This is a genomic window from Chimaeribacter arupi, from assembly GCF_002858805.1.
GTDB classification, from domain to species: Bacteria; Pseudomonadota; Gammaproteobacteria; order Enterobacterales; family Enterobacteriaceae; genus Chimaeribacter; species Chimaeribacter arupi.
Window position 1 is genome coordinate 1 of sequence record NZ_PJZI01000030.1, and the last position, 57,671, is coordinate 57,671.

The window sequence follows — 57,671 nt, forward strand, 5'->3', positions numbered from 1 at the left end:
CATGACCACCTTCGGCGAATCCGCCCCGGCGGAGAAGCTGTTCGAGCTGTTCGGCTTCACCGTGGAGAACGTGGTGAGCAAGGCGAAAGCGCTGCTGGGCTAAGCCCGGACCGCCTGAGCTGACAAGCGCCCCGATGGGGCGCTTTTTTTATGGGCAAAAAACGCAGAAAGAGGGGCAAAGTGGCTTTCCTGCCCCAGGCTGCCGCGCATGACCGGCGTATTCACACCTCTGCCTTCTGGTAACTGGCGTTTTTTCCAGCGATTGCATCAGGATCGTCTTAGGCTGGGGTCAGATCATTTTCTTTAGGATGGCTTTGGTTTATGCTCGGCTGAACCGTTTCAGTTGGGAAATATCCCAGCAAAATGAAGAATGTGACGCTGATCACACTATTGATGTGATGATGTAAACGCGGTGGGAGGATTCCTCCCGGCGGCGTGCTGCATTACTCTATGAGGCTGGCACAGTGACCGTAAATCAGGGAATAGCATGACCATCCGCATCGCGATAAACGGGTTTGGCCGAATCGGCCGCAGCGTGTTGCGCGCGCTCTATGAATCCGGCCGCCGGGCGGAAATCTCTGTGGTGGCGATCAACGAACTGGCGCAGGCTGAAGGCATGGCGCATCTGCTGAAATATGACACCAGCCACGGGCGCTTCGCCTGGGATGTGCGGCAGGAGTGCGATGTGCTGTCAGTGGGGGATGACACCATCCGCCTGCTGCATGAGCCGGCGCTGGCTGCGTTGCCGTGGGGCGAGCTTGGGGTGGATGTGGTGCTGGATTGCACCGGCGTTTACGGCAGCCGTGCCGATGGCGAGGCGCACCGCGCCGCCGGGGCCAAAAAGGTGCTGTTTGCCCATCCGGGCGGGCATGACCTCGACGCCACCGTGGTATATGGCGTCAACCATGACGCCCTGCACCGCGAGGACCGGATTGTCTCCAACGCCTCCTGTACCACCAATTGCATCATCCCGGTCATCAAACTGCTGGACGACGCCTACGGCATTGAATCCGGCACCGTGACCACCATCCATTCTTCGATGAACGACCAGCCGGTGATTGACGCCTATCACCCGGATCTGCGCCGTACCCGCGCCGCCAGCCAGTCGATTATTCCGGTCGATACCAAGCTGTCTGCGGGCATCACGCGCATTTTTCCGCAGTTCCAGGATCGCTTTGAAGCGATCTCGGTACGGGTGCCGACCATCAACGTCACCGCCATTGATCTCAGCGTTTTTGTTGGGGCCTGTGTGACGGTGCGTGACGTCAACCTGCTGTTGCAAAAGGCCGCACAGGGGGCTTTTCGTGGTATAGTTGACTATACGGAACTACCATTAGTCTCGATAGATTTTAACCATGATCCGCACAGTGCCATCGTTGACGGCACGCAGACGCGGGTCAGCGGACAGCACCTGATTAAGACTTTGGTCTGGTGCGACAATGAGTGGGGCTTTGCCAACCGGATGTTAGACACCACCAGGGCAATGGCCGCGAGCGGTTTCTAGTACGGTGCACCGGTTTTCCCGGCGCGCCGCTCAAGCAACTTTAAAAGAGAATCAACGAGAGGGTTCACCATGTCTGTAATTAAAATGACCGATCTGGATCTGGCCGGCAAACGCGTACTGATCCGTGCTGATCTGAACGTGCCGGTAAAAGAGGGGAAAGTGACCTCTGACGCACGTATCCGCGCGTCCCTGCCGACGATTGAAGCCGCGCTGAAGCAAGGCGCACGTGTCATGGTTACGTCTCACCTGGGCCGTCCGACCGAAGGCGAATACAACGACGAGTTTTCGTTGCTGCCGGTTGTGAACTACCTGAAAGATAAGCTCTCTTCCCCGGTGCGCCTGGCGAAAGAGTATCTGGACGGCGTTGACGTTGCAGAAGGTGAACTGGTGGTTCTGGAAAACGTCCGCTTCAACAAAGGCGAGAAGAAAGACGACGAAACGCTGGCGAAGAAATATGCCGCACTGTGTGACGTCTTCGTGATGGACGCTTTTGGTACCGCGCACCGTGCGCAGGCTTCTACCCACGGCGTCGGCAAATTTGCGCCGGTGGCCTGTGCCGGCCCGCTGCTCTCTGCAGAACTGGAAGCCCTGGGCAAAGCGCTGGGTAACCCGGCCCGCCCGATGGTGGCGATTGTGGGCGGCTCCAAAGTCTCCACCAAACTCACTGTGCTGGATTCCCTCTCCAAAATCGCTGACCAGCTGATCGTCGGTGGCGGTATCGCCAACACCTTCGTGGCTGCACAAGGCCACAACGTCGGTAAATCCCTGTATGAAGCCGACCTGACCGATGAAGCGAAAAAACTGCTCGAAACCTGTGACATTCCGGTGCCGACCGATGTGCGCGTCGCCACGGAGTTTTCCGAAACCGCACCGGCCACGTTGAAATCAGTTAACGACATCAAAGATGATGAGCAAATCCTTGACCTGGGCGATGCCTCCGCTGAGCGTCTGGCTGAGATCCTGAAAAACGCCAAGACCATTCTGTGGAACGGCCCGGTAGGGGTATTCGAGTTCCCGAACTTCCGTAAAGGAACCGAAATTGTCGCGCAGGCAATCGCCGACAGCGACGCATTCTCCATCGCAGGCGGTGGTGACACTCTGGCAGCAATCGATCTGTTCGGAATTGCTGACAAAATTTCCTATATCTCCACCGGCGGCGGTGCCTTCCTGGAGTTCGTGGAAGGTAAAAAACTGCCGGCAGTTGTGATGCTGGAAGAGCGTGCCAAGCAGTAATTAACCTGGACGGGCCGCGCAGGCTGCCCGTTCCTGCTGTTACGCCCCGCGTTTCTGGGGCAGGGCGCAACGGCGTACCGATTCATTTCTCTCTACGGCCGACGAAACAGGACGACGTAAAATGTCTAAAATTTTTGATTTCGTAAAACCGGGTGTCATCACAGGTGATGACGTTCAGAAAGTGTTCCAGGTAGCGAAAGAAAACAACTTCGCACTGCCGGCAGTTAACTGCGTGGGTACCGACTCCATCAACGCTGTGCTGGAAACCGCCGCTAAAGTCAAAGCACCGGTTATCGTTCAGTTCTCCAATGGTGGCGCGGCGTTCATCGCCGGTAAAGGCCTGAAAACCGATATCCCGCAGGGCGCGGCTATCCTGGGTGCTATCTCCGGCGCACACCACGTGCACCAGATGGCAGAGCACTACGGCGTGCCGGTTATCCTGCACACTGACCACTGTGCCAAGAAACTGCTGCCGTGGATCGACGGTCTGCTGGATGCAGGTGAAAAGCACTTTGCCGCGACCGGCAAACCGCTGTTCTCCTCCCACATGATCGACCTGTCCGAAGAGTCCCTGGAAGAGAACATCGAGATCTGTTCCAAGTACCTGGAGCGCATGTCCAAAATGGGCATGACCCTGGAGATCGAACTGGGCTGCACCGGCGGTGAAGAAGATGGCGTGGACAACAGCCATATGGACGCGTCCGCCCTGTACACCCAACCGGAAGACGTGGACTACGCGTACACCAAGCTGAACGCCATCAGCCCGCGCTTCACCATCGCGGCTTCCTTCGGTAACGTTCACGGTGTGTACAAGCCGGGTAACGTGAAACTGACCCCGACCATCCTGCGTGATTCTCAGGAATTCGTGTCCAAAAAACACAACCTGCCGCACAACAGCCTGAACTTCGTCTTCCACGGCGGTTCCGGTTCCTCTGCGCAGGAAATCAAAGATTCCGTCAGCTACGGCGTAATCAAAATGAACATCGATACCGACACCCAATGGGCCAACTGGGAAGGTATCCTGAAGTATTACAAAGAAAACGAAGCCTACCTGCAGAGCCAGCTGGGCAACCCGAAAGGCGAAGATCAGCCGAACAAGAAATACTACGATCCACGCGTCTGGCTGCGTGCCGCGCAGAGCTCCATGGTGACCCGCCTGGAGCAGGCGTTCCAGGAACTGAACGCGATCGACGTGCTGTAATCGATTTTCTGACAAACAAAAGGCTCCCGGATGGGGGCCTTTTTTTATGCCTGCCGGACAGCAACTGTGCGCTTTTCGGCCGGATCGGCCCGTTTATCAGCATCCGCCACCGGATCACGGCTTGTGGGTTGGCGGGAGCGGATTTTGTTAGTTACCCTTATAGACGTGCTTGCCGGGCTTGAAAACCTTAGCAATCTTCGGGGTTTTATTGCACCGGTGCCTTGCCGGATGCGAAGCCGGGCAGAGAGTAACGACAGGTGTGACGCCCCCGGCATCAGGGGGGAGACTGTGAAAATAACAAAGGTGGGATGAATGGACGATTTGAACGTGGTAGACCGAATTAACAGCGCCGGCAGTTGGCTGGCCCGTAACCAGGGGTTGTTGATCCATTACGTGGTGAATATCGTGGCCGCGGTTGTCATCATGATCATCGGCTTTATGGCAGCCAAAGTGATCTCCGGCACCCTCCGCAAAGTCATGCATGCCAGGGGTATTGATGACACCGTATCCGATTTCCTGTCAGCGATTGTGCGCTACGGGGTGATTGCGTTCACCATTATCGCGGCACTGGGGCGCATCGGCGTACAGACGGCTTCCGTGATCGCGGTGCTGGGTGCCGCCGGCCTGGCCGTGGGCCTGGCGCTGCAAGGCTCGCTGTCTAACTTTGCGGCCGGTGTGCTGCTGGTGATCTTCCGCCCGTTCCGCGCCGGTGAGTACGTGGATCTGGGCGGCGTGGCCGGTACGGTGGAAGAGGTACAGATTTTCCATACCACGCTGCGCACCCCGGATGACAAAATGGTGGTGGTGCCGAACGGTAAAATCATCGCCAACAACATCATCAACACCTCGCGTGAGCCGAACCGCCGTACCGAGATTGTGGTCGGCGTGGCCTATGATGCCGACATTGATACAGTGAAAAAAGTGCTGGGTGACATTGTGGCCGCTGATGAACGCATCATGCATGACAAAGGCGTCACGGTGCGCCTGAATGAGATGGGGGCTTCCACACTGAATTTCGTGGTGCGCTTCTGGACCACCAACGGCAATGCACAGGAGACGTTCTGGGACACGCTGGAGAGCTTCAAGCGTGCGCTGGATAAACACAACATCGGCATTCCTTACCCGCAGATGGACGTCCACCTCTACAAGGCGGACAACACCGCCGCCGCCCCGGCTGCCGACGCGCCGAAAGAGGAGCGCAACCTGAGCCTGAAAAAAGGCGCAGAAAGCCCGGTGGGCAGCAGCGTATCCTGATCCGCGCAGTGAACCCTGTGGGGTGCCTTCGGGCGCCCCTTTTTTATGGGCGCAACGCATTCATCGCGCCCGCCGGCCCTGCCTATTAGCCACACTGATATGCAATAAGATTTTTGCGTTTCCTCTGATAGCGCGGCGTCCGTACACTGCGCCCATACCTGTGTGCCGCGACCTGCGGCCGCTCTATTGAGGACGTGTATTGTGTTAGCTATTTATCTTCAGGGCTTTCTGCTCGGTGCCGCCATGATCCTGCCGCTCGGCCCGCAGAATGCGTTTGTGCTGTATCAGGGCATCCGCCGCCAGTACCACATGATGATCGCCTCCCTCTGTACCCTGAGCGATGTGGCGCTGATTTGTGCCGGGGTGTTCGGCGGCAGTGCGCTGCTCAGCCGCTCCCCGGTGCTGCTGGCGCTGGTGACCTGGGGCGGGGTGGCATTCCTGCTGTGGTACGGCTTCGGGGCACTGCGCAGTGCAGCCCGGCCGGGGGAAGTGCAAAGTGAGGCGCATTTTGCGCGCCAGAGCCGCTGGAAAATTGTCGCCACGCTGCTGGCGGTGACCTGGCTGAACCCGCATGTCTACCTGGATACCTTTGTGGTGCTCGGCAGCCTGGGCGGCCAGTTTGCGCCGGAGGCCCGCCGCTGGTTTGCGCTCGGGGCGGCCTGTGCCTCGCTGGTCTGGTTCTTTGGCCTGGCGCTGCTGGCAGCCTGGCTGGCACCGGTGTTGCGGACGGCGCGTGCGCAGCGCATCATTAACCTGTTGGTCGGGCTGGTGATGTGGGGTATTGCCCTGCAACTGGCCTGGCAGGCGCTCTCCCGCTGAGTGGAAAAGTGTGAAGTGAGTTAAAAACCACGTAACGGGCGGCGGTATTCGAAGTAATCCTATAGGGCGTGCCGTTAACGGCACGTTATGCTGGGGTTGATACCGCCTGGTTTATCTTCATGTCACCCGACATCCCCCGCAGCCACCGTTAACCGGCTGCGGGTAAATTATTGAAAAGCGGGTTGCTGCCCTTTCATAATGGGTGATTAATGAGGGCCGAAGGGACTTTTTCCCGGCGTACACCGCATACATAAGGAGCTACCGTGAAGTTAAAGGCATTGGCTTTAGCCGCAATGATGGGAATGGGCAGCGCGCCGCTGATGGTGCAGGCCGCTGAAGTGCCGGAAGGCCCGCACGTAGTGACCTCAGGCACCGCCAGCGTGGATGCCACCCCGGACATCGCCACCCTGGCCATTGAGGTCAACGTCTCCTCAAAAGATGCCGCGACGGCCAAACAGCAGGCTGACGCGAAAGTGGCCGAGTATTTCTCATTCCTGCAAAAAAACGGCATTGATAAAAAAGACATCAACGCCGCCAACCTGCGCACCCAGCCGGAATATACCTACCTGAAAGATGGCGGCTCTGAGCTGAAAGGTTACCGTGCATCCCGCCAGGTGCAGGTCACCCTGCGCCAGCTGGACAAGCTGAATGATCTGCTGGACGGCGCGCTGAAATCAGGCCTGAATGAGATCCGTGCCGTAGAACTGGGTGTTGCCAACCCGGAAACCTATCGCAATGAGGCGCGCCAGAAGGCGATTGATAATGCCACCCAGCAGGCCGGTGCGCTGGCTGAGGGCTTCAAAGCCAAACTGGGGCCGGTGTTCAGCATTCGTTACCATGTGGCCAACTACCAGCCGATGCCGGTGATGCGGATGTACAAAACGGCGGAAGCCGCGCCGCAGAACGACGCCGCCCAAACCTATGACCAGCAGACCATTCACTTTGATGATCAGGTGGATGTGGTGTTTGAGCTACAGCGCCCGTAATCCCGTCATCGCGTATGATGATAATGTAACGGCCCTGCGGGGCCGTTTTTAATCCTGCCGTAAAACCTGATGGCCGTGGGCAATCAGCGCATCCGTGACTTTACGCATCATCCGGCTCTCCGGCGCGAAACGGTGCCAGAACAGCATCCGCCGCTGGAACAGGCCGGGCGTCAGGTCAATCAGTTCACCGCTCTCCAGCTCACGTTCAATCTGCAAATGCGGGATCATGCAGCAGGTGGTGCCCTGGCGCGCCAGTTGCACAAAGGCTTCCGACGAGTTCACGATGTGGCAGGGCACGCTGCCGGGGGAGAGGTCAAAATTCTGCTGCAAAAAGGCCTGATGCATATCATCAAGGTGGTCGAATGCCACTGCCGGGGCTTTCAACAGCGCATTACGCGTAACGCCGTTCGGGAAATAGCGATCGGCAAAGGCTTTTGAGGCCACAAACAGGTAGTCCAGCGCCCCGAGCTGGTCCACCAGGCAGCTCGGCAAGGGCTGCGGCTGGATACTGACCGCGCCGACCACTTCCCCACGGCGCAGGCGCTCCTGGGTGCGGGTTTCATCTTCCACCTGTAAGTTCAGGCGGATCGGCGAGTCGGCCAGCACCGGCTTCAGCGCCGGCAGCAGCCAGGTCGCCAGGCTGTCGGCGTTGACCGCCAGCGACAGCAGCAACGGCGAGTCACTGCCGGTGTCGTTGCCCAGCCACTCCTCCTCCAGCAACTCCACCTGATGCAGCAGCGCCAGCAGTTTTTGCCCCTGTTCGGTCGGGCGCGGCGGCACGGTGCGCACCAGCAGCGGCTGGCCGAACAGGTTTTCCAGCTGTTTGATGCGTTGGGAAACCGCCGATTGTGTGATGCAAAGTTTCTGAGCGGCGCGTTCAAAGCCGCGCTCACGGATCACCGCGTCCAGCGCCTGCAACGTTCGGTAGTCTGGGCGTTTCATTGGAAATCTGTCCCCTGAAGTCGTTGTATTAGCGCACTATGCCACAATTTTGCCGCGCTGCGGGGTCAAAATCACCGTGCTGCCCCGGCATAACTGTGATCCCCCGCCGTGGATTGCACGCCCTTTTCAGCAGCGCTTGCTCTATAATACGCACACGTTTTCGCAGCGGGAGCAATGAACTTACTATGACGCAGGATGAACTGAAAAAAGCGGTCGGATGGGCAGCACTTGATTACGTTACGCCGGGCACCATCGTCGGGGTCGGCACCGGCTCCACGGCGGCGCATTTTATTGACGCGCTTGGCTCCATCAAACATCAGATTGACGGCGCGGTCTCCAGCTCTGACGCCTCCACCGCCAAACTCAAAAGCCTCGGCATTCCGGTGTTTGACTGCAATGACGTCGACAGCCTGGACATCTACGTCGACGGGGCTGACGAGATCAACGGCCATATGCAGATGATCAAAGGCGGCGGTGCCGCGCTGACGCGTGAGAAGATCATCGCGGCGATTGCGCGCAAATTTATCTGCATCGTCGATGCCTCCAAGCAGGTGGATGTGCTGGGCAACTTTCCGCTGCCGGTGGAAGTGATCCCGATGGCGCGCGCTTATGTGGCGCGTGAGCTGGTGAAACTGGGCGGCCAGCCGGAGTACCGTCAGGGCGTGGTCACTGACAACGGCAATATCATCCTGGATGTGCGCAACCTCACCATCCTTGACCCGGTGGCACTGGAAAACAGCATCAATAACATCGCAGGCGTGGTGACGGTGGGGCTGTTTGCCAACCGCGGCGCGGATGTGGCGCTGGTCGGCACCAAAGACGGTGTGAAGACGGTAAAATAAGCGCCCGATCTGCCCCGGCCGCCGGGGCAGGTTAACCGGCCGGGCCGGTGGGCCAACAGGGCAGGGCGCTGCCTGCGCGGCTTGCCGGCACCCGGCGGCAGGTGAATGGGCCATAGCCGGCGCTTATGACCGGTCATATTTTTTACGCTGAAATATCTTTTCTTCTCAGGCGTAAATTTGGTGACATATATCACAATCCCCGGTTTGAATTTCCTAACATTCTGGCGCTTTTCGCTTCCCCAGCATTTTTCCCCAAAAACGCCCGGTGCCGGTGCGCCTTATGCTGAGCCACCCGCAATCGTTTGTATTGCTGCCCGCTGAATATTTGTTATGTTGAAGCGGCGCTGCTGCACAAGATTGCACGACAGCCATTTCTGAAGTCTGAAAAAATAGGGTCGGGTCATGGCAAAAGTATCACTGGAGAAGGACAGAATTAAGTTTCTGTTAGTGGAAGGGGTCCATCAGAGCACCGTTGAAAACCTGCGTGCTGCCGGATATACCAATATCGAATACCACAAAGGCGCGCTGGATACCGAGGCGCTGAAAGCGTCCATCCGCGATGCGCACTTTGTCGGCATCCGCTCGCGTACCCAGCTTACCGAAGAGGTGTTTGCGGCGGCAGAAAAGCTGGTGGCAGTCGGCTGTTTCTGCATCGGCACCAACCAGGTTGACCTGAACGCCGCCACCAAACGCGGCATTCCGGTGTTCAACGCGCCTTTCTCCAATACCCGATCCGTAGCCGAAATGGTGCTTGGCGAACTGCTGCTGATGATGCGCGGCATCCCGGCGGCCAACGCCAAAGCGCACCGCGGCGTCTGGCATAAACTGGCCGTCGGCTCGTTTGAAGCGCGCGGCAAACGCCTCGGCATCATCGGTTACGGCCACATCGGTATGCAGCTTGGCGTACTGGCCGAAGGGCTGGGGATGCAGGTCTATTTCTATGACATCGAGAACAAGCTGCCGCTCGGCAACGCCCAGCAGGTACGCCACCTCTCGGAACTGCTGAACATGAGCGATGTGGTGTCGCTGCATGTGCCGGAAACGCCGTCCACGCAGAATATGATGGGCGTGGAAGAGTTCAAACTGATGAAGCCGGGCGCAATCCTGATCAACGCCTCACGCGGCACGGTTGTGGACATCCCGGCGCTGTGTGACGCGCTGGCGAGCAAACACCTGTCCGGCGCGGCGATTGACGTCTTCCCGGAAGAACCGGCCACCAACAGCGATCCGTTCAACTCCCCGCTGTGCGAGTTCGACAACGTGATCCTGACGCCGCACATCGGCGGTTCTACCCAGGAGGCGCAGGAAAATATCGGTTCCGAAGTGGCCGGCAAGCTGGCGAAATACTCTGACAACGGCTCTACGCTGTCGGCGGTCAACTTCCCGGAAGTGTCGCTGCCGAGCCACGGTGCCAATGCCCGCCGTTTGCTGCACATCCATGAAAACCGCCCTGGCGTGCTGACGCGCATCAACCAGATCTTTGCAGAGCAGGGCATCAACATTGCCGCGCAGTACCTGCAAACCAGCCCGGAAATCGGCTATGTGGTGATTGACGTCGAAAGCGACAGCGCAGACGGCGCTAACACCGCGCTGCAAATGATGAAAGCCATCCCCGGCACGATTCGCGCCCGTCTGCTTTACTGACCGGTTGCCGCAGAGAAACGGGTGCCTCAGGCACCCGTTTTTTTATGCCTGCCGCTCACCAGCGCCACAGCTTGCCGGGGGTGATAATCTCCGGCAACGGTACATCCCAGGCTTCAGCAGGGATGCTCTCTACCTGCTGGCAGTCATGCGCCAGCCCAATCGGGTAAGGCCCATGAGTGCGCCAGTGTGCCAGCGTGCGGTCATAAAACCCGCCGCCCATGCCCAGCCGCTGGCCGCTGTCATCAAACGCCACCAGCGGCGTCAAAATCACATCAAGCTGCGGCAACGGCAGAATATGGCGCACGTCCAGCCTTGGTTCAGGAATGCGCAAGCGATTGGGAATCAGCTCTGTGTCCGGTTGGTAGTCCAGAAACAGCAGGTGGCCGGGCGAAAAAGGGTGCAAAACCGGCAGCACGACGCGTTTGCCCAGTGACCAGAGCCGCTCAATCGTGGGGCGGGTCGGCAGTTCGCCGTCAAAAGAGAGGAAAATCGCCACGCTGTGCGCCGCCTGGATACGCGGATGGCCGGCAACCTGGTGGGCCGCCTGATGGGCGGCCTGCTGCTGCTGTCCGGGTGTCAGGGCACGGCGGCGCTGACGGACTTCCGTGCGCAGATGCTGGCGTAACAAGGCAATATCAGGGTGTTGGGCTGGAAAGTCTGTTTTCATAGGGGAAACCGTGTCCATACGGGAAAACGGGTCGGTGTAAACAGAACGGGCAACAGGGTGCTGCCGGGTAAAGAAGGGAATCTCCGAGATGCCGCCGCAGGCTGTAACCCTTGAACCCTTGGTTCAAGGTGAACGCAGCGTCGTAACTTTAAGGCTTCTCGGACGGACCGAGCATGCTCACCAATTACGGATCGCCACATTCTTGTGGTATGAAATATCGGCTCAGGGGACTGGCCCGCTGACGAACACCTCAGAGAAATTTTTTACTCGCTGCTGACTCTAAAGATCTTACATTTAAAAATCAACTGCTTAAGTATTCATTTTTTGCTTCATTGCGCCGTTAACAGCACATTTTTTTCGAAACACCGTGATGGCCGGTTATTCGAAGGGGGCACCCTGACGTTCAGAAATGCGACCCTGTTCAAGCAGCGCCTGTTCGATGGTCTGTTGCAACATCCGGATGCGCTGTTCCATATTGGCGGCATAGTCACGCGTTTTCAAGCGTTCTTGCGCCAGTTCGTGACACACGTTCAGTGCCGCGATGAAAACCAGTTGTTCTGTATTTGTGACTCTAGTGCGAACTTTCAGATCTTGCAACCGCTGGTTCAGATCTTCTGCGGCCAGATTCAACGCATCTTGTTGCTCTGGCGGGCAGTTTACCCGTAATGAGCGACCAAAAATTTGAATATCTACCGGTTGTGCAGCCATGCCACCTTCCTGCCTCAATTTCCGCGTCCGCTTACCGCACCGGTTAAAGCGGGCGCCACTATATATACCTCAATACCAAGATACAACCCCTTTCCAACGGGGAATTCCCCTGGACCGCAGCGCCTACTCTACTAAGCTGTCAGGGATAATCAACCCTTAACCGGGTCTCTGCTAATCTGGTACAGCGACGGATCTTGGTGGTAGCATACCATGAACTTATCCTGCCAACGATGACCAATACGTATGTCGATACATAATCCTTACCCTACTTATGATGCCGTTAATCAGGCACTCCGCCAGCAGGCGGTCGCACTCACGGCCGCAGAGATGCACGGCCTGGTCAGCGGTTTGCTGTGTGGCGGTAACCGTGATGCCAGCTGGCAGACGCTGGTGCATGACCTCACCAACGAGGGCATCGCCTTCCCGCAGGCGCTGAATGCGCCGTTGCAGGCGCTCTATCAGGTGACGCGTGACACGCTGGAAGATGACGGTTTCGAATTCCGTATGCTGATGCCGGATGACGAAGCCAGCGTCTTTGACCGGGCGGATGCGCTCTCCGGCTGGGTTAACCACTTCCTGCTCGGCCTCGGCGTGATGCAGCCGAAGCTCTCCCAGGTCAAGGACGAAGTGGGCGAGGCGATTGACGACCTGCGCAACATCGCCCAGCTGGGATATGAGGAAGATGAGGATCAGGAAGAACTGGAGCAGTCGCTGGAAGAGGTAGTGGAATACGTGCGCGTCGCGGCGATCCTCTGCCATGCGGAATTTGCTGAACCGGGCCCCACTGCGCCGGAAGTGCGCAAGCCTACGCTGCACTGAGCCGCCGTGCCCCGGTAAATAACAGGTTGTTAACGCAGAGTTTAAGGAGAAGGTGATGACCCAGCAGGAGTTTCAGAATCGCCGCCAGGCACTTCTGGCAAAAATGGCCCCGGCCAGTGCCGCGCTGATTTTTGCTGCCCCGGAAGCCGCCCGCAACGCGGACAGCGACTACCCGTACCGCCAGGACAGCGATTTCTGGTATCTCACCGGCTTTAATGAACCGGAAGCGGTGCTGATCCTGATTAAAAGCGATGACACCCACAACCACAGCGTGCTGTTTAACCGGGTGCGTGACCTGACGGCGGAGATCTGGTTCGGCCGCCGTCTGGGGCAGGAGGCGGCCCCGGCCAAACTGGGGGTGGATCGCGCCCTGCCGTTTGATGAGATCGGCACGCAACTGCACCTGCTGCTGAACGGGCTGGATGTGGTCTACCATGCGCAGGGCCACTATGCCTACGCCGACACCCTGGTGTTCGGCGCGCTGGAAAAACTGCGCAACGGCGCGCGGCAGAACCTCGCCGCCCCGGCGACGATCACCGACTGGCGGCCGTGGCTGCATGAGATGCGGCTGTTCAAATCGCCGGAAGAGATTGCCGTCATGCGCCGCGCCGGGGAGATCACGGCGCTGGCGCATACCCGTGCGATGGAGCGCTGCCGCCCCGGCATGTTTGAGTATCAGCTGGAGGGCGAAATCCAGCATGAATTCACCCGCCACGGCGCGCGCTTCCCGGCTTACAACACCATTGTCGGCAGCGGCGAGAATGCCTGCATCCTGCACTACACCGAAAACGAGTGTGAAATGCAGGACGGCGATCTGGTGCTGATCGATGCCGGCTGCGAATACCGCAGCTACGCGGGGGACATCACCCGCACCTTCCCGGTCAACGGCAAATTTACCCCGGCCCAGCGCGCCGTCTATGACATCGTGCTGGCGGCCGAATACAAGGCGCTGGAACTCTACCGCCCCGGCACCAGTATGCTGGAAGTGACGCAGGCGGTGGCGCGGGTGATGATCGACGGGCTGGTGCGGCTCGGCATCCTGCACGGTGAGACAGAGCAACTGCTGGCGGAAAAAGCTTACCGCCCGTTCTTTATGCATGGCCTGTCACACTGGCTGGGGCTGGACGTGCATGACGTCGGCCACTACGGCACCGACCGCGACCGCGTGCTGGAACCGGGGATGGTGCTGACCGTGGAGCCGGGGCTGTATATTGCGCCGGACGCCAATGTCCCGGCTGAATACCGCGGCATCGGCGTGCGGATTGAGGATGACATCCTGATCACCGCTGACGGCAACGAGATCCTGACCGGCGGCGTGGTGAAAGAAGCCGACGAGATTGAGGCGCTGATGGCGGCGGCACGGTAAGCGTATGAGCATGATTATTGTAGGCGGCGGTATGGTCGGGGCCACGCTGGCACTGGCCGTTTCCGCCCTGACCCAGGGCAAGGTGCGGGTGGATCTGGTCGAGGCGGCGTTGCCGGAAGACCGGAAGCACCCCGGCTTTGATGCGCGGGCGATTGCCCTGGCGCAAGGCACCTGCCGCCAGCTGGCGCGCATCGGCATCTGGCCCGCCCTGCGTGACTGCGCCACGCCGATCACCCATGTGCACGTCAGTGACCGCGGCCATGCGGGGCTGGTGAACCTGCACGCGCAGGATTTCCACGTCACCGAACTCGGCAACGTGGTGGAGCTGCATGACGCCGGGCGGCGGCTGTTTGCGCTGCTGCGTAAGGCACCGGGCGTGCATCTGCACTGCCCGGCGAAAGTCGTCAATGTGGACCGGCAAATCGGGCATGCCGGTGTCACGCTGGATACCGGCGAAACCCTGACCGCCCAGTTGCTGGTGGCGGCGGACGGCTCCCACTCGGCGCTGGCCCGCGCCTGCCAGGTACAGTGGCAGGTGAGCGACTACCCGCAGATCGCGGTGATCGCCAACGTCACTACCGCGGAATTGCCGCAAGGGCGGGCGTTTGAACGCTTTACCGAATACGGGCCGCTGGCGCTGCTGCCGATGTCACAGGGGCGCAGCTCGCTGGTCTGGTGCCATCCGCGTGAGCGGCAGGCGGAGGTCAGCAACTGGAATGAGGCGGACTTTATCAGCCAACTGCAACAGGCGTTTGGCTGGCGGCTCGGCAAAATCCTTAAAGCCGGCCAGCGGGAGATTTACCCGCTGCACCTGCGCACCGCGCACAGCCACATCAGCCACCGCCTGGCACTGGCAGGCAATGCGGCGCAAACCCTGCACCCGATTGCCGGGCAGGGCTTTAACCTCGGCCTGCGGGATGTCATGACGCTGGCGGAAACCGTGGCCGATGCCGCCGCACAGGGGCAGGATGTGGGCAGCGGGGCGGTGCTCAGCGCGTACCAGGCGCGCCGCCGGCCCGATCAGCAGGCCACCGTCGGGGTGACGGACGGCCTGATTCACCTTTTCGCCAACCGTTACGCGCCGCTGGCAGCCGGGCGTAACCTTGGTTTGATGGCAATGGAACAGACTCCACTGCTGCGCGACGCCTTTGCCCGCCGGACCCTGGGATGGGTGGCGCGCTGAGGCCAACAGGAAACTCATTATGCAATCTTTTGATGTGGTCATTGCCGGTGGCGGCATGGTTGGGCTGGCACTGGCGTGCAGCCTGCACGGCAGCGGGCTGCGTATTGCGGTGCTGGAGCACCAGCCGCAGCAGGAGACGCCGCTGACGGCGGAACACTCGGTGCGTGTTTCGGCGATTAACGCCGCCAGTGAGCGCCTGCTGCAACATATCGGCGTCTGGGACGAGATCACCGCACGCCGCGCCAGCCCCTATGCCGGGATGGAAGTGTGGGATCATGACAGTTTCGGCCGGATCGCGTTCCGTGCTGATGATTACGGGTATGCCCATCTGGGGCATATTATTGAGAACCCGGTGCTGCAACAGGCGCTGTGGCAGCGCGCCGCCTCGCTCTCTGAGGTGACGATGCTGGCCCCGGCGCAGCTGAAAAGCGTGGCCTGGGGTGAAAACGAAGCCTTTATCACGCTGGAAGATGGCCGGATGCTGACCGCCCGGCTGGTGGTCGGTGCGGACGGTGCCAACTCCTGGCTGCGCCGCCACGCGGATATCCCGCTGACCTTCTGGGACTACGGCCACACCGCGCTGGTCGCCACCATCCGCACCGAGGAGCCGCATCAGGGCGTGGCGCGGCAGGTATTCCACGGCGACGGCATCCTGGCGTTCCTGCCGTTCTCAGACCCGCACCTCTGCTCGATTGTCTGGTCACTGCCGCCGGATGACGCAGCAAGGCTGGCCGCGCTGGATGAAGCCGCGTTCAACCGCGAGCTGGCGATGCAGTTTGACCTGCGCCTGGGCCTGTGCCGGGTCGAGGGCGAACGCCACACCTTCCCGCTGACCGGCCGTTACGCCCGCAGTTTTGCCGGCCACCGGCTGGCGCTGATTGGCGACGCAGCGCACACCGTGCACCCGCTGGCCGGGCAGGGGGTCAACCTAGGCTTTATGGATGCCGCCGAGCTGTCGGCTGAAATCCGCCGCCTGCAAAAGCAGGGCAAAGATTTCGGCCAGCATCTCTACCTGAAGCGTTATGAGCGCCGCCGCAAACACAGCGCCGCGCTGATGCTGGCGGGGATGCAAGGGTTCCGCGATCTGTTTGCCGGGCAGAACCCGGCGAAAAAGCTGCTGCGTGATCTCGGCCTGACGCTGGCAGACAGCCTGCCGGGCGTGAAACCGCGTCTGGTGCGCCAGGCGATGGGCTTAAACGATCTGCCTGACTGGCTTAATCCCCCGGCCTGAGGGGGATAACCGGCGGCAAACGCCTCTGTTTGCCGCCTGATACTGACTTTTCCCCCGGTTTTCCTGCTGTTCCTTCATTGGCCTCCTCTGACCTGACCGCCATGCCCCAAAACAGGGCAGGCTGCCGCGCGTTTGAAATATTCTAATTTCACTCCCTGTTTCGCATTAGTTTATATTATCCGATGACCGGAATCTGTTTGTCGTATTTCAGGCTCTGAGCCTCTTTTTGTTATGGAATATCGTATGAACTGCGGGCGGATTGTTAATTATGTGCCGTGCACCGCAGTTTTTCAGTGGAATATTCTGCACGATAAGGCCGCACTTTTTTGGTGCCCGTCAGAATCCGGCCTATTTCAGCTTATGGAACAGCACCCGGTTCGGTGATAAGTTCAGCAAAAGGATAACGATTGCGTCGCTATACTTTTGCTGACGGGATTGATTAAAAAACCACCGGAATGATCGGCACAATCACATATCAGCAGGCAATGAGGGAAACATGGCAAAGCAGACCCCGCTCTATGATCAACACGTCGCGTGCGGCGCGCGCATGGTGGATTTCCACGGCTGGATGATGCCGCTGCACTACGGCTCACAGCTCGATGAACACCACGCCGTGCGTCAGGACGCCGGGATGTTTGACGTCTCGCACATGACGATTGTGGATGTGAACGGCGCACGCACCCGCGAATTCCTGCGTCACCTGCTGGCCAATGACGTTGCCAAACTGACCCAGCCGGGCAAAGCGCTCTACACCGGGATGCTGAACGCCTCCGGCGGGGTGATTGATGATTTGATCGTCTACTTCCTGGCGGAAGACACCTTCCGGCTGGTGGTGAACTCCGCGACGCGGGAAAAAGACCTGGCGTGGATCACCGAACACGCCGCGCCCTATGGCGTGGCCCTGAGTGAACGTGACGATCTGGCGCTGATTGCGGTGCAAGGCCCGCAGGCCAAAGAGCGCGCCGGCACACTGTTTACCGACGCACAACGTCAGGCGGTAGACGGCATGAAACCGTTCTTCGGCGTACAGGCCGAAGATCTGTTTATCGCCACCACCGGCTACACCGGCGAAGCGGGTTATGAGATCGCCCTGCCTAATGAAAAAGCCGCCGACTTCTGGCAGCAATTGCTGGCGGCCGGGGTGAAACCGGCGGGCCTCGGCGCGCGTGACACGCTGCGGCTGGAAGCGGGCATGAACCTCTACGGCCAGGAGATGGACGAAGGCGTCTCACCGCTGGCGGCCAACATGGGCTGGACCATCGCCTGGCAACCGGAAGATCGTGATTTCATCGGCCGTGAAGCGCTGGAGAAGCAGCGCGAGCAGGGCACGGAGCAATTGGTCGGCCTGGTAATGACGGAAAAAGGCGTATTGCGTAACGGCCTGCCGGTGCACTTTATCGATGAAGCCGGTAATACCCAGCAGGGCATCATCACCAGCGGCTCCTTCTCCCCGACGCTGGGCTTCAGCATTGCGCTGGCCCGCGTCCCGGCCGGTATCGGCGACCACGCGATTGTGCAAATCCGTAACCGCGAAATGCCGGTACGGGTGACGAAACCTATTTTTGTGCGGGCCGGAAAACCGGTCGCGCAGTAACTCATTATTTTAAAGGAGAAGGCCCGATGAGCAATGTGCCAACCGAACTGAAATATGCGAGCTCCCACGAATGGGTGCGTGACGAAGGCAACGGCGTTTATTGCGTCGGCATTACCGAGCACGCCCAGGAGTTGCTGGGCGACATGGTATTTGTTGACCTGCCGGAAGTGGGCCGTGAGGTCACCGCCGGTGAAGATTGCGCGGTGGCGGAATCGGTCAAGGCCGCCTCTGACATCTACGCGCCGATCGGCGGTGAAATTGTTGAGGTGAACGGCGAGCTGGATGGCTCCCCGGAGCTGGTCAACAGCGAACCCTACGCCGCCGGTTGGCTGTTTAAAATCAAGGCGGCTGGCCCGTCCGAGCTGGGGAACCTGCTGGACGCTGCCGCCTACCAGAGCAGCATTGACGAATAATCCCCGCAGCCCGGCCCCGCGCCGGGCATGATCCGCCGCCCGTGCCCGACCCGATGCATGATTTCAGGAATCTGTAGCAATGACCCAGACTCTCAGCCAACTTGAACACCGCACGGCGTTTGTTGAACGCCATATCGGCCCTTCCGACGCCCAGCAGCAACAGATGCTGGACGCCGTGGGCGCTTCCTCGCTGTCGGCCCTGATCCAACAGATTGTCCCGGCGGATATCCAGTTGCCGGGGCCGCCGGCGGTGGGCGAGGCCGCCACCGAGCATCAGGCGCTGGCGGAGCTGAAAGCGATGGCAGCACAGAACCAGCGCTACAAAACCTACATCGGCATGGGCTACAGCGCGGTGCTGACGCCGCCGGTTATCCTGCGCAACATGCTGGAAAACCCCGGCTGGTACACCGCGTACACGCCTTATCAGCCGGAAGTGTCGCAGGGGCGGCTGGAAGCGCTGCTGAATTTCCAGCAGGTCACGCAGGATCTCACCGGGCTGGATCTCGCCTCCGCCTCGCTGCTGGATGAAGCCACCGCCGCCGCCGAAGCGATGGCGATGGCGAAGCGCGCCAGCAAACTCAAACAGGCCAACCGCTTCTTTGTGGCGGATGACGTCCACCCGCAAACGCTGGATGTGGTGCGTACCCGCGCCGAAACCTTCGGCTTTGACATCATCATCGATCGCGCAGAAAACGTGCTGGATCTGGATGGCGTGTTCGGCGTGCTGCTGCAACAGGCGGGCACCACCGGCGAGCTGCATGACTACAGCGCGCTGATGGCAGAACTGAAAAAACGCAACATCATCACCGCCGTGGCGGCGGACATCATGGCGCTGGTGATGCTGGCCGCGCCGGGCGCGCAGGGCGCGGACATCGTGTTCGGCTCCGCCCAGCGTTTCGGCGTGCCGATGGGTTACGGCGGCCCACATGCCGCGTTCTTCGCCTGCCGCGATGAATTCAAACGCTCCATGCCGGGGCGCATTATCGGCGTCTCGCGTGATGCCGCCGGCAACACCGCGCTGCGCATGGCGATGCAGACGCGTGAACAACATATCCGCCGCGAGAAAGCCAACTCCAACATCTGCACCTCGCAGGTGCTGCTGGCGAACATCGCCAGTTTGTATGCGGTGTTCCACGGCCCGGAAGGGCTGAAACGCATCGCCGGGCGCATCCACCGCCTCACGGACATCCTGGCCGCCGGGCTGAAGCAGGGCGGGCTGACGCTGCGCCACACCAGCTGGTTCGACACCCTGACCGTCGAGGTGCAGGACAAAGCCGCCGTGCTGGCACGCGCGCTGAGTTTCGGCATCAACCTGCGCACCGACATCCACGGCGCGGTCGGCATCACGCTGGACGAAGCCACCCGCCGCGAGGATGTGCAAGCCCTGCTGGCGGTACTGCTGGGGGACGATCACGGGCTGGATGTGGACCAGCTGGACCGTGCCGTCAGCCAGGACAGCGCCTCAATCCCGGCCGCGCTGTTGCGCCGTGACCCGATCCTCACCCACCCGGTGTTTAACCGTTACCACAGCGAAACCGAGATGATGCGTTACATGCACCGTCTGGAGAAAAAGGATCTGGCGCTGAACCAGGCGATGATCCCGCTCGGCTCCTGCACCATGAAGCTCAACGCCGCAGCGGAGATGATCCCAATCACCTGGCCGGAATTCGCGGAACTGCACCCGTTCTGCCCGCCGGAGCAGGCGGCAGGTTATCAGCAGATGATCGGCCAGCTGTCACAGTGGCTGGTGCAGCTCACCGGTTATGACGCGCTCTGTATGCAGCCGAACTCCGGCGCCCAGGGGGAATACGCCGGTCTGCTGGCGATCCGCCACTACCACGAGAGCCGCAACCAGGGCGAACGTAACCTCTGCCTGATCCCAAGCTCCGCCCACGGCACCAACCCGGCGTCGGCGCAGATGGCGGGCATGGAGGTCGTGGTGGTCGCCTGTGACAAACAGGGCAACATCGACCTGAATGACCTGCGGGAGAAGGCGGCGCGTGCCGGTGACCAGCTCTCCTGCATCATGGTGACTTACCCGTCCACCCACGGTGTGTATGAGGAAACCATCCGCGAAGTGTGCCGGATCGTGCATCAGTACGGCGGGCAGGTTTACCTCGACGGGGCGAATATGAACGCGCAGGTCGGCATCACCACGCCGGGTTACATCGGCGCGGACGTGTCGCACCTTAACCTGCATAAAACCTTCTGCATCCCGCACGGCGGCGGTGGGCCGGGTATGGGGCCGATCGGCGTGAAAGCGCACCTCGCCCCGTTCGTGCCGGGCCACAGCGTGGTGGCGATTGACGGCGTACTCACGCAAAACGGGGCGGTCTCCGCCGCGCCGTTCGGCAGCGCCTCGATTTTGCCGATCAGCTGGATGTACATCCGCATGATGGGCGCGGAAGGGCTGAAGCAGGCCAGCCAGGTGGCGATCCTTAACGCCAACTACATTGCCACCCGGCTGAAAGAGGCCTACCCGGTGCTCTACACCGGCCGCGACGGCCGGGTGGCGCACGAATGCATCCTCGACATCCGCCCGCTGAAAGAGGCCACCGGCATCAGCGAAATGGACATCGCCAAACGCCTGATCGATTATGGGTTCCACGCACCGACCATGTCCTTCCCGGTGGCGGGCACGCTGATGGTGGAGCCGACGGAGTCCGAGGGCAAAGCCGAGCTGGACCGCTTTATCGATGCGATGCTGGCGATCCGTGCGGAAATCAGCCGCGTGGCTGCCGGTGAGTGGCCGCAGGATGACAACCCGCTGGTGAATGCGCCGCACACCCAGGCGGAGCTGGTCAATGACTGGCAGCACGCCTACAGCCGTGAGCTGGCGGTGTTCCCGAGTGAGGCCGCGCGTGAAAACAAATACTGGCCGGCGGTGAAACGCCTGGATGATGTCTACGGTGACCGCAACCTGTTCTGCTCATGCGTACCGATGAGCGATTACCAGTAAGCGAATCCGCAATGACTTTCCTTCAGAGGCCCGGTTATCCGGGCCTTTTTTTATCAGGAGCAAAGATGCAGAAAGTGGCAATCATTACCGGCGGAAGCCGGGGGATCGGGCGGGCAACCGCACTTTTGCTGGCGCGCGAAGGTTACCGGGTGGCAGTGAACTACCGCAGCAACCAGGCCGCGGCGGATAATGTCGTGGCGGAAATCATCGCCGCAGGCGGGCAGGCGCAGGCGTTTGCCGCTGACATCGCCGACGAGGCGCAAGTGGTGGCGATGTTTGCCGCGGTGGATGAGGTGTTCGGCCCGCTGACGGCGCTGGTCAACAATGCCGGTATCCTGTGTAAACAGGCCCGGGTGGAGGAGCTGGACGCGGCGCGCATCAACCGCGTGCTGGCGACCAACGTGACCGGCAGCTTCCTCTGCTGCCGCGAGGCGGTGAAACGCATGGCAACGCGCCACGGCGGCTCGGGCGGGGCGATTGTCAATGTCTCGTCGGCGGCGTCCCGGCTCGGCGCACCGGGTGAATATGTGGATTATGCGGCGTCAAAAGGGGCAATGGACAGCCTGACCATCGGCCTCTCGCTGGAGGTAGCAGCGCAGGGCATCCGGGTGAACAGCGTGCGCCCCGGCCTTATCTACACCGATATCCACGCCGACGGCGGCGAGCCGGGGCGGGTGGATCGGCTCGGCAAACTGCTGCCGATGCAGCGCGGCGGCCAGCCGGAGGAAGTCGCCGCGGCCATCAGCTGGCTGCTCTCTGATGCCGCCTCTTACGTCACCGGGTCGTTTATCGATCTGGCGGGCGGCAAATAGCCGTGATCGATCAGGGTCAGGTCACCGGTGCCGGGTTAAACACCGCCAGCGCGTTGTGAATACCCCAGCGATCTGACCAGGTCTGTTTGCGGCCGCTGGCGACATCCAGAATCAGTTCAAACAGCTGCCAGCCGACCTGCTCGATGGTCGCCTCGCCGGTGGCGATGGTGCCGGCGTTAATGTCGATCAGGTCGTGCCAGCGGTCAGCCAGCGCGGTGCGGGTCGCCATTTTGATCACCGGCACGGCCGTCAGGCCGTAAGGGGTGCCGCGCCCGGTGGTAAACACCTGAAGCGTGATGCCGGAGGCAAGTTGCTGCGTGCCGCAGACAAAATCGCTGGCGGGCGTGGCGGCAAAAATCAGGCCGCGCCGGGTCGGGCGCTGGCCGGGTGACAGCACTTCGGCAATCGCGCTGCGGCCCGATTTGGCAATTGAGCCAAGCGCTTTTTCCACCACGTTCGCCAGCCCGCCTTTTTTATTGCCGGGCGACGGGTTGGCGCTGCGGTCAGTCTGCCCCTGTTCCAGATAATTATCGTACCAGGCCATCTCTTCCAGCAGCCGCTTGCCGACCTGCTCATCTGCCGCGCGCGGCGTCAGCAGGTGAATAGCGTCACGCACTTCGGTCACTTCAGAAAACATCACGGTGGCGCCGCAGCGCACCAGCAGGTCGGAGGCAAACCCCACCGCCGGGTTCGCCGTCACGCCGGAGAAGGCGTCACTGCCGCCGCACTGCATCCCCACCACCAGGGATGACACCGGGCAGGGCTGGCGGCGGCGGCGGTTAAGCCGTTGCAGGTGGCGGTCAGCAGTCTGCAAAATATCATCCACCATCGCGCCGAACCCGACATGCTGCTCATCCTGCAAGCGCACCACGCTGGCGGCCTCCATCGTCAGCGGCTGCACATCCGGCGTGCCGGTCAGCAGCCGCTCCGGTTGCAGTTTTTCACAGCCCAGGCCCACCACCATGATCTCGCCGCCGAAATTGGGGTTCAGCGCGATATTGTGGATCGTGCGGATCGGGATCACCGCCGCCGGGGCGTTGATCGCCACACCGCAGCCGTACAGGTGGTTCAGCGCCACCACTCCGTCCACGTTCGGGTAACGCGGCAGCAGATCGCGCTCAATCAGTTTCACCACATGGTCTACCACCCCGGCCACGCAGTGCACGCTGGTGGTGATCCCCAGCAGGTTTTTGGTCCCGGCGCTGCCGTCATCGTTCAGGTAGCCGTCAAAGGTGTACCCCTCCAGCGGCGGCAGCGGGGCAGGCACACGGGTGGCGAGCGGCAGGCTCTCCAGCGGCGGCGCGACCGGCAAACTCACCAGCGACTCATCAATCCAGCTTCCCTGCGTGATGTCGCGCTCCGCATAGCCGATGATTTCGCCGTAGCGCACAATCGCGCCCCCGGCAGCAATGGCGCGCAACGCCACTTTATGCCCCTGCGGCACGTGCTCGGTCAGCGTCAGGCCGTCGGCAAAACGCGTGCCGGCTTTAAGCCCCTGATCGTTAACCACAATCGCCACGTTATCCTCTTCATGTACTTTGATGTAGAGCGGCTGGCCGGATGAAGCGGGAGAGGTAAGCATGGTGACATCCTTTTATTGCTGGACCGTTAAGGGGATCGGCGGCCACAGCAGGCCGCGCCAGTTGGCAGTATACGGGAGCCTTAGCAGCCTAATCATTATGCGGATGACCGAACCCCGCGCCGCTTTTTCCCTGGTTTCTGGGCAAGCGACCAACCGGGCGTGAACACCATCACGCCGCTGCACCCCCGGTGCTGCGCAACCTTTCGTGAACTGTCGCGCAGTAACTTGGGCAGATGCCAGAACCCCTTCCGTTAATCCGCGACAATCCTGTTCTTTTGTCCAATGTGAAACGCCGGGGCGCTTCTTATACTTTTTGCTGTTTGCCGCTGTTCACGGCGGCAGCACGATCCCGTACCTCTACGCAGACATAACAAAAATGACTACCGGCACCCGCCGGCCGATGGACAAGGAGGATTCACCGCATGAGCCATAACGCCCCACACGCCGCATTCTCCGGCACCGCATCGCACCCTGAAAGCCCCTCCCACACCGACACCTCCGCCCCGCGCATTACCCGTATGCAGGTGATCCCGGTGGCCGGGCACGACAGTATGCTGCTTAACCTGAGCGGGGCGCATGCGCCTTTCTTTACCCGCAATATTGTGGTGCTGGAAGACAACGCCGGGCACACCGGCGTGGGTGAAATCCCCGGCGGTGAGGCGATTCGCCGCACGCTGGAAGAGGCACAACCGCTGGTGCTCGGCCGGACGCTGGGCGAGTACAAGAATGTGATGAACGCGGTGCGCCGCCAGTTTGCTGACCGCGACGCCACCGGGCGCGGCACCCAGACCTTTGACTTGCGTACCACCATCCATGTGGTGACCGGCATTGAAGCGGCGATGCTCGATCTGCTCGGGCAGTTCCTCGGCGTCAGCGTCGCCTCGCTGCTCGGTGACGGCCAGCAGCGCAGCGAAGTCGAGATGCTCGGCTACCTGTTCTACATCGGCGACCGCACCCGCACCGGGTTGCCCTACCAGAGCCAGCCGGATGACGCCTGTGACTGGTACCGGCTGCGCCACGAGGCGGCGATGGACCCGGCAGCGATCGTGCGGCTGGCTGAGGCGGCCTATGAAAAATATGGCTTCAACGATTTCAAACTGAAGGGTGGCGTGCTGGCCGGTGCCGAAGAGGCGGAGGCGGTCACGGCGCTGGCGCAGCGCTTCCCGCAGGCGCGCGTGACCCTTGACCCGAACGGCGCGTGGTCACTGGATGAGGCGATCACGCTGGGGCGGCAACTGCGCCATGTGCTGGCCTATGCAGAAGATCCGTGCGGGGCAGAGCAGGGCTTCTCCGGCCGGGAAGTGATGGCGGAATTCCGCCGCGCCACCGGCTTGCCGACCGCCACCAATATGATCGCTACCGACTGGCGGCAGATGGGCCACGCGCTGTCATTGCAGTCAGTGGATATCCCGCTGGCTGACCCGCACTTCTGGACGATGCAGGGCTCGGTGCGCGTCGCGCAGCTCTGCCACGAATTTGGCCTGACCTGGGGTTCCCACTCCAACAACCATTTTGATATTTCGCTGGCGATGTTTACCCAGGTGGCGGCCGCCGCGCCGGGGCAGATCACCGCGATCGACACCCACTGGATCTGGCAGGAGGGCAACCAGCGCCTGACGCGCTCGCCGCTGGCGATCCGCAACGGCAAGGTGCAGGTGCCGGAAGCGCCGGGGCTGGGCGTGGAGCTGGACTGGGACCAGCTGATGAAAGCCAATGAACTCTATACCTCCCACGGGCTGGGTGCGCGCGATGATGCCGCCGGGATGCAGTGCCTGATCCCCGGCTGGACTTTCGACAACAAACGCCCGTGCCTGGTGCGCTGAGCCACCCGCTAACCCGAGGAAACCGACCATGACCGCGATTTATCCTAACCTGTTCCGCCAGAAGCTGTTGCAGGGCGACACCCTGATTGGCTGCTGGTGTGCGCTCGCCAACCCGACCTCCGCCGAGGTGCTGGGGCTGGCCGGGTTTGACTGGCTGCTGCTGGACGGCGAACACGCGCCGAATGACATCACCACCTTTGTGCCGCAACTGATGGCGCTGAAGGGCAGCCCGAGCGCTGCCGTGGTGCGCCCGCCTTACAACGAGCCGGTGATCATCAAACGGCTGCTGGACATCGGCTTCTATAACTTCCTGATCCCGTTTGTGGAGACCGCAGAGCAGGCGCGCAACGCGGTGGCCGCCACCCGTTACCCGCCGGCAGGCATCCGCGGTGTGTCCGTCTCCCACCGCTCCAATAACTACGGGCTGGTGCCGGAATATTTCACCTCGATCAACGACAACATTGCGGTGATGGTACAGATCGAGAGCCAGCCCGGTATCGACAACATCGATGAGATCGCGGCGGTTGACGGCATCGACGGCCTCTTTGTCGGCCCAAGCGATCTGGCCGCCACCCTCGGCTACCTCGGGCAGGCCAACCACCCCGAGGTGCAGGCCGCCATCCGCCACATTTTCGACCGCGCCAGAGCGCACGGCAAACCCAGCGGCATCCTGGCACCGGTTGAAGCGGATGCCCGCCGCTACCTGGAGATGGGCGCGACCTTTGTGGCCGTCGGCAGCGATCTCGGCATCTTCCGCGCCGCCACCGTCGCGCTGTGCGATCGCTTTAAAAAGTAATCCTTTATGCGCGCTGCGGCGCGCCCCTGTTTCCACGCGTCAGCGTGTTTTTTCAAGAGGAATGAACCATGAAGATTGGTTTTATCGGGCTGGGCATCATGGGCAAACCCATGGCGAAAAACCTGCAAAAAGCCGGTTATGACCTGGTGGTGCTGGACCACCACCCGGAAAACATCCAGGCGCTGACCGTGGGCGGTGCCGTCGAGGCCGCCACGCCGCGCGAGGTGGCACAGCAGAGCGACATCATCATCACCATGCTGCCGAATTCACCGCAGGTGAAAGAGGTGGTGCTCGGCAAAGAGGGCGTGATCGAGGGCGCAAAAGCCGGCATGACGCTGATAGACATGAGCTCGATCGCCCCGCTGGCCAGCCGGGAGATCGGCGAGGCGCTGGCGGCGCATGGTGTGGCGATGCTTGACGCGCCGGTGAGCGGCGGCGAGCCGAAAGCCATCGAAGGCACGCTGTCAGTGATGGTCGGCGGTGACAAAGAGGTGTTTGACCGCTGCTACGAAGTGATGAAGGCGATGGCCGCCTCGGTGGTGCACACCGGCGACCTCGGCGCAGGCAACGTCACCAAACTCGCCAACCAGGTGATTGTGGCGCTCAACATCGCGGCGATGTCCGAGGCGCTGACGCTGGCAACCAAAGCCGGGGTCAACCCGGATCTGGTGTTCCAGGCGATCCGTGGCGGGCTGGCGGGCAGCACGGTGCTGGAGGCCAAAGCGCCGATGGTGATGGACCGCAACTTTAAACCGGGTTTCCGTATTGATCTGCACATCAAGGATCTGGCGAATGCGCTCGACACCTCACACGACGTGGGCGCGCCGCTGCCGCTGACCGCCTCCGTGATGGAGATGATGCAGATGCTGAAAGCAGACGGGCTGGAGAAGGCCGACCACAGTGCGCTGGCCTGCTATTATGAGAAATTAGCGAAAGCTGAAATCACCCGGTAACCGGCCCGGCCGGGGCGGCGCACAGTGTGGCTGCCCGGCAGGATTCAAAAGGCAGGGCAAGGCCCCTGCCACGTTACAGGATGTTGATGAAAGGGTTATCTATGAAAATTGTGATTGCTCCCGACTCTTACAAAGAGAGTCTGTCCGCGCTGGAGGTCGCCACCCAGATTGAGGCGGGTTTCCGTGACATTTTCCCCCAGGCAGAGTATGTGAAGCTGCCGGTGGCGGATGGCGGCGAAGGCACGGTGGAGGCGATGGTGGCCGCCACCGGCGGGCGCATTATCCGTGTGACGGTCACCGGCCCGCTGGGTGACCCCATCGAGGCGTTTTACGGCCTCTCCGGCGATGAGCAGAGCGCGTTTATTGAGATGGCGGCCGCCAGCGGGCTGGAGCAGGTGCCGCCGCACCAGCGTAACCCGCTGCGCACCACCTCGTACGGCACCGGCGAGCTGATCCGCAATGCGCTGGACCACGGTGTGAAGCACTGCATTATCGGCATCGGCGGCAGCGCCACCAATGACGGCGGGGCCGGGATGGCGCAGGCGCTGGGGGCGAAACTCCGTACCGCGCAGGGCGAAGAGATCGGCCACGGCGGCGCGGAACTCACCCACCTGGCGAACATTGACATCAGTGAGCTTGACCCGCGGCTGGCGCAGTGCCAGATCGAAGTCGCCTGCGATGTGACCAACCCGTTGACCGGCGATCAGGGTGCCTCGGCAATTTTCGGCCCGCAAAAAGGCGCCACGCCGGAGATGGTCAAACAGCTCGACGGTTACCTGGCGCATTATGCCCAGATCATCCAGCGGGATCTCGGCGTCGACGTCGACACCGTGCCGGGCGCAGGTGCCGCGGGCGGCATGGGCGCGGCACTGCTGGCGTTCTGCGGGGCGGATCTGCGGCGCGGCATTGAGATTGTCACGGAGGCGCTGGGGCTGGAGGCACTGGTCAAAGACGCCGATCTGGTGATCACCGGGGAAGGGCGCATCGACAGCCAGACCATCCACGGCAAAGTGCCGATTGGCGTGGCAAAAGTCGCCAAGCGCCACAACAAGCCGGTGATCGGTATCGCCGGCAGCCTGACGGCGGATGTCGGCGTGGTGCATCAGCACGGGCTGGATGCGGTGTTCAGCGTGCTTTATACGATTTGCACACTGGACGAAGCACTGGAAAATGCCGGTGACAACGTCCGCATGACGGCGCGCAACATTGCCGCCACCCTGAAGCTGGCCGGATCTTTCCACTGACCCTGCCCAGGCATTGAAACGGTCTGCTGCGGCAGGCCGTTTTTTTTGCAAAATTGAAAACGGTTGTCCGGTTATTTTCCCCGCCTTTTCTCTCTCCTGCGTCTGTTTATTTCTGCCCGATCCCCTTTTCCGCCCGTTTTATCGGTCAGTTTTGTGGTGTAACGCAACCGGTTTACCCGCCGTGCTGCCTGAAGCGTGGCTACGCTTTAAAGGCGGGGGGAGAACCAAAAACGGTCATCGCCACAGAAACGGGCATGAACGGTCAGGCCGGGGCATGAGGGATTGTGACCGTTTACAAATTCCCGTTTGCGGCGGCTGCCCGGAAAACCGCGTTTACTGCAGGGCACACCACAGATCAGATATTTAACATTTCATCCTTTTCCTTGTTTTCGTGAGCCATATCACAGGCCGCGCCGGGCAATTTTATGCGCCCGGCGGCTTTGACTGCTCCCGCAAAACCACATTGACCTTTTACGTATCGTAATCACATCAGCCAGGAGAAGACCCATGTTGCCTGTAGAACGCCATCGCTTTATCGCCGACCTCCTCAGCCAACGGGGCCGGGTGCTGGTGCAGGAAGTGGCCGCACTGTGCCGGATTTCGCTGGAGACCGCCCGCCGGGATCTGACGCTGCTGGAACGGCGCGGGATTTTGCAGCGCAGCCACGGTGGCGCGGTGTACATCGATTCCCCCAGCCCGGAGAAGCGTCCGTTACCGGGGCAGATTGAGCAGGGGGAGTCGTTCCGCCAGCGCAGCAACCAGGCGCCGGAGATGAAAACCCGCATCGCCAAACGGGCACTGGGGTTTATTGAGCCGGGCGATTGCCTGTTGCTCGACAGCAGCTCCACCAGCTGGTTTCTGGCGCGCCAGATCCCGGACATTGAACTGGTGGTGCTGACCAACTCGCTGCACATCATCCAGTCGCTGGCTGCCAAGCCGAATGTCCGCACCATCGGCCTCGGCGGCGAGTATTCAGCAAAGTATGAGGATTTCATCGGCGTGCTGGCCGAGCAGATGCTGAAGGAGTTTGTGATCAACAAAGTCTTCTTCTCCTGCCACGGCCTCAGCCCGGAGGGGGGCATCCGTGAAAGTAACGAGCACCATGCGCGGCTGAAGCAGCAGATGTTGCTGGCCTCGGAGCGCAAATTCCTGCTGGCGGATGCCAGTAAATTTGGCCGCCGGTCATTCGCCCGTATCTGTCACTACCGCGAGATAGACACCCTGATCACCGACCGGCTGGACGATGAGGAGTTCCGGCAGGAGCTGGCCTGGAACAACGTGGATGTGATTGAGGTGGCCCCGGCTGCCCACCGCCGCCGGGGCGGCTGACCTTACCCCCGTGATCGCGACAGGTGGCATCCGGCCACCGCTTATGGAGAGAACATGATGAAAAAATCGGTACTGGCCTGCTTGTTTGCCTCGGCGTTGTTGTCATTGTCGGCGCAGGGCGCGGAGAAGATCCGCATGGGCGTGGTGGTGAAGATTGGCGGCATCCCGTGGTTTAACGCGATGGAGGCCGGCATCAAAAGCGAAGCGGCCAAACGCGGCATTGATGCCTGGCAGGTCGGGCCGACTGCCGCCGACCCGGCGTTGCAGGTGCGGGCGATTGAAGACCTGATCGCGCAGAAAGTCGATGTCATCGGTGTGGTGCCGAATGACGCCAAAGTGCTGGAGCCGGTGCTGAAACGTGCGCAGGCGGCGGGCATCAAGGTGATTGTGCATGAGTCGCCGGGGCAGAAATTCGCCGACTGGGATTTCGAGCTGGTGGACGCCAAAGACCACGGCATCAACCACATGAAAGCGCTGGCCGCCTGCATGAAAGAGCAGGGCAAGTATGCGGTCTACGTCGGCAGCCTGACGGTGCCGCTGCACAACCTCTGGGCGGATTCCGCCATCGACTACCAGAAAGCGCACTACCCGAAGATGGAGATGGTGGCGGACAAATTCGGCGTGGCTGAATCGCTGGATGACACCATGCGCACCACCAATGACCTGATGGCCAAATACCCGGATCTGAAAGGCATCGTGGCCTTTGGTTCCCAGGGGCCGATCGGGGCCGGGCGCGCGGTAATGAACCGCGGCAAAACTAAGGACATCTGCGTACTCGGGCCGTTCAGCCCCGGCCAGGGCGCCTCGCTGGTCAACCGCGGTGCCATCCGGGGCGGGTTCATCTGGAACCCGATGGTGGCGGGCGAGGTGTTTGTGCGGGTGGCGGACATGCTGGAGAAAGGTGAAAAAATCACCGACGGCATGACCATCGAGGGCATGGGCAAAGTGAAAGTGGACGAGGCGAGCCGCACCATCCTGGGCAATGAAACCGAAAGCCTGGACAAAGCCAACCTGCCGAAACTGGTCAAAATGGGGCTGTAATCATGGCAATTGCTGACACTCTCCCGGCCGGTGCGCCCGCTGTTGCGCCCGGCACCGCGCCGCTTATTGACGTGCAGCACCTGTCGATGACCTTTGGCGGCCAGCGGGCGTTAAATGACATCAGCCTGACGCTGATGCCGGGCGAGGTGCACTGCCTCGCCGGCACCAACGGCTGCGGCAAAAGCACGCTTATCAAGGTGATCTCCGGCGTCTACCAGCCGGATGACGGTTGCAGCATCCGGCTTAACGGCGAATCCTTCCGCCGCCTGACGCCGGACCAGGCCCGCGCCTTCGGCATCCAGGTGATTTATCAGGATTTGTCGCTGTTCCCTAACCTCACGGTGGCGGAGAACATCGCCTTCGAACACAACCTGCACGGGCTGTTCGGCTGGTTCCGCCCGGCGCGGTTGCGCACCACGGCTGAACGCATCCTGTCGGAGCTTAACTTCTCGCTCGACCCGGAGAGCCTGGTGTCAGAGCTGCCGATCGCCCAGCGCCAGCAGGTGGCGATCTGCCGCGCGCTGGTGGCGGATGCCCGGCTGGTTATCATGGATGAGCCGACCGCCTCGCTGACCCGCACCGAGGTGAACCAGTTGCTGCGCACCGTGCACTACCTGAAAAGCCGCGGCATCAGCGTGGTGTTCGTCAGCCACCGGCTGGATGAGGTGCTGGAGATCTCCGATCGCGTCACGGTGATCCGTGACGGCAAAAAAGTCGGCACCTTCCCGGCCGCGGAGGTCAGCAGCCAGCGCCTGACCGAGCTGATGACCGGCCTGACGCTGGACTACAAATTGAAAGGGGCGAACCGCCACGCCGGGCGCATCATGCTGGAGGTGGAAAACCTCAGCCGCGCCGGGCAGTACCAGGATGTCAGCTTCAGGCTGCATCAGGGCGAAGTGCTCGGGCTGTGCGGGCTGCTGGGGGCCGGGCGCACCGAGCTGGCGCTGAGCCTGTTCGGCATGACCCGGCCCGACAGCGGCAAAATCTACCTCGACAGCAAACCGGTGCGGTTCCGCAGCCACGAGGACGCGATCAAAGCGGGCATCGGCTACGTCTCGGAAGACCGGCTGACGCTGGGGCTGGTACTGCAACAGTCAGTGGCGGACAACACCGTGCTGGCGATCCTCGACCAGCTGCGCGGCCGTTTCCACCTGATTGATGAGTACCGCAAAAACAAACTGATCCTGCAATGGATCGAGAAACTCGGGGTGAAAGTCAGCGATCCGGACCAGGCGATCGCCACCCTCTCCGGCGGCAACCAGCAAAAAATCGTGCTGGCGAAATGGGTACTGACCCAGCCGAAAATCCTGATCCTCGACTCGCCCACCGTGGGCGTGGATGTCGGCGCGAAAGCCAGCATCTATGCGCTGATCCACCAGCTGGCGGACGAGGGCATCTCAGTGCTGCTGATCTCCGACGAAGTGCCGGAAGTCTATTTCAACTGCGACCGGGTGCTGCACGTCAGCGAGGGCCGCATCCTCGGCGAATACCTGCCGCAGAACATCAGCCAGCAACAGCTTGCGGAGGCGGTCAATGCTTGACGTTAACTCCCCTTTGCCGGTGAAAAACACCCCGGCCAAAAAAACGGTACCGCCTAAAAAAAGTCTGGCACACCCGCTGCGCCGTTTGCTGCCGCGCCACAACGAAGGCTACCTCGCCTGGGTGCTGGTGGTGGTGGTGGTCACCTTCTCCCTGTTAAGCGACCAGTTCCTGACGCTGCAAAACCTGCTCGACCTGAGCGAGAGCTACGCGGTGAGCGGCATCTTCGCCCTCGGGCTGTTTGTGGTGCTGGTGACCGGCGGCATCGACATCTCCTTCGCAGCAGTGGCCTCGGTGGTGCAGTACCTGATTGCCACCCTGGCGATGCATTACGGGCTGGCCAACCCGGTGCTGAGCATTGCGCTGGCGGTGGCCGCCGGGGCGCTGCTCGGCATGGTGAACGCCCTGCTGATTTACGGCCTGCGGATTGTGTCGATCATCGTCACCATCAGTATGCAGGCGCTGCTGTTCGGCATGCTGATGTGGCTGACCAACGGCCGCAGCCTGTATGACCTGCCCGAATGGTGGACGATGCCGCTGCAGGTGCTGCCGTTTTCCGTCGGCGGCCAGGAATACCAGATTGGCCTGCCGTTACTGGTGATGCTGGCGGTGGCGCTGCTCACCTGGCTCTTGCTGAACCGCACCCACCTCGGCCGCCAGTTGTTTGCGATGGGCGGCGATCAGGAGTCGGCACGGCGCATCGGCATCCGCGTCGGGCTGCTGCACCTGTTCGCCTACGGCTACCTCGGCGCGATGGCGGCGCTCGGCGGGCTGGTGCAGGTCTACCGCGTCGGGGAAGTGGTGCCGAATGCGCTGGTCGGCGGCGAGCTGGATGTGCTGGCGGCGGCAGTGCTCGGCGGGGCCAGCCTCAACGGCGGCAAAGGCAGCGTGGTCGGCACGCTGATGGGGGTCTTCCTGATCGGCATGCTGAAAAACGGCCTGAACCTGATCGGCGTCTCCAACTACTTCATGAACGTGGTGATCGGCATCGTGATCGTCGCCGCCATCACCGTGACCCACTACAAAAAGCGCAAAGAGACCGATGTCGGCTTTGTGTGATGACGTAACCGGAGGAGCGATGTTCAAACAGTTCAACAAGGTGGACACCACCACCCGCAGCCTGCTCGGCCTGCTGGTGCTGGTCATCGCCGGCTTTACCCTGGCGCTGCCGGGGCAGTTCTTCAACGGCGGCACCTTTATGAGCGTGGCGTTCCAGTTGCCGGAGCTGGGGCTGCTGACGCTGGCGATGTTCATCCCGATCCTCAGCGGCGGCCTGAACCTCTGCATTATCGCCACTGCCAACCTCACCAGTTTGCTGATGGCCTGGGTGTTCCTGACCTGGCTGCCGCCGGAGGCGGGGCTGGCGATGCAGGCGCTGTGGCTGGTGCTCGCGCTGGCCGGGGCGATGCTGCTGGCGGCACTGATTGGGGTGTTCACCGGCGCGCTGGTGGCGTACATCGGCGCGCACCCGATTCTGGTGACGCTCGCCACCATGACGATGGTCAACGGCATCGGCATCTACCTGACGCGCGGCGCGGCCCTGAGCGGGATGCCGGAAATCGTGCGCTTCATCGGCGCGGAAACCGTGCTGGGCATCCCGGTGCCGCTGATCATCTTCCTGGTGACGGCCGCGCTGCTGGCGCTGTTCCTGGAGAAAACCCGGCTCGGCAAAACCATCTACATGAGCGGCAGCAACATCAACGCCACCCACTTCAGCGGCGTGAATACCCACCGGGTGCTGATGGCGATCTACATGATCTCCAGCCTGCTGTGCGTGATCGCCGGGCTGGTGATGATGGCGCGCTTTAACTCGGCCCGCATGGGCTACGGCGACTCCTACCTGTTGCTGACGGTGCTGGCGATCATCCTCGGCGGCACCGATCCGTTCGGCGGCTTCGGCCGCGTCAGCGGCGTGGTGCTGGCGCTGGTCGTGTTACAGGTGATCGCCACCGGCCTCAACCTGCTCAACGTCAGCCCGCACTTCAGCCTGGCGATGTGGGGCGCGGTACTGATTCTGGTACTGGCGGGTAAATTCTTCCGCCAGCATTTCCTGCAACGGCGGGCGGTGCGCCGCAGTGCCGCGCAGGCCCGGCGCTGACCCTTTTTTTCACCCTCTCTTTTACCCTGGGGACTTTGATCATGGATTACAAAATTTCGCCCTCGCTGATGTGCATGAACCTGATGGAGATCCGCCAGCAACTGGCGGTGCTCAACCGCCGCGCCGACATGCTGCACATCGACATCATGGACGGCCACTACGTGAAGAACATCACCCTGTCGCCGTTCTTTATCCAGCAGATCCGCCCGCACACCCCGCTGGTGCTGGATGTGCACCTGATGGTGGAAAACCCCACCGATTTCATCGCGCCGATTGCCGAAGCCGGGGCGGACTTTATCTGCCCCCATGCCGAAACCATCAACCGTGACGCCTTCCGCGTGATCAACCAGATCCGTTCGCTGGGCAAACAGGTCGGCGTGGTGCTCAACCCGGCGACGCCGGTGGGCTACCTGCGCCACTACATTCACCTGCTGGACAAGATAACCGTGATGACGGTGGACCCAGGCTACGCCGGGCAGCCGTTTATCCCGGAGATGCTGGAGAAAATCCGGGAGCTGCGCGATCTGAAGCGCGAGCACAATTACCGCTACCTGATCGAGATCGACGGCTCCTGCAACACCGGCACCTACCATGACCTGATGGCCGCCGGGGCGGAGGTGCTGATCGTCGGCAGTTCCGGCCTGTTCAACCTCGACAGCGATCTGGACGCGGCCTGGGACAAAATGCTCGATCACATGCGCCGGGCGGCGTAAACGCGGAGAGGCGTATGCAGCAATTTCTTGGGGTCGATATCGGCGGCACGCACACCCGGCTGATCGTGATGGACGCACAGCAGCAGTTCAGCGGTTACCGCAAGGTGAAAACCGCAGAGTGGGCGCAACAGCCACAGCCGTTGCAGGGGCTGACTGACCTGATTGGCGCGGCGCTGCCCGCCTTGGGGGAAACGCGGGTGATGCTTGGGCTGCCGGGCATCTTGTCCCGCGACCGGGCGCGGGTGCTGTCACTGCCGTTTATCCCGGCGCTGGATGACCAGCCGGTGGCGGCGCAACTGGCGCAGGCGCTGGGCGTGGAAGTGCGGATGGACAAAGACGTCAACCATCTGATGTGGTGGGATTTAACCCGCCTGCCGCAACTGCCGCGCGTGGCGGCCGGGGTCTACCTCGGCACCGGCATGGGCAACAGCCTGTGGCTGGACGGCGCGTTTTACCACGGCGCGCACGGGGCGGCAGGCGAGCTGGGGCACATTCCCTGGCCGGGGCTGGAGACGCAGTGCCGCTGCGGCAAACAGGGCTGCGTGGAGAGCGTGACCGCCGGGCACTGGCTGGCGGCGTGGGCCGCGGAGCACGCGCCTGGGACGGCCATCGGCGCGCTGTTTGTGGAGCAGGGGGCGCACCCCGATGTGCAGGCGTTTATCACCCGGCTGGCGCAGGCGATCGCCACCGAGATGAACATCCTGGACCCGGAGCACCTGGTGCTGGGCGGCGGCGTGCTGGCGATGCCGGGCTTCCCGCAGGCAACACTGGTGGCGCAGATCCGCGCCCATCTGCGTGCGCCGCAACCGGCTTCAGGGCTGGCAATCACCTTCAGCGATGTCACCGATGAGACCGGCTGCCGCGGCGCCTGTCTGGCGGCCGCACGCGACCCGCTCTTTTCCGGCAGCAGGAGACAGGCATGAGCAACAAAGTATGCGTTTTTGGATCGTTTAACCTGGATATCGTGGCCGGCATGGCGCGCTTTCCCCAGCCGGGTGAGTCGCTGATTGCGCGCACCAGCATGATGGGCGCGGGCGGCAAAGGGGCCAACCAGGCGATTGCGGCACTCAAAGCGGGCGCGCGGGTGCATTACATCGGGAAAGTGGGGCGCGATGACTTCGGCCAGTTTGCCCGCCGCCACCTCGACAGCGCCGGGTTTGACGCCGTGACGCTGTTTTCCACCGGCGAACGCCCCACCGGTAACGCGCTGATTTATGTGGCGGGTGAAGACGCCGAGAACATGATTGCGGTGGACCCCGGTGCCAACCTCACCGTCACCGAGCAGGAGATTGACCAGTGCCGCCCGGCGATTGCTGCCGCAGATATCCTGCTGACCCAGCTTGAAAATAACCTGTCGGCCGTAACTCGGGCGATTGCGCTGGCACGCGAGGCGGGCACGCCGGTGATCCTCAACCCCGCGCCGTTCCAGCCGGTGCCGGATGCGCTGTTGCCGCAACTGTTCCTGCTGACGCCGAACGCCACCGAGTGCGCATTGCTGAGCGGCGTCCCGGTCACGGATGTGGCGTCCGCCCGGCGGGCGGCAGAGGTGCTGCACCGCAAGGGCGTCACGGCGCTGATTATCACGCTCGGCACCCAGGGCGCGCTGCTGTCATTGGACGGTGAAACCACGCTGATCCCGGCCTGCCGCGCGACGCCGGTAGACACCACCGGCGCGGGGGATGCCTTTAACGGTGCGCTGGCGGCGCGGCTGGCGGCCGGGGCGACCCTGACGCAGGCCGCGCAATTTGCCTCGGCCTATGCGTCGGTCTGTGTGGAACGGCCCGGTGCCGCCGCCTCCATGCCGGAGTATGCAGAAGCGCTGGCGCGCCAGCAGGCCTGCGCCTGAGGCGCTTTTTTCATCCTGCGCGGGGCGCTGTTTCCGCCTGCGCGGGACGTTATTTCAGCCAGCCCTGCTGGTGGGCCGCCTGCAAATGGGTTTCCAGGTAACGCCACAGCTCCGGGTGCACCTCGCCGATAAAGGCGTTGCGGTTCAGCACCTGCTCCAGCCGCACGCCGTTCTCTACCCAGCTCTGGCCCTGGTTGTTCAGGTTCATGATCACCGGCAGCACCCGGTCAATCAGCAGGGCGAAACGCGCTTCCGGCGTTTCACCCTGTTCATACTCATGCCATAACGCCAGAAAACGGCTGCTCTGCGGCTCCGGCAACAGGCCGAACAGCCGCACCGCCGCCGCCTGCTCTTTCTCCTGCACCGCCGCCCGCCCGGCGAGGTCATACACCAGCACATCCCCCGCGTCGATCTCCACGATGTCATGCAGCAGCGCCATCTGAATCACCGTCGGCAGGTCAATGGGCTCCCCGGCGTAGGGGGCCAGCGTCATCGCGGCGACGGCAAAGTGCCAGCTGTGTTCGGCAGAGTTCTCATGCCGGGTGGTGCCGAGCACTTTGGTGCGGCGCTCCACGGTTTTGAGCTTGTCGATTTCCATCAAAAAATGGAACACCTCGGTCATGGAACCAAAATCAAGGGCAGGGGACAGCAAAGACATGGCGACTCCAGAGCAAACAGTGAAAAGGGATAGGTTCGTTAATGCCGAGTATTTCGTTAACGGCGTGTTGTGACAAGGTTTCACCGTTTATTTTAAGCGTACACGTGTACACTGGAATAATTCTCAGTTAGTCTGTGGGGTGACTGATGACGATGAGTGGTGAAATTTTTTTATGCTGAAAGGAACCGGAAAACGATGACGGAAACCGTGACCACCCAGAAATCCGCCGCTTACCCGTGGGCGGAAGAGGTAGCAAACAGCATCAGCCACGGCATCGGGTTGTTGCTGGGCATCATCGGCACGGTGATGCTGCTGATGGGGGCCTTCGGCGAAAAGGCCGGGCTGACCACCTTAATCAGCTACAGCGTCTATGGCGGCAGTATGGTGCTGCTCTACCTGGCCTCAACGCTCTACCATGCGATACCGCACGCACGCGCCAAATACTGGCTGAAGAAAATTGACCATTGCGCCATCTACCTGCTGATTGCCGGCACCTATACGCCGTTCCTGCTGGTGGGGCTGAACTCGCCGCTGGCGCAGGGGCTGATGGCAGTGATCTGGGGGCTGGCGCTGGTCGGGGTGCTGTTCAAACTGGCGTTTGCCCACCGCTTCGAAAAGCTGTCGCTTATCACCTACCTGACGATGGGCTGGCTGTCGCTGGTGGTGATTTACCAGCTGGCCGTGACGCTGCCGTGGGGCGCAGTGGCGCTGCTGGCGCTCGGTGGGGTGATTTACAGCCTGGGGGTGATTTTCTACGCCTCTGAGCGCTGGCGCTTTGGCCACGCCATCTGGCACCTGTTTGTGCTGGGCGGCAGCCTCTGCCACTTTCTGGCGATTTACCTGTACGTATAATGAAACGTGCGGTGATCGCGAGGCGATAAACGCGCAACGTATAAAAAACGGAACCCCAGGGGTTCCGTTTTTTTTCATGCCGCCAACCTGTTATTTCTCTTCGGCCAGGGAATAGGGCAGCGGCTGGATAGACAGGGTGCCGGAGGCGTCGTCACGCACGCGGAACACGCTCTCCGGGGCCAGATCGTTATTCATCACTACCTGTACCCACAGGCTGCCGTCGCTGAGCTGAACGGCCGCCAGCACCGTGCCGGTGCGCCGCCAGTTTTCGCCCATCTGCATCTCCAGGTCCTCCCCGGCTTCCGGCACGCGCGCTGCCTGCCCGGCCAGCCAGTAGAGCGCACGCTTGTTTGCCCCGCGGTATTTGGCGCGCGCCACCATCTCCTGCCCGGCATAGCAGCCTTTGCTGAAACTGATGCCCGCGGGCAGGGCCTGCAGGTTGGTGGCCTGCGGGATAAACTGCGCGCTGTTGGCGCTGTCGATCACCGGGTAACCGGCCTCGATGTCCAGCGCCAGCCACTGTTCGCTGTCATTGTACTGCGCCTGTTCGCCCAGTTTTGCCATCAGCGCCCCGGCTTTTTCCGGGGTGGTGACCAGCAGGTAACGCTCGGCAGGCAGGGCGAAGTGCAGCAGCGTGGAGTCGCCGGCGTGCACCACCGGGTGCTCTGCCGTCGGCAGTTCATCAAACAGCCCAGCCAGCGCGGCGCGAGCCTGGAAACCGGCCACGCCCAGCAGCGCTGCCTGATCGTCGGCCGCAAAGGTCACTTTGGAGAATACCGCGTACTTCTTGATCTCAGCCAGCTGGCTGTCACGCACGCTGCGGCGCTCCAGATAGGCCCAGCCGTCACCGTACGGGAACAGCCGCAGGTTGCTCCACATTTTGCCTTTGGCATCACAGTGGGCGCACAGCACATGCTGGTCAGTGCCCAGTGACGCCAGATCGGCCGTGACCTGGCCTTGCAGGTAACTGACGGTGTCAGCACCGGCCACCGTCACCAGCGCCCACGCCTCCAGGGAGATCAGGGTCAGGGGCAGATGGGAGGACGCCGAGGGTTTTTGTGGGGGAAACGGGGTGGTATACGCCATATAAGGTTCCTGCCAGTAGAGGGCCATAAGGGTTTGCCTTAATGGTAAAAGAGGTTCAGGGGATTGCAACAGGTATTCGTGGCATCCGCTGCGCAGAACCCTGCTGCCCGGCAAGGGGTTGCAGACTCTTTTTCCGGCATGTGCCGAATTGTTACGTCGCCGCGCGTGCAGAATGTTAAAATCAATTTAAACTGATGCACTCCCCTGACAGAAAAGGCCGGTAAAACACATGGATATTAACAACAAGGCACGCATTCACTGGGCATGCCGCCGCGGTATGCGCGAGCTGGATATCGCCATCATGCCGTTCTTTGAACACGAATATGACACCCTGAACGAGACGGACAAACAGCTGTTCGTCCGCCTGCTGGAGTGTGACGATCCGGATCTGTTCAACTGGCTGATGAATCACGGCGCGCCGCAGGACAATGAATTGCAGCGCATGGTTACCCTGATTCAGACGCGAAATAAAGACCGTGGCCCAGTGGCGATGTGATATCCGGGTCTCCTGGCGGACGCAATTACTCTCCCTGTTCCTGCATGGCGGGCTGATCCTGCTGGTGCTGCTGGCCCCGTGGCCGGAAGGTTACCTGCTGGTGTGGCTGACGCTGGTGGTGCTGCTGGTGTTCCAGTGCATCCGCAGCCAGAAAAATATCTCGGCGCGGCACGGGGAGATGGTGTTTCTGGCGCCTGCGCACCTGCGCTGGAAACAGCGTGAATGGCTGGTGGTGCGCCCGCCGTGGCTGATGCGCAGCGGCATGATCCTGACGCTGCAACCGCTGGCGGACGGCACGCGCCTGCCGTTCTGGCAGCGCCGCCGCCAACGGCTGTGGCTCGCCTCAGACGCCCTGACGCCCGCGGCGTGGCGGCACCTTTGCCTCTATGCACGCCAGCAGGGCAGCGCCCCGCACGGGGCCGACAACCACAGCCCCTGAACGGCATGACAGACCTGAACGGGATTACAGTCCTGATCGGCGTTACAGTCCTGAACGGGATTACAGTCCTGAACAGTGTTACAGCAGTGGGGCCATCTCCTCGAGGATCTGTTCGCACCACTGCTGGAGGCGTTCGTCGCTCAGCTCATACTGGTTCACCTCATCCAGCGCCAGCCCGACAAAGTGTTTGCCGTCCGGCGTCACGGCTTTGGGGCTGGTGAACTCAAAGCCCTCGGTGGGCCAGTAGCCGATAAAATGCACGCCTTTCGGTTTCAGCTGGTCATGCAGCAGGCCGAGGGCATCCAGGAACCATTCGCCATAGCCGAGCTGGTCGCCCATGCCGTACATGGCGACAATTTTGCCTTTCAGGCTCAGGGTCACCAATTGGTTCCAGACGGCTTCCCAGTCCTCCTGGATTTCGCCGAAGTCCCAGGTCGGGATGCCGAGGATCAGTACCGGGTATTCTTCCATCAGTTTGGGGTCGGCATCGCGCAGGTTGTGCAGGTCAACCAGCTCCTCGCCCAGGATGTCGCGGATCTTTTCCGCGGCCATTTCGGTGTAACAGGTGCTTGAACCGTAAAACAGACCAATCTTCATCTTTATGTTGCCATTTGGTTACTGAATTGCAGATAAGGTGAGTGTATCAGATTTGCCCCACTATTTTGCCCGGCGATAAGGCATAATGGCGGGCGAATTCACCTCATTCCGGGAGCCGGTGTGACAGAGCATGAGCACGATCACAGCCTGATTGAACAGTTTCTTGATGCCCTCTGGCTGGAGCGCAATCTGGCACAGAATACCCTTGATTCCTACCGTCTGGATCTCCAGGCGCTGGCCGTCTGGCTGCACCACCATCAGGCCGGGCTGCTGAGCGCCGATGCCCCGGCGTTACAGGCGTTTCTGGCCGAGCGGGTGGAGGGCGGCTACAAGGCCAGCAGCTCGGCGCGCCTGCTCAGCGCCATGCGCCGTTTGTTCCAGTACCTCTACCGTGAAAAGCAGCGCAGCGATGACCCGACAGCGCTGCTCTCGTCACCCAAGCTGCCGCAGCGGCTGCCGAAAGATCTCAGCGAGGCGCAAATCGAGGCGCTGTTGCAGGCGCCCAGCACCGAAAACCCGCTGGAACTGCGCGACAAAGCGATGCTGGAGCTGCTCTACGCCACCGGGTTGCGCGTCTCGGAGCTGGTGGGGCTGACGCTGAGCGACGTCAGCCTGCGGCAGGGCGTGGTGCGGGTGATCGGCAAAGGGAATAAGGAGCGGCTGGTGCCGCTGGGCGAAGAGGCCGTGCACTGGCTGGAGAATTACCTGGAGTTCGGCCGCCCGTGGCTGCTGAACGGCCAGGCGCTCGACATCCTGTTCCCCAGCAACCGCAGCCAGAAAATGACGCGCCAGACCTTCTGGCATCGCATCAAGCACTATGCGATCCTTGCCGGCATTGACAGTGAGCGGCTGTCGCCCCACGTGTTGCGCCACGCTTTCGCCACCCATCTGCTGAACCACGGTGCGGATTTGCGGGTCGTACAGATGTTGCTGGGCCACAGCGATCTCTCCACCACCCAGATTTACACCCATGTGGCGACGGAACGGCTGAAACAGCTTCACCAACAGCATCATCCCCGCGCCTGAGTGCCGGGTGAACCCATCAGGATATGCACAAGGAACTGACCATGAAAAACCATTTTGTGTCGCTGGCACTGCTGACCGCCGTGTTGTGCGGCAGCGCGCAGGCGGACGATGCCGCCATCAAAGCCAGCCTGAAAGGGCTGGGCGTGCAGCATGTTGAGATTTTGCCTGCGCCGGTGGCCGGGCTGAAAACGGTACTCACTGAAAATGGCGTGCTTTACACCACGGACGATGGCCGTTACATGGTGCAGGGGCCGCTGTATGACGTCAGCGGCAAGCAGCCGGTCAACATCACCAACCGCCTGCTGCTGGACAAGCTGAACAAGCTTGAGCCGGAGATGATCGTCTATAAAGCCGCCCAACAGAAACACGTGATCACGGTGTTTACCGACATCACCTGTGGCTATTGCCACAAGCTGCATGAGCAGATGAAAGAGTATAACGATCTGGGCATTACCGTGCGCTACCTGGCATTCCCGCGCCAGGGGCTGGACTCGGTGACCGAGAAAAAGATGCAGGCCATCTGGTGTGTCGCTGACCGCAAGAAAGCGTTTGATGACGCCATGCGCGGCGAGGCCATTTCCCCGGCGACCTGCGACACTGACATCGCCCGCCACTTTGAGCTGGGCGTGCAGTTCGGCGTCTCCGGTACCCCGGCTATCGTGCTGGAAAACGGCAGTATGGTGCCGGGTTACCAGCCGCCAAAAGAGATGGCCGCGATGCTGGATGCCCAGAAATCCGCACAAAATTAAAGAACGGTGGTAAGCCCTGAGTGATCATGCAAACAACCCTCCGCCGCCGTGAGGCGGCCCCGGCCGACGGCCTGCCCGCAGACCTCAACCCGCTGTTGCGCCGGCTTTATGCCGCGCGCGGCGTCCGTGCCCCGCAGGAGCTGGAGCGCGGCGTGCGCGGCCTGCTCAGTTACCAGCAACTGAGCGGTATTGAGCGGGCGGTCGCGCTGCTGCAACAGGCGCTGGCTGACCGGCGGCGCATCATGGTGGTCGGTGATTTCGATGCCGACGGCGCCACCAGTACCGCGCTGACGGTGCTGGCGCTGCGCAGCATGGGCGGCAGCGAGGTGAATTATCTGGTGCCGAACCGCTTCGATGACGGGTACGGCCTCAGCCCGGAAGTGGTGGAACAGGCGGCGGCGCGCGGCGCGGAGCTGATCCTCACCGTCGACAACGGCATCTCTTCCCATGCGGGCGTTGACCTGGCGCACCAGAAAGGGATTCAGGTGCTGGTCACCGATCACCACCTGCCGGGCGAGACGCTGCCCGCAGCAGAGGCGATCATCAACCCGAACCTGGCCGACTGCGATTTCCCCTCGAAATCCCTGGCCGGGGTCGGCGTCGCGTTCTACCTGATGCTGGCGCTGCGCAGTGCGCTGCGTGACGCCGGCTGGTTTGCCCAGCGCGGCCTGAAAGAGCCGAACCTCGCGGAGCTGCTCGACCTGGTGGCGCTCGGCACGGTGGCGGACGTGGTGCCGCTGGATGCCAACAACCGCATCCTGGTGTTCCAGGGGCTGAACCGCATCCGTGCCGGGAAATGCCGCCCCGGCATCCGTGCGCTGCTGGAAGTCTCCGGGCGTGAGGCGCGCACCCTGGCGGCCAGCGACCTCGGTTTCGGCCTCGGGCCGCGGCTGAACGCGGCTGGGCGGCTGGATGATATGTCGATCGGTGTGGCGCTGCTGCTCAGTGACGACATCGGGCAGGCGCGCGCGCTGGCCAACGATCTTGATGCGCTGAACCAGACGCGGCGCGAGATCGAACAGGGGATGCAGGCTGAGGCGCTGGTGCTGTGCGACCAGCTTGAGCGCACCACCACCGAGCTGCCCTACGGGCTGGCGATGTACCACCCGGAGTGGCATCAGGGCGTGGTCGGCATTCTCGCCTCGCGCATCAAAGAGCGCTTCAACCGGCCGGTGATCGCCTTTGCCCCGGCGGGCGAGGGGGTGCTGAAAGGCTCCGGCCGCTCGATTGCCGGGCTGCACATGCGTGATGCGCTGGAACGGCTCGACACCCTGCACCCCGGCCTGATGATGAAGTTCGGCGGCCACGCGATGGCGGCCGGGCTGTCACTGGAGGAGGCGCAGTTTGAGCGCTTCCGCGACTGCTTTGCGGAACTGGTGGGCGAGTGGCTCGACCCAAGCCAGCTGGAAGGGGTGGTCTGGTCAGACGGTGAACTCGCGCCGCAGCAGATGACGCTGGACACCGCCGAACTGCTGCGTGAAGGCGGGCCGTGGGGGCAGGCGTTCCCGGAGCCGACGTTTGACGGCATGTTCCGCATCCTGCAACAGCGGCTGGTGGGCGAGCGCCACCTCAAGCTGATGGTGGAGCCGCTGGGCGGCGGCCCGCTGCTGGACGGCATCGCGTTCAACATCGACACCACCCTCTGGCCCGACAGCAGCGTGCGTGAAGTGCAGCTCGCGTACAAGCTCGACGTCAATGAATTCTGCGGCAACCGTAACGTGCAATTATTAATCCAGCATCTGTGGCCGCGCTGAGCGGCCGCAGGGCGGGAAAGCGCGCCAGAAATCGGCGCAACTTGCTATAAACCGGCAGCCAGATCCGCTAGAATTACCGGTTCGAATGGCATTCCGTCATCTGCGACACTAACGTAAGACTTAAAAACCATGTTTGAAATTAATCCGGTAAAAAATCGAATTCAGGACCTGTCTGCACGGACAGCGGTCCTGAGGGGGTATCTTTGACTACGATGCCAAGAAAGAGCGACTGGAAGAAGTAAACGCCGAGCTGGAACAGCCCGACGTCTGGAACGAGCCTGAACGCGCCCAGGCGCTGGGCAAAGAGCGCGCCTCACTGGAAGCGATCGTCGAGACCCTCGACCAGCTGAACCAGGGGCTGGAAGATGTCAGCGGCCTGCTGGAGCTGGCGGTGGAAGCCGAGGACGAGGACACCTTCAACGAGGCGGTTGAAGAGCTGGACGGGCTGGACGGCAAGCTGCAACAGCTTGAGTTCCGCCGCATGTTCTCCGGTGAATATGACAGCGCCGACTGCTACCTGGACATCCAGGCTGGTTCCGGCGGCACCGAAGCCCAGGACTGGGCCAGCATGCTGGTGCGTATGTACCTGCGCTGGGCCGAGGCCAAAGGCTTCAAGACTGAAATCATCGAAGAGTCCGACGGTGACGTGGCCGGGCTGAAATCCGCCACCATCAAGATCATCGGCGACTACGCCTTTGGCTGGTTGCGCACGGAGACCGGCGTTCACCGTCTGGTGCGTAAAAGCCCGTTTGACTCCGGCGGCCGCCGCCACACCTCCTTCAGCTCCGCGTTCGTCTACCCGGAAGTGGAAGAGGACATCGATATCGAGATCAACCCGGCAGACCTGCGCATTGACGTCTACCGTGCCTCCGGCGCGGGCGGCCAGCACGTTAACCGGACGGAATCTGCGGTGCGTATCACCCACATTCCGACCGGCACGGTCACCCAGTGCCAGAACGACCGCTCCCAGCATAAAAACAAAGATCAAGCGATGAAGCAGATGAAGGCGAAGCTGTATGAGCTTGAGATGCAAAAGAAAAATGCTGAGAAACAGGCGATGGAAGAGAACAAATCTGACATCGGCTGGGGCAGCCAGATCCGCTCTTATGTGCTGGATGATGCCCGCATCAAGGATCTGCGCACCGGCGTTGAGACACGTAATACCCAGGCCGTGCTGGACGGTGACCTGGACAAATTCATTGAGGCAAGTTTGAAAGCCGGGTTATAAGGAACCAAAATGTCTGAGCAACAACCCCAAGGCGCAGATCAGGCGCAGGAACTCAACAGCGAACTGAAGGCGCGCCGCGAAAAGCTGGCCGCCCTGCGCGAAAAAGGCGTGGCGTTCCCGAATGATTTCCGTCGTGACAGCACCTCCGACACCTTGCACGCAGAGTATGACAGCAAAGAGAACGACGAGCTGGAAACCCTGGGTGTGGAAGTCACCGTCGCCGGCCGGATGATGACCCGCCGCATTATGGGCAAGGCGTCGTTCGCCACCCTGCAGGATGTCGGCGGCAAGATTCAGATCTACGTGTCACGTGATGATCTGGCGGAAGGCGTCTACAACGAGCAGTTCAAGAAGTGGGATCTGGGCGACATCATCGGCGCACGCGGCACGCTGTTCAAAACCAAAACCGGCGAGCTGTCGATCCACTGTACCGAACTGCGTTTGCTGACCAAAGCCCTGCGCCCGTTGCCGGACAAATTCCACGGCCTGGCCGATCAGGAAACCCGCTACCGCCAACGTTACCTTGACCTGATCGCCAATGATGAATCGCGCCACACCTTCAAGGTGCGTTCGCAAATCATGTCCGGCATCCGGACCTTCATGGTGGAGCACGGCTTCATGGAAGTCGAAACGCCGATGATGCAGGTGATCCCGGGCGGTGCGTCAGCGCGCCCGTTCATCACCCACCATAACGCGCTCGACATCGACATGTACCTGCGTATCGCGCCGGAACTCTACCTGAAGCGCCTGGTGGTCGGCGGGTTCGAACGCGTGTTCGAAATCAACCGTAACTTCCGTAACGAAGGGGTCTCCCCGCGCCACAACCCTGAGTTCACCATGATGGAACTCTACATGGCGTACGCGGATTACCGTGACCTGATCGTCCTGACCGAAAACCTGTTCCGCACCCTGGCGCAGAGCGTGCTGGGCACCACCGTGGTGCCGTATGGCGAGCAGGAGTTCGATTTCGGCAAGCCGTTCGACAAGCTGACGATGAAAGAAGCGATCCAGAAATACCGCCCGGAAACCAACCTGGCCGACCTGGATGATTTCGACAAAGCCGTCGCCATTGCCCACTCCCTCGGCATCAAGGTCGAGAAGAGCTGGGGCCTGGGCCGGGTGGTCACGGAGATCTTCGAAGAGACCGCTGAAAGCCACCTGATCCAGCCGACCTTCATCACCGAATACCCGGCGGAAGTCTCGCCGCTGGCGCGCCGCAACGACGAAAACCCGGAGATCACCGATCGTTTCGAGTTCTTCATCGGCGGCCGCGAAATCGGCAACGGCTTCTCGGAGCTGAACGATGCAGAAGATCAGGCGGAGCGTTTCCAGCAGCAGGTGAATGCCAAAGATGCCGGTGATGACGAAGCGATGTTCTACGACGAAGATTACGTCACCGCACTGGAGCACGGCCTGCCGCCGACCGCGGGTCTCGGCATCGGTATCGACCGCATGGTGATGCTGTTCACCAACAGCCACACCATCCGCGACGTGATTCTGTTCCCGGCGATGCGCCCGCAGAAATAACCCGCTGTTCTGTTCTGAAAGGGCGCTCCGGCGCTCTTTTTTATGCCTGTTATCTGGCGTGAGTGATGTGTTATGACCAGGCCTGATATTTTGTTATGGGCTAAATGATAGGAATAACAGTGCCTTAGTGTGACGCTGGTCAGACACGTTCAGACAAGGGGCACATCATGGCAACACAACTACCGTCCGGCCTGCATCTGGCCGCCAGCGCAATTGACGTCAATAGCTGGTACCAGCCGGCCACCCTGACCTTCAGCAACCGCGGCACGCAGCCGCTGGATCTCAATCAGGCCGAGCTCTGTTTTACCGCCAACGGCAGCATCGACCACTATGCGCCGGTGGGCGGCAGCCTGATGCCCGGCAAAACGCCGGATATCACCTTTATCGATGAATGGCCGCTGAAACACAGCCGGGTGGTGCTGGATAACGGCGGGCCGCTGCTGCTGGCACCGGGAAAGCAGGGCACGCTGGTGTTCAACCTGGCGGCCAGCCAGATCCCGTTTGAGGTGAGCCACTGGACGCTGACCCTGGCGTCCGGCGAAGCCAGCGGGCCGGTAGCGCCTGCGGAGCCGGACGCGCCCGCCGAGCCTGAGGAGCAGCCGCCGGCCGACGATTTCCTGCCGGAATTGCCGGATGAACCTGCGCTACCGGATGAACCCGCGTTACCGGACGAGCCGGCCGTGCCGGAGGAACCCGTCTTGCCGGACGAGCCGGATGAAGAGACGCCCATCACGCCGCCAACCCCCAGCGGCAACCCGGCCGAGGCCAGCGTGGCCGTCAGCGTCAGCGGGCTCTCCTCGAACAGTTGGTACCAGAAAGTCACCTTCACCCTCACCAATACCTGCCAACAGATGATTGACCTGGCGCAGGCAAAAATTGAGTTTATGGCCACCGGCCACCCCGATGAGTACAGCCCGTTCAGCGGCACACTCTTCTCCGGCACCGCGCCTACCGTCACGCGTGACGGCGGCTGGCCGCTGGAGAAAAACACGCTGGTGCTGCCGTCGGGCGGCAAAATGAGCCTCGCCCCCGGTGCCACCGGCACCCTGAGCTTCAGCCTGAGTGCCACCCAGACCCCGGTCACACTGGGCGACGTGCATGTCACGCTGGTCAATGACCCGGCACGGCAGGGTGAACTGGTGATCGCCACCCCCGCCAGCCCGCTGGCCGGTTTCCCGCCGCCGCAGGTGATCCTGACGGACCCCGAAGGCAACCGCGAGACGCACACCCTGCAATGGAACAGTGCGCAGCGCATCAAAAGCCTGAGCTATGGGCGTTACAGCCTGCAACTGCCGGTGCTGGAGAACCAGGAAGCGAGCCTGACGCCGCAACAGCCGCAGCTCACGATCACGCTGTCAGCAAGTAATTCGCCTTACCATGCGACGCTGGCCTACCATCCGCCACGGATTTTCGCGTCTGCCGCGCTCACCCTGATGAGCAACAACAGCATTAAACAGGGCAACATCGGCATTACGCTGACCCAGGCCGGGCAAACGGTCGCGGGCGACCATCGCCTGACATTCGGCACGCCGCTGACCATTAACAAACTGACGCATCAGGTGGCCTGCCAGGTAAAAATCATCACCACCAGCATCAACAACACCGAGTTCTCCGGCCTGACGGCGCTGACCTCGTTTATCCCGAATAAAAACAACGTGCTGCCGGTTACCGTGGACTACCAGACCCGGCGGCTCAATACCGGCAATATGATCAAGGCCACGCTTCAGGCCGGTGGGCTGCCCTCCGGCAGCCATAAACTTAACGTCTCGTTGATAAGCCCGGACGGCACGACCCAGTACTATTTCACCCTGAACGGCATAGGCAAGCTGGCGGTGCCTTATCCGCTGGCGGCGGGCGATTACCTCATCAGCGCCGAGAAACTGACGCTGAACGGCCGCAGTTATCTGCCGGTACGCGGGGCGAAGGTCACGGTGTCGGCCGGCAACGCCGCGTTGCAACTGGCGTTTGAACAGGGGGTGGAACTGCAGGTACGCGGCTGGCCCGATTACCTGGCCCACGGCGGCGTGACGGTCAACGCCAACGCCTCCGTCACGGCCTACAGCGGCGTGCCGGTCAGCGCCATTTTCAAATATGACGGCTTTGACGGCGGCGGTGACCCGATCCCGGCGGCGGAAGTGGATAAAAACGGCGACGGCTACCTCGACCTCGACAGCCTGCCGGTGCACCGCACCTGTGACGTCGCCCGTAAAATTGCGCAGGAAGCGAACCGCCCGGTGATGCCGGTGATGGTGGTGTACACCGCCAACGCCAGCGGCGGCAGCGCCCTGCCGGATCTCCAGGATGAGCAGCGGCTGCGCAACCATTTCGGCAGCTTTATCACCCAGTGCGTGGCGGCGCAGAGCTACAAAGACGCGGCGCACCCGGTACCGGTGACCTTTGTGCTGAACCCCGATTTCCTTGGTGCGATGCAGCAGGAGCCTCATGGTTACATGGTGGTGCGCGGGCTGGGCAGCGTGAAGGTCAACAGCCTGTTGCAGAGTGCAGTACGGGATCTCCAGCCGCTGTTGCGGTTCAGCACGCCGCTGTTGCCGACCTTCAGTGATGATCTGTACGGTTACCTGCAGGCGATTAACTTTATCGTGCGGCATTTTGCGCCGGATGTGCCGTTTGGCTGGCAGACCAACGTCTGGGCGACCGGCACCGCCGACTGGGTGCTGCGGGAGAACGTGGACGCACGCGAACATGCCAATGCGGTGGTGGATTTCATCAACGAACTGCGTGTCTACCAGGGCCAGTACGCGCCGGATTTCATTGTGTTTGATAAGTTCGAACGTGACTGCTTCAGCCCGGACGCGCTGGCGCACTACGGCTGGAACGCGTCAAGCTGGCTCAACTACCTGAAGCTGGTGAAATACACCGCGGCCGGGCTGAACAAACCGGCGATGATCTGGCAGATCCCCGGCGGCCACATGCCGACGGAAGAGGAGGGCACCAGCCTGATCCCCAGCACGCACTTTGCCTCCGGCGGCACCTTCTTTATGGGCGATGAGCGCATCGGCAAGGAGGTGTCCACGATTTACGCCGGGCTGCGCAACACGGCGATAAACCCGGTGAACTATGGCGTCAGCCGGGTGGGGGAGTTCCTGCAACGTGACAACGGCTACGACTGGTCGCAGCAGCAGGTCTACAACCTGCCGGACTACAACATCTTCTCGATATTGTGGGGCGGCGGCTCGACGGTCAGCATCACCACTATCCACTCCAACGGTGACGACGGCGGCTGGCTGGCAGAGAAAATGCGCGCCTACTACCAGGCACCCTGCTACTTTGCGAAATAGGTTTTTATACCAAAATGGACTGACTGCTCAAAACACCGCCAATTGGCGGTGTTTTACTGCTTGTCACTCAGCGAGTTAGGGTTATAATGCCCAACGCACACCGACGCGGGTGTAGTTCAATGGTAGAACGGCAGCTTCCCAAGCTGCATACGAGGGTTCGATTCCCTTCACCCGCTCCAAAAACACTTCCGGCACCACCTTCTGAGCTCTACCAATCCCAGACATAGCAAGGCTTTCCGCGTTTCAGTCATTTCTACGTCCTGTACTGCTCATTGTACCCTCTATAATAATGTGTATAGGACAGGAATTAAGACCTCTTTTCTATACACGCTATGACTTTTTCATGAGCCCTGATGAAAATGGCTATTTTTAAAATTTCATTATATAAAAACAGATAGGCAGGAAAAGACATTTATTGAACTCCTTTTATCGTGCTGTTTTTATCTAAACTAAACTCAGCTTTATACTTAACATCATTAAGAATATAACTCAGCTCGTAGGCCACATTTTCTTTCAATGTAATGCTATTGATACATGTGTCTGGGTATGTTCTGTTTATCTCTACTTCAACAGCCAGCGGCGGGGCATAGTTATTTTCGGAGGAACTTAATAAATAGTAGGTAAGTCTATCGCCAGGTGTTGACTTGATACAAACAAGGCGATTTCCTTCCAGATAAACAGTGCCTTTGTTCCGGAATTCTAAACGGTCACCTACGCAACCAGAAAGAGATAAAGTAAATATCAGCGGTATAACGGCTCTTTTAAATAAGGGGCTTCTCCTGAAATGCGTTGATGCTTTTAAATTGCAGTTATTATATTTTTCTGAGGTGATGTTTTTTATATTTATTCTCTCGTGTATCATCCTATTAATCCCTTGTTATAAGTAAGCCAATGCCCGCTATCCTATCAATATGGGGTATTTAAAAATTGAACGGTGTCTACTTTTTGCAGAAACAGCAGACCTGCAAGAATGGGTCGCTGTGAGTCTTTTTGAGTGCGTACTCTTCCCTGTTTCCTGCCCTTCCGCCTTGCAATCTGTGTCAATGCACTATACTGAAAACAGCGTAACGCTTTGCATAACCGTGTGAGGTATATCGAATTTTTAGCGTCAGGCTGCGGCCTGGCCCCCATTCTCAGGCGAGATTCGCCGTCAGATAACAGGAGACAGACCCATGACAAACCGTCCTACTCCCCCACAACCTGAACAGCAGCAAACCGTACCGGGCACCATTTTTGACATGAAACCGGCACCGGATCATGGTGAAACCAGCTACCAAGGCTCCGGCCGCCTGGCGGGCAAAAAAGCCATTATCACCGGCGGTGACTCCGGCATCGGCCGGGCGGTGGCGATTGCCTACGCCCGTGAAGGGGCAGATGTGCTGATCTCCTATCTGAACGAGCATGAAGACGCCAAAGACACCGCACGGCTGGTGGAAGAGGCCGGGCAGAAAGCGGTACTGGTGCCGGGTGATTTAACGGAAGCCGAGCATTGCCGCGCCGTGGTCGACAAAGCGGTAGAAGCGTTTGGCCGTATCGACATCATCGTGAATAACGCCGCCTTCCAGATGGTGCGCCAGTCGCTGGATGAGATCAGCGAGGAAGAGTTCGACCGCACGATGAAAACCAACATCTATGCGATGTTCCGCATCGTAAAAGCGGCCGTGCCGCATATGCCGCAAGGCAGTTCGATCATCAGCACCACGTCGATCAATGCTGACCAGCCGAAACCGATGCTGGTGGCTTACTCCGCCACCAAATCTGCCATCCTGAATATGTCCGGCAGCCTGGCACAGTTGCTGGCTGAAAAGGGCATCCGCTCCAACACCGTGGCCCCCGGCCCGATCTGGACGCCGCTTATCCCGGCTACCATGCCGGCTGATCAGGTCAAAGAACTGGGCAGCGCCATGCCGATCAAACGTGTCGGGCAACCGGCCGAACTGGCTGCACCGTACGTGATGCTGGCCAGCGACGAAGCGAGCTACATCTCCGGTGCCAACATCGCCGTGACAGGTGGCCAGCCCATTATCTGATAACAGCGGGAGGTACGCATGAAGGCTTATCCTTTATCGCTGACCCTGCCGCTCGCCACCCATATTTTTGGCGGGCATAACATCAGGGAAAGATTGGGCAAGGCAGGGCTGCCGGACGGCCGTATCGCTGAAACCTGGGAGGTCAGCGATGTTGACGGCATGATCGCCACGGTGAAAAACGGGGAACTGGCCGGCCAGACCCTGCGTGAACTCACCGAACGTTATCCCGATCATCTGGTCGCGCCCGGCTGGCGCGGCCCCCATTTTCCGTTGCTGACCAAGTTTATCGACGGCAACGGGATGTTGCCGGTGCACCTGCATGCCAATGATGAGGCCGCGGCCCGGCTTGAAGGCCAGCCAAACGGCAAAACCGAGGCGTGGCACATCCTCTGGGCGGCAGAAGGGGCGACCTGCCTGCTGGGCGTCAAACCGGGCGTTGACCGGGCAACGCTGCGCAGTGCGCTGCTCGACGGCGACTACGATGCGGTGATGTACCGCTACCCGGTACGCGCCGGGGACACCTTCTATGTGCCGGGCGGCATGTTGCATTCGTTTGGGCCGGACACGCTGATCTATGAGATCGAGCAGACCTCCAACATTCAGCAGCATGCGATGCCGTGGAACATGGAGGATGGCTCGCGCCTTGCCAGGGCAACCCAGGAGAAAAACATCGACGCGCTGCTCGACGAGCTGCGCCCGGCGCTGGTGTCATTGCCGCATCCGGGCCTGCTGCGTGAAGAGACGCCCGCCTGCCGCCGGGTAATATGTTGTGCCGGGCCCTATTTTGCGCTGGAGCGCTGGCGCATCGCGTCGGAATACGCGTACACCTTCGGCAGCGTGCGGCTGGTGTCTAACATCGGCGAGCCGTGCGAACTGGAGGCCAATGGCGAGCGCTACCCGCTGGGGCGGGCAGAGAGCCTGCTGCTGCCGGCGGCCCTGAAACAGGTGACGTTCCACGGCCCCGGCGAGGTGCTGGTGGGGTATGTGCCGGATCTGGAAAACGACGTGCGTGCACCGTTGCGCGCGCAAGGCTGTGACGACCAGACCATCCGGTTGTTGGGAGATGTGTGGGATGAGCGGCGCTGACAGCGGCCGCCGCCCGTAAACAAGCTAACCAAAGGAGCAGATATGAGCGCCAGTTATAAAGTGGTCTTTGAGCGTCAGGACGGCAGCCATGCCAGTGCGGAAGAGTTGGTTATCGTGAGTGAACAGGAACTCACGGACAAAAGCCCGGAAGTGCTGGAGCAGGCGAAACAGAAAACCGGCGGTAAAGAGGTGAAAATCATCTCCGTGGTGCCGGTTCCCTGAGTTTTATCCCTGAGCCGGTGGCGTTACAGCCAGCCGGACAGGGCCTCGCGCGCCCGGAGCTGTTGGTAAGCCGGGCGCGCAGTTAACCGCTCTGCATACGCCTTCAGCCGCGGCCATTGTGTCGCCGGTCTGGCCATCTCGCGTGACCGGTACATCAGCATCACAGCCATAAGATCCACCGTGGAAAGGGCATCACCCACCAGATATTCCCCGTTGCGGCTCAGTTGGGCATCCAGGGTTTCCCACGCCTGTTCAATCCGCTGCTGAGCCCGTTGCCGCACGGTTGGGGCCAGTTCAGCCGCACCATCCTGGTCGGCATAAAACCAGTCGCGCATCGCGGGCAACAGCGTATTGGCGAAGAAGATCATCGTCTCCAGCCACACCGCACGGTGCTCACTGCCCGGCAGCGGGGCCAGCCCGCCCTCCGGGTGGCGCTCGGCCAGCAGCATCAGCAGCGCGCTGGACTCACACACCGTTTCGCCGTCAACAAACAGCGCCGGGACGCGGCCCAACGGGCTGATTTTGCGGTACTCACGCGAATGCTGTTCACCCTCATGTAACTTGACCCACACGGCGTCAAACGGCACACCCAACTCCAGCAACATCCAGTGCACCGCCATACTGGTCGAACCCGGCGAATAAAAAAGAACATAATTCATGGTGCACACCTCTGAGAATAGTGAATCCACCGTAACAGCCGGGGTGGCCGCGGCGCAAGGCGGGCGGGGCAGATTTCACCCGGCAGCCGCAACGGCTTCCCCAGTGCAGTAAATTGCATAATGCAAGTGACTCCGGTAAAGTGACTTTCATTATGCAAGTGAGGTAATGATGAAACGCAAAAATTTAAGCGGGGAGCGCTGCCCGATTGCGCGCAGCCTGGAGCGCGTCGGTGAGTGGTGGAGCCTGCTGATTATCCGCGATGCGCTCCACGGGCTCTGCCGCTTTGATGAGTTCCAGCAGAGCCTGGCGATTGCGCCGAACATCCTTAGCCGCCGGCTGGCAACACTGGTCGAAAACGGGTTGCTGGAAAAGCACCCCTACAACACCCGGCCGCTGCGCTATGAATACCGGCTGACCGACGCCGGGCGCGGGCTGGAGCCGGTGTTGTTCACGCTGTTGCAGTGGGGCAATACCCATTTCTCGCCGGAAGGGGCCAGCATTTTGCTGGCGGAGCGCACGACCGGCACGTTGGTGGAACCTACACTGTTTGATCAGGTTCACCAGAAACCCATCAGCCTGGCTACCCACCAGCTGGTGGCAGGCCCGGCAGCCGATGGGAAAATGGCTGCCCGACTCGCGCGGGCTGCCGCACAGCATCAGGCTGATTCAGCCACAAAGGAGAACACACCATGAGTTTGCAACGCATTGTCGTGACCGGCATGGGGATCGTCTCCCCGCTGGGTTGTGGGGTAGGGCCGGTCTGGCAACGCCTGCTGGCAGGGGCGTCCGGTATCCGGCCGCTGGCGGAAGAGGTGGTGGCCGATCTGCCGGTGAAAATCGGCGGCGTAGTGCCGACCCTCGCTGAAGACCCGGAAGCCGGGTTCGATGTGGATCAGGCGGTGCCGGTCAAAGAGCAGAAGAAGATGGACCGCTTTATCACTTTCGCGCTGGGTGCCGCCAAAGAGGCGCTGGCGCAGGCGGGCTGGCAGCCGGAGACCGACGCGCAGCGTGAACGCACCGCCACCGTCATCGCCTCCGGTATCGGCGGCTTCCCGGCGATTGCCAACGCGGTGACCACCACCGAACAGCGCGGCCCGCGCCGTCTGTCGCCGTTTACCGTGCCCGCCTTTCTGGCAAACATGGCCGCCGGTCACGTCTCGATGGCGTTTGGCTTTAAAGGCCCGCTGGGCACCCCGGTCGCGGCCTGCGCGGCCAGCGTCCAGGCGATTGGCGATGCGGCGCGGTTGCTGCGTAATAACGAGGCGGACATTGTGATCTGCGGCGGCAGTGAGGCAGCCATTGACCGCGTCAGCCTCGGCGGCTTTGCCGCCGCGCGGGCGCTCTCCACCGGCTTCAACGACACGCCGGAACTGGCGTCCCGCCCGTTTGATACCGCGCGTGACGGCTTTGTGATGGGCGAAGGGGCCGGGGTGCTGGTGGTGGAAACCCTGGAACATGCGCTGGCACGCGGCGCGACACCGCTGGCGGAAGTGGTGGGCTACGGCACCAGCGCAGACGCCTACCACCTCACCGCCGGGCCGGAAGACGGCAGCGGCGCACGGCGTGCGATGAGTATCGCGCTGCGCCAGGCCGGGATTGAGCCGCACCAGGTGCAGCACCTGAATGCCCACGCCACCTCAACGCCGGTCGGCGATCGCGGCGAACTGGCGGCGATCAAGGCGCTGTTCGGCACTGAAAACCGCATCGCGGTCACCTCGACCAAATCCTCTACCGGCCACTTGCTGGGCGCGGCGGGCGGCATTGAGGCGATCTTCACGGTGATGGCCCTGCGTGACCAGATTGCACCGCCGACCCGCAACCTGGAGCACCCGGACCCGGACGCCGAAGGGGTGGATCTGGTCGGGCGCGAAGCACGGCCGATGGCGATGGAGTACGCGCTCTCCAACGGGTTTGGGTTCGGCGGCGTCAATGCCAGCGTGATCTTCAAATGCTGGACGGACTGACGTTTCCCGCCCACCTCTGTCTGCATACATCAGCCCGTAAACACCAGCCCGCCGGCGTCAGCCCGGTGGGTTAATCACACGCAGCGCGGCCGGTAACGGGCCGCGCTGCTGCATGACCAGCCCGCAAAACCTCTGGCCCCCCGTGGCCCGGCCCATCTCCCTGGCAGGGGCATCACGCGCCACCGCGATTCAGCCATCCCGGAAATAGCCGGGAAAGGTGACATACACGCGCTCTCTTGAAAGGTAATTAATCAGGCCGCTGACGATAAGCAGGCGAATGACGTGCATCTCTGATTTCCTGCCGGGAACACAGGGGAAAAATCCGCCCTGTACGCGCAACCTGGTGCCAAAAGCGGCGAATTTGCCAGGCAAACCGGCCGGCAGCCGGAGCGGTGAAAATGTGACCACCCTCATACTCTGGCCGATGCTGTCTATACAACGCCGGGGTTCGTGACTTTACTCAAAGTACGAATTTTCACCCTGCCTCAAGGAGTTCGGCACATGATCAAGCTCAGCAGCAAAATCCATGATCTGGGTAAGGCGCTGATGACGCCCATCTCGGTGATTGCCGCCGCCGGGATTTTTCTCGGGCTGGCAGCGGCCTTACAGAACCCGGCGATCACCGGGGATGCCTTCAATGACATGCGTTACCCACAGCTGGTGATCGGCTTTATCCGGGCGGTGTCCGGGGCGCTGTTTGCCAACCTGCCGCTGTTTTTCGCCGTGGCAACGGCGATGGGGCTGGCCAATGCGGAGAAAGCCACAGCGGCCTTTGCGGCCGGTATCGGCTTTATCGCGCTGCATGTCGGGGTCAATTTCTGCCTGAAGGCGCAGGGCATCACGGCGGCCACCACCAC

General features: G+C 61.3%; 53 protein-coding genes, 1 tRNA gene and 1 other RNA gene (1 of these 55 running past the window's edge). 45 read left to right on the forward strand and 10 right to left on the reverse strand.

Annotated features, from left to right (window positions below; translation table 11 throughout):
• The 7 genes from CYR52_RS23100 to CYR52_RS16425 all read left to right on the forward strand — a co-directional run.
• Positions 1-103 (forward strand): hypothetical protein (locus CYR52_RS23100; RefSeq protein ID WP_394854009.1); only part of this gene is annotated, 103 nt, incomplete at its 5' end.
• Between the two features lie 384 nt (positions 104-487).
• The gene (gene epd, locus CYR52_RS16400; protein ID WP_072932784.1) at positions 488-1,504 is read left to right on the forward strand and encodes an erythrose-4-phosphate dehydrogenase; all 1,017 of its coding nucleotides are present in this window, start codon (positions 488-490) and stop codon (positions 1,502-1,504) included.
• A 69-nt stretch (positions 1,505-1,573) separates the two neighbouring features.
• Complete coding sequence (gene pgk, locus CYR52_RS16405) at positions 1,574-2,737, forward strand: phosphoglycerate kinase (protein ID WP_072932782.1); 1,164 nt, start codon at positions 1,574-1,576, stop codon at positions 2,735-2,737.
• 121 nt (positions 2,738-2,858) lie between these two features.
• Positions 2,859-3,938 (forward strand): class II fructose-bisphosphate aldolase, encoded by a 1,080-nt coding sequence (fbaA, locus tag CYR52_RS16410; RefSeq protein ID WP_072932779.1) that lies wholly within the window; start codon positions 2,859-2,861, stop codon positions 3,936-3,938.
• 312 nt (positions 3,939-4,250) lie between these two features.
• Complete coding sequence (gene mscS / locus CYR52_RS16415; RefSeq protein WP_072932777.1) at positions 4,251-5,192, forward strand: small-conductance mechanosensitive channel MscS; 942 nt, start codon at positions 4,251-4,253, stop codon at positions 5,190-5,192.
• Positions 5,193-5,393: 201 nt separating this feature from the next.
• On the forward strand, positions 5,394-6,011 hold the full coding sequence (gene argO, locus CYR52_RS16420; protein WP_072932775.1) for an arginine exporter ArgO: 618 nt from the start codon (positions 5,394-5,396) through the stop codon (positions 6,009-6,011).
• A 263-nt stretch (positions 6,012-6,274) separates the two neighbouring features.
• Positions 6,275-6,997, forward strand: coding sequence for an oxidative stress defense protein (locus CYR52_RS16425; RefSeq protein WP_072932773.1), 723 nt, complete (start codon positions 6,275-6,277; stop codon positions 6,995-6,997).
• Positions 6,998-7,045: 48 nt separating this feature from the next.
• Here CYR52_RS16425 and CYR52_RS16430 read toward each other — a convergent pair whose 3' ends face one another.
• A complete protein-coding gene (locus CYR52_RS16430; protein ID WP_072932771.1) occupies positions 7,046-7,939 on the reverse strand; it encodes a LysR family transcriptional regulator ArgP in 894 nt (297 codons plus the stop codon).
• Positions 7,940-8,124: 185 nt separating this feature from the next.
• On the opposite strand from CYR52_RS16430, the gene rpiA reads away from it, so the two are divergent.
• Positions 8,125-8,781 carry a ribose-5-phosphate isomerase RpiA gene (gene rpiA, locus CYR52_RS16435; protein WP_072932769.1) on the forward strand — a complete coding sequence of 219 codons (657 nt, stop codon included), beginning with the start codon at positions 8,125-8,127 and terminating at the stop codon, positions 8,779-8,781.
• A gap of 402 nt (positions 8,782-9,183) precedes the next feature.
• The gene (serA, locus tag CYR52_RS16440; protein WP_072932767.1) at positions 9,184-10,425 is read left to right on the forward strand and encodes a phosphoglycerate dehydrogenase; all 1,242 of its coding nucleotides are present in this window, start codon (positions 9,184-9,186) and stop codon (positions 10,423-10,425) included.
• A gap of 55 nt (positions 10,426-10,480) precedes the next feature.
• On the opposite strand, the gene CYR52_RS16445 is transcribed toward serA, so the two are convergent.
• The 3 genes from CYR52_RS16445 to zapA form a co-directional block, all read right to left on the reverse strand.
• The gene (locus CYR52_RS16445; protein WP_101828964.1) at positions 10,481-11,092 is read right to left on the reverse strand and encodes a 5-formyltetrahydrofolate cyclo-ligase; all 612 of its coding nucleotides are present in this window, start codon (positions 11,090-11,092) and stop codon (positions 10,481-10,483) included.
• A gap of 76 nt (positions 11,093-11,168) precedes the next feature.
• Positions 11,169-11,352, reverse strand: a non-coding RNA gene (gene ssrS, locus CYR52_RS16450) — 6S RNA.
• A gap of 118 nt (positions 11,353-11,470) precedes the next feature.
• Positions 11,471-11,800, reverse strand: a complete 330-nt coding sequence (gene zapA, locus CYR52_RS16455) for a cell division protein ZapA (RefSeq protein WP_072932761.1) — start codon at positions 11,798-11,800, stop codon at positions 11,471-11,473.
• A gap of 243 nt (positions 11,801-12,043) precedes the next feature.
• Here zapA and CYR52_RS16460 point away from each other — a divergent pair, with 243 nt between their 5' ends.
• The 8 genes from CYR52_RS16460 (at position 12,044) to CYR52_RS16495 (ending at position 22,177) form a co-directional block, all read left to right on the forward strand.
• Positions 12,044-12,619 carry a YecA/YgfB family protein gene (locus CYR52_RS16460; RefSeq protein ID WP_072932759.1) on the forward strand — a complete coding sequence of 192 codons (576 nt, stop codon included), beginning with the start codon at positions 12,044-12,046 and terminating at the stop codon, positions 12,617-12,619.
• Positions 12,620-12,674: 55 nt separating this feature from the next.
• Entirely contained in the window at positions 12,675-13,985 is a 1,311-nt protein-coding gene (gene pepP, locus CYR52_RS16465) for a Xaa-Pro aminopeptidase (protein WP_101828965.1), read from the forward strand.
• 4 nt (positions 13,986-13,989) lie between these two features.
• A complete protein-coding gene (gene ubiH, locus CYR52_RS16470; RefSeq protein ID WP_101828966.1) occupies positions 13,990-15,168 on the forward strand; it encodes a 2-octaprenyl-6-methoxyphenyl hydroxylase in 1,179 nt (392 codons plus the stop codon).
• Positions 15,169-15,187: 19 nt separating this feature from the next.
• On the forward strand, positions 15,188-16,399 hold the full coding sequence (gene ubiI / locus CYR52_RS16475; protein ID WP_101828967.1) for an FAD-dependent 2-octaprenylphenol hydroxylase: 1,212 nt from the start codon (positions 15,188-15,190) through the stop codon (positions 16,397-16,399).
• A gap of 496 nt (positions 16,400-16,895) precedes the next feature.
• Complete coding sequence (gene gcvT, locus CYR52_RS16480) at positions 16,896-17,993, forward strand: glycine cleavage system aminomethyltransferase GcvT (RefSeq protein WP_101828968.1); 1,098 nt, start codon at positions 16,896-16,898, stop codon at positions 17,991-17,993.
• Between the two features lie 26 nt (positions 17,994-18,019).
• Complete coding sequence (gene gcvH, locus CYR52_RS16485; protein ID WP_101828969.1) at positions 18,020-18,406, forward strand: glycine cleavage system protein GcvH; 387 nt, start codon at positions 18,020-18,022, stop codon at positions 18,404-18,406.
• 79 nt (positions 18,407-18,485) lie between these two features.
• On the forward strand, positions 18,486-21,365 hold the full coding sequence (gene gcvP / locus CYR52_RS16490; RefSeq protein WP_101828970.1) for an aminomethyl-transferring glycine dehydrogenase: 2,880 nt from the start codon (positions 18,486-18,488) through the stop codon (positions 21,363-21,365).
• A 65-nt stretch (positions 21,366-21,430) separates the two neighbouring features.
• Positions 21,431-22,177, forward strand: a complete 747-nt coding sequence (locus CYR52_RS16495) for an SDR family oxidoreductase (RefSeq protein ID WP_101828971.1) — start codon at positions 21,431-21,433, stop codon at positions 22,175-22,177.
• A 16-nt stretch (positions 22,178-22,193) separates the two neighbouring features.
• On the opposite strand, the gene garD is transcribed toward CYR52_RS16495, so the two are convergent.
• Positions 22,194-23,759: a galactarate dehydratase gene (garD, locus tag CYR52_RS16500; RefSeq protein WP_101828972.1), complete on the reverse strand. Its 1,566-nt coding sequence runs from the start codon at positions 23,757-23,759 to the stop codon at positions 22,194-22,196.
• Between the two features lie 422 nt (positions 23,760-24,181).
• Between garD and gudD the strand changes: the two genes are divergently transcribed.
• The 12 genes from gudD to rbsK all read left to right on the forward strand — a co-directional run bounded on the left by gudD (position 24,182) and on the right by rbsK (position 37,141).
• Positions 24,182-25,582, forward strand: coding sequence for a glucarate dehydratase (gene gudD / locus CYR52_RS16505; protein ID WP_079205320.1), 1,401 nt, complete (start codon positions 24,182-24,184; stop codon positions 25,580-25,582).
• A 28-nt stretch (positions 25,583-25,610) separates the two neighbouring features.
• A complete protein-coding gene (gene garL / locus CYR52_RS16510; protein ID WP_101828973.1) occupies positions 25,611-26,378 on the forward strand; it encodes a 2-dehydro-3-deoxyglucarate aldolase in 768 nt (255 codons plus the stop codon).
• Between the two features lie 68 nt (positions 26,379-26,446).
• Positions 26,447-27,331 carry a 2-hydroxy-3-oxopropionate reductase gene (gene garR, locus CYR52_RS16515; RefSeq protein WP_101828974.1) on the forward strand — a complete coding sequence of 295 codons (885 nt, stop codon included), beginning with the start codon at positions 26,447-26,449 and terminating at the stop codon, positions 27,329-27,331.
• Positions 27,332-27,432: 101 nt separating this feature from the next.
• A complete protein-coding gene (locus CYR52_RS16520) occupies positions 27,433-28,575 on the forward strand; it encodes a glycerate kinase (RefSeq protein ID WP_101828991.1) in 1,143 nt (380 codons plus the stop codon).
• 507 nt (positions 28,576-29,082) lie between these two features.
• The gene (locus tag CYR52_RS16525; protein WP_072932734.1) at positions 29,083-29,904 is read left to right on the forward strand and encodes a DeoR/GlpR family DNA-binding transcription regulator; all 822 of its coding nucleotides are present in this window, start codon (positions 29,083-29,085) and stop codon (positions 29,902-29,904) included.
• A 57-nt stretch (positions 29,905-29,961) separates the two neighbouring features.
• Positions 29,962-30,945 carry a substrate-binding domain-containing protein gene (locus CYR52_RS16530; protein WP_072932799.1) on the forward strand — a complete coding sequence of 328 codons (984 nt, stop codon included), beginning with the start codon at positions 29,962-29,964 and terminating at the stop codon, positions 30,943-30,945.
• 2 nt (positions 30,946-30,947) lie between these two features.
• Positions 30,948-32,486, forward strand: coding sequence for a sugar ABC transporter ATP-binding protein (locus CYR52_RS16535; protein WP_101828975.1), 1,539 nt, complete (start codon positions 30,948-30,950; stop codon positions 32,484-32,486).
• A 76-nt stretch (positions 32,487-32,562) separates the two neighbouring features.
• Complete coding sequence (locus CYR52_RS16540) at positions 32,563-33,543, forward strand: ABC transporter permease (RefSeq protein WP_072932796.1); 981 nt, start codon at positions 32,563-32,565, stop codon at positions 33,541-33,543.
• A 19-nt stretch (positions 33,544-33,562) separates the two neighbouring features.
• On the forward strand, positions 33,563-34,582 hold the full coding sequence (locus CYR52_RS16545) for an ABC transporter permease (protein WP_101828976.1): 1,020 nt from the start codon (positions 33,563-33,565) through the stop codon (positions 34,580-34,582).
• Positions 34,583-34,623: 41 nt separating this feature from the next.
• Positions 34,624-35,295, forward strand: coding sequence for a D-allulose 6-phosphate 3-epimerase (alsE, locus tag CYR52_RS16550; RefSeq protein WP_101828977.1), 672 nt, complete (start codon positions 34,624-34,626; stop codon positions 35,293-35,295).
• A gap of 14 nt (positions 35,296-35,309) precedes the next feature.
• Entirely contained in the window at positions 35,310-36,218 is a 909-nt protein-coding gene (alsK, locus tag CYR52_RS16555) for an allose kinase (RefSeq protein ID WP_072932724.1), read from the forward strand.
• Positions 36,215-37,141 carry a ribokinase gene (gene rbsK / locus CYR52_RS16560; RefSeq protein WP_072932722.1) on the forward strand — a complete coding sequence of 309 codons (927 nt, stop codon included), beginning with the start codon at positions 36,215-36,217 and terminating at the stop codon, positions 37,139-37,141. Before alsK ends, rbsK begins: the two co-directional genes overlap by 4 nt.
• A gap of 49 nt (positions 37,142-37,190) precedes the next feature.
• Here rbsK and CYR52_RS16565 read toward each other — a convergent pair whose 3' ends face one another.
• The gene (locus tag CYR52_RS16565; protein WP_072932719.1) at positions 37,191-37,799 is read right to left on the reverse strand and encodes an HD domain-containing protein; all 609 of its coding nucleotides are present in this window, start codon (positions 37,797-37,799) and stop codon (positions 37,191-37,193) included.
• Positions 37,800-37,994: 195 nt separating this feature from the next.
• On the opposite strand from CYR52_RS16565, the gene trhA reads away from it, so the two are divergent.
• Complete coding sequence (gene trhA, locus CYR52_RS16570; protein WP_072932716.1) at positions 37,995-38,651, forward strand: PAQR family membrane homeostasis protein TrhA; 657 nt, start codon at positions 37,995-37,997, stop codon at positions 38,649-38,651.
• A 90-nt stretch (positions 38,652-38,741) separates the two neighbouring features.
• On the opposite strand, the gene ygfZ is transcribed toward trhA, so the two are convergent.
• Positions 38,742-39,737: a tRNA-modifying protein YgfZ gene (ygfZ, locus tag CYR52_RS16575; protein WP_072932794.1), complete on the reverse strand. Its 996-nt coding sequence runs from the start codon at positions 39,735-39,737 to the stop codon at positions 38,742-38,744.
• 229 nt (positions 39,738-39,966) lie between these two features.
• Between ygfZ and sdhE the strand changes: the two genes are divergently transcribed.
• The gene (gene sdhE / locus CYR52_RS16580; RefSeq protein WP_072932713.1) at positions 39,967-40,233 is read left to right on the forward strand and encodes an FAD assembly factor SdhE; all 267 of its coding nucleotides are present in this window, start codon (positions 39,967-39,969) and stop codon (positions 40,231-40,233) included.
• A complete protein-coding gene (locus CYR52_RS16585; protein ID WP_072932711.1) occupies positions 40,214-40,672 on the forward strand; it encodes a protein YgfX in 459 nt (152 codons plus the stop codon). Before sdhE ends, CYR52_RS16585 begins: the two co-directional genes overlap by 20 nt.
• 78 nt (positions 40,673-40,750) lie before the next feature.
• Here the strand turns inward: CYR52_RS16585 and fldB are convergent, their stop codons facing one another.
• Positions 40,751-41,269: a flavodoxin FldB gene (fldB, locus tag CYR52_RS16590; protein WP_072932709.1), complete on the reverse strand. Its 519-nt coding sequence runs from the start codon at positions 41,267-41,269 to the stop codon at positions 40,751-40,753.
• 120 nt (positions 41,270-41,389) lie between these two features.
• Here fldB and xerD point away from each other — a divergent pair, with 120 nt between their 5' ends.
• The 7 genes from xerD (at position 41,390) to CYR52_RS16625 (ending at position 51,031) form a co-directional block, all read left to right on the forward strand.
• The gene (xerD, locus tag CYR52_RS16595) at positions 41,390-42,295 is read left to right on the forward strand and encodes a site-specific tyrosine recombinase XerD (protein ID WP_072932707.1); all 906 of its coding nucleotides are present in this window, start codon (positions 41,390-41,392) and stop codon (positions 42,293-42,295) included.
• Positions 42,296-42,336: 41 nt separating this feature from the next.
• Positions 42,337-43,044 (forward strand): bifunctional protein-disulfide isomerase/oxidoreductase DsbC, encoded by a 708-nt coding sequence (gene dsbC / locus CYR52_RS16600; protein WP_072932705.1) that lies wholly within the window; start codon positions 42,337-42,339, stop codon positions 43,042-43,044.
• Positions 43,045-43,070: 26 nt separating this feature from the next.
• A complete protein-coding gene (recJ, locus tag CYR52_RS16605) occupies positions 43,071-44,798 on the forward strand; it encodes a single-stranded-DNA-specific exonuclease RecJ (RefSeq protein ID WP_420912794.1) in 1,728 nt (575 codons plus the stop codon).
• Between the two features lie 129 nt (positions 44,799-44,927).
• A protein-coding gene (gene prfB, locus CYR52_RS16610; RefSeq protein WP_101828979.1) for a peptide chain release factor 2 occupies positions 44,928-46,026 on the forward strand; the annotation gives its coding sequence in 2 pieces (ribosomal slippage) (positions 44,928-45,002 and positions 45,004-46,026; 1,098 coding nt in all).
• 9 nt (positions 46,027-46,035) lie between these two features.
• Positions 46,036-47,553, forward strand: a complete 1,518-nt coding sequence (gene lysS / locus CYR52_RS16615) for a lysine--tRNA ligase (protein ID WP_072932700.1) — start codon at positions 46,036-46,038, stop codon at positions 47,551-47,553.
• Positions 47,554-47,720: 167 nt separating this feature from the next.
• Positions 47,721-50,852 (forward strand): chitinase, encoded by a 3,132-nt coding sequence (locus CYR52_RS16620; protein WP_101828980.1) that lies wholly within the window; start codon positions 47,721-47,723, stop codon positions 50,850-50,852.
• A gap of 105 nt (positions 50,853-50,957) precedes the next feature.
• A tRNA-Gly gene (locus CYR52_RS16625) sits at positions 50,958-51,031 on the forward strand.
• 233 nt (positions 51,032-51,264) lie between these two features.
• Here CYR52_RS16625 and CYR52_RS22450 read toward each other — a convergent pair.
• Positions 51,265-51,714 carry a putative T6SS immunity periplasmic lipoprotein gene (locus tag CYR52_RS22450; RefSeq protein WP_146001346.1) on the reverse strand — a complete coding sequence of 150 codons (450 nt, stop codon included), beginning with the start codon at positions 51,712-51,714 and terminating at the stop codon, positions 51,265-51,267.
• 310 nt (positions 51,715-52,024) lie between these two features.
• On the opposite strand from CYR52_RS22450, the gene CYR52_RS16630 reads away from it, so the two are divergent.
• The 3 genes from CYR52_RS16630 to CYR52_RS16640 are packed head-to-tail and all read left to right on the forward strand — an operon-like array spanning position 52,025 to position 54,190.
• Positions 52,025-52,882: a glucose 1-dehydrogenase gene (locus tag CYR52_RS16630; RefSeq protein WP_072932696.1), complete on the forward strand. Its 858-nt coding sequence runs from the start codon at positions 52,025-52,027 to the stop codon at positions 52,880-52,882.
• A gap of 18 nt (positions 52,883-52,900) precedes the next feature.
• Complete coding sequence (locus CYR52_RS16635) at positions 52,901-53,968, forward strand: class I mannose-6-phosphate isomerase (RefSeq protein WP_101828981.1); 1,068 nt, start codon at positions 52,901-52,903, stop codon at positions 53,966-53,968.
• A gap of 42 nt (positions 53,969-54,010) precedes the next feature.
• Positions 54,011-54,190 (forward strand): hypothetical protein, encoded by a 180-nt coding sequence (locus tag CYR52_RS16640; protein WP_072932692.1) that lies wholly within the window; start codon positions 54,011-54,013, stop codon positions 54,188-54,190.
• Between the two features lie 23 nt (positions 54,191-54,213).
• Here CYR52_RS16640 and CYR52_RS16645 read toward each other — a convergent pair whose 3' ends face one another.
• Positions 54,214-54,849: a glutathione S-transferase family protein gene (locus CYR52_RS16645; RefSeq protein ID WP_101828982.1), complete on the reverse strand. Its 636-nt coding sequence runs from the start codon at positions 54,847-54,849 to the stop codon at positions 54,214-54,216.
• Positions 54,850-55,015: 166 nt separating this feature from the next.
• On the opposite strand from CYR52_RS16645, the gene CYR52_RS16650 reads away from it, so the two are divergent.
• From CYR52_RS16650 to CYR52_RS16660, 3 genes are all read left to right on the forward strand, one after another.
• Positions 55,016-55,543, forward strand: coding sequence for a winged helix-turn-helix transcriptional regulator (locus tag CYR52_RS16650; protein ID WP_241506109.1), 528 nt, complete (start codon positions 55,016-55,018; stop codon positions 55,541-55,543).
• A complete protein-coding gene (gene fabF / locus CYR52_RS16655) occupies positions 55,540-56,814 on the forward strand; it encodes a beta-ketoacyl-ACP synthase II (protein WP_101828983.1) in 1,275 nt (424 codons plus the stop codon). The genes CYR52_RS16650 and fabF overlap by 4 nt, the downstream gene beginning before the upstream one ends.
• Positions 56,815-57,315: 501 nt before the next feature.
• A protein-coding gene (locus CYR52_RS16660; RefSeq protein ID WP_072932686.1) for a PTS transporter subunit EIIC crosses the window boundary here: on the forward strand, positions 57,316-57,671 show its start. It continues 1,285 nt past the right edge of the window; the window shows 356 of its 1,641 coding nt (coding positions 1-356); the start codon lies at positions 57,316-57,318; its stop codon lies beyond the right edge, outside the window.

Bases quoted from the DNA above. Each gene is read 5' to 3' on its own strand.
- sdhE (WP_072932713.1), top strand. From the start codon at position 39,967: ATGGATATTAACAACAAGGCACGCATTCACTGGGCATGCCGCCGCGGT.
- fabF (WP_101828983.1), top strand. From the start codon at position 55,540: ATGAGTTTGCAACGCATTGTCGTGACCGGCATGGGGATCGTCTCCCCG.
- pepP (WP_101828965.1), top strand. From the start codon at position 12,675: ATGACCCAGCAGGAGTTTCAGAATCGCCGCCAGGCACTTCTGGCAAAA.
- rbsK (WP_072932722.1), top strand. From the start codon at position 36,215: ATGAGCAACAAAGTATGCGTTTTTGGATCGTTTAACCTGGATATCGTG.
- garD (WP_101828972.1), bottom strand. From the start codon at position 23,759: ATGCTTACCTCTCCCGCTTCATCCGGCCAGCCGCTCTACATCAAAGTA.
- pgk (WP_072932782.1), top strand. From the start codon at position 1,574: ATGTCTGTAATTAAAATGACCGATCTGGATCTGGCCGGCAAACGCGTA.
- CYR52_RS16520 (WP_101828991.1), top strand. From the start codon at position 27,433: ATGAAAATTGTGATTGCTCCCGACTCTTACAAAGAGAGTCTGTCCGCG.
- CYR52_RS16495 (WP_101828971.1), top strand. From the start codon at position 21,431: ATGCAGAAAGTGGCAATCATTACCGGCGGAAGCCGGGGGATCGGGCGG.
- epd (WP_072932784.1), top strand. From the start codon at position 488: ATGACCATCCGCATCGCGATAAACGGGTTTGGCCGAATCGGCCGCAGC.
- CYR52_RS16445 (WP_101828964.1), bottom strand. From the start codon at position 11,092: ATGAAAACAGACTTTCCAGCCCAACACCCTGATATTGCCTTGTTACGC.
- CYR52_RS16630 (WP_072932696.1), top strand. From the start codon at position 52,025: ATGACAAACCGTCCTACTCCCCCACAACCTGAACAGCAGCAAACCGTA.
- CYR52_RS16430 (WP_072932771.1), bottom strand. From the start codon at position 7,939: ATGAAACGCCCAGACTACCGAACGTTGCAGGCGCTGGACGCGGTGATC.
- gcvH (WP_101828969.1), top strand. From the start codon at position 18,020: ATGAGCAATGTGCCAACCGAACTGAAATATGCGAGCTCCCACGAATGG.
- CYR52_RS22450 (WP_146001346.1), bottom strand. From the start codon at position 51,714: ATGATACACGAGAGAATAAATATAAAAAACATCACCTCAGAAAAATAT.
- alsE (WP_101828977.1), top strand. From the start codon at position 34,624: ATGGATTACAAAATTTCGCCCTCGCTGATGTGCATGAACCTGATGGAG.
- CYR52_RS16640 (WP_072932692.1), top strand. From the start codon at position 54,011: ATGAGCGCCAGTTATAAAGTGGTCTTTGAGCGTCAGGACGGCAGCCAT.
- gcvP (WP_101828970.1), top strand. From the start codon at position 18,486: ATGACCCAGACTCTCAGCCAACTTGAACACCGCACGGCGTTTGTTGAA.
- alsK (WP_072932724.1), top strand. From the start codon at position 35,310: ATGCAGCAATTTCTTGGGGTCGATATCGGCGGCACGCACACCCGGCTG.
- CYR52_RS16620 (WP_101828980.1), top strand. From the start codon at position 47,721: ATGGCAACACAACTACCGTCCGGCCTGCATCTGGCCGCCAGCGCAATT.
- CYR52_RS16525 (WP_072932734.1), top strand. From the start codon at position 29,083: ATGTTGCCTGTAGAACGCCATCGCTTTATCGCCGACCTCCTCAGCCAA.
- CYR52_RS16650 (WP_241506109.1), top strand. From the start codon at position 55,016: ATGATGAAACGCAAAAATTTAAGCGGGGAGCGCTGCCCGATTGCGCGC.
- mscS (WP_072932777.1), top strand. From the start codon at position 4,251: ATGGACGATTTGAACGTGGTAGACCGAATTAACAGCGCCGGCAGTTGG.
- ubiI (WP_101828967.1), top strand. From the start codon at position 15,188: ATGCAATCTTTTGATGTGGTCATTGCCGGTGGCGGCATGGTTGGGCTG.
- recJ (WP_420912794.1), top strand. From the start codon at position 43,071: ATGCAAACAACCCTCCGCCGCCGTGAGGCGGCCCCGGCCGACGGCCTG.
- lysS (WP_072932700.1), top strand. From the start codon at position 46,036: ATGTCTGAGCAACAACCCCAAGGCGCAGATCAGGCGCAGGAACTCAAC.
- fbaA (WP_072932779.1), top strand. From the start codon at position 2,859: ATGTCTAAAATTTTTGATTTCGTAAAACCGGGTGTCATCACAGGTGAT.
- garL (WP_101828973.1), top strand. From the start codon at position 25,611: ATGACCGCGATTTATCCTAACCTGTTCCGCCAGAAGCTGTTGCAGGGC.
- CYR52_RS16535 (WP_101828975.1), top strand. From the start codon at position 30,948: ATGGCAATTGCTGACACTCTCCCGGCCGGTGCGCCCGCTGTTGCGCCC.
- ygfZ (WP_072932794.1), bottom strand. From the start codon at position 39,737: ATGGCGTATACCACCCCGTTTCCCCCACAAAAACCCTCGGCGTCCTCC.
- gudD (WP_079205320.1), top strand. From the start codon at position 24,182: ATGAGCCATAACGCCCCACACGCCGCATTCTCCGGCACCGCATCGCAC.
- garR (WP_101828974.1), top strand. From the start codon at position 26,447: ATGAAGATTGGTTTTATCGGGCTGGGCATCATGGGCAAACCCATGGCG.
- trhA (WP_072932716.1), top strand. From the start codon at position 37,995: ATGACGGAAACCGTGACCACCCAGAAATCCGCCGCTTACCCGTGGGCG.
- zapA (WP_072932761.1), bottom strand. From the start codon at position 11,800: ATGGCTGCACAACCGGTAGATATTCAAATTTTTGGTCGCTCATTACGG.
- gcvT (WP_101828968.1), top strand. From the start codon at position 16,896: ATGGCAAAGCAGACCCCGCTCTATGATCAACACGTCGCGTGCGGCGCG.
- dsbC (WP_072932705.1), top strand. From the start codon at position 42,337: ATGAAAAACCATTTTGTGTCGCTGGCACTGCTGACCGCCGTGTTGTGC.
- CYR52_RS16530 (WP_072932799.1), top strand. From the start codon at position 29,962: ATGAAAAAATCGGTACTGGCCTGCTTGTTTGCCTCGGCGTTGTTGTCA.
- CYR52_RS16635 (WP_101828981.1), top strand. From the start codon at position 52,901: ATGAAGGCTTATCCTTTATCGCTGACCCTGCCGCTCGCCACCCATATT.
- fldB (WP_072932709.1), bottom strand. From the start codon at position 41,269: ATGAAGATTGGTCTGTTTTACGGTTCAAGCACCTGTTACACCGAAATG.
- CYR52_RS16645 (WP_101828982.1), bottom strand. From the start codon at position 54,849: ATGAATTATGTTCTTTTTTATTCGCCGGGTTCGACCAGTATGGCGGTG.
- CYR52_RS16545 (WP_101828976.1), top strand. From the start codon at position 33,563: ATGTTCAAACAGTTCAACAAGGTGGACACCACCACCCGCAGCCTGCTC.
- CYR52_RS16460 (WP_072932759.1), top strand. From the start codon at position 12,044: ATGTCGATACATAATCCTTACCCTACTTATGATGCCGTTAATCAGGCA.
- ubiH (WP_101828966.1), top strand. From the start codon at position 13,990: ATGAGCATGATTATTGTAGGCGGCGGTATGGTCGGGGCCACGCTGGCA.
- CYR52_RS16565 (WP_072932719.1), bottom strand. From the start codon at position 37,799: ATGTCTTTGCTGTCCCCTGCCCTTGATTTTGGTTCCATGACCGAGGTG.
- rpiA (WP_072932769.1), top strand. From the start codon at position 8,125: ATGACGCAGGATGAACTGAAAAAAGCGGTCGGATGGGCAGCACTTGAT.
- serA (WP_072932767.1), top strand. From the start codon at position 9,184: ATGGCAAAAGTATCACTGGAGAAGGACAGAATTAAGTTTCTGTTAGTG.